This is a genomic window from Haloactinospora alba (assembly GCF_006717075.1).
GTDB lineage: Bacteria > Actinomycetota > Actinomycetes > Streptosporangiales > Streptosporangiaceae > Haloactinospora > Haloactinospora alba.
On the sequence record NZ_VFQC01000001.1, the window covers coordinates 2321172 to 2378842 of the forward strand.

Sequence of the window (57671 nt, forward strand, 5' to 3'; positions counted from 1 at the left end):
GAGGGCTTCGGCGACTCCGATATCGAGTTCTTCCTGATGATGAGGACTAACCCGCCCGAGGCCGGATACACGGTACTGCCTACGATCCAGGAGGTAACCGGCCGCCCGGCCCGCACCCTGACCGACTGGGTGCGGGAGAACGCGGCGCGGTTCGGCGGCTAGGACGCCCTGGCGGACACCGCCCTCGAGCGGCTCTCCAACATGGTGCACGAGGATGGGGGCGCGGATAGTGACCGGAGGGCCGCTCGCGGAGGAGGAGACCGATACGCAGCAGAACGCCGCGCCCACCGTCACGTTCGTCAACAGGGCCGCTGTGAAGGGGCCCGGGGAATTCGAGCGCGCTCTCGGGCAGGTCGCGGACTTCATGGCGGCGCAGTCCGGCATTCTTGACTACACGCTCTCCCAGGATGTCGGAAACCGAACCGCTATGTGAACGTCGCGCTGTGGGCGAGTGTCGAGGCGCTACGCACCGCTGTGAGGCACCCGGACTTCACAGCGCACGTATCCGAATTACGGCGGCTCGCCGACAGCGACTCCGAAGCCTACGTCGAGCGCGTGCGCCGGGATCCCGAGTAGCGATTTCCGGAGCGACGCGCGGTCTGCCCCGCAGGCGAGTACTACAGCCGACTTTGCTATGTGACCTGGACGGATACGCCCAGCTGAGCCCGCATGTGGAACCAGCGGGCACGTGCTTGATGGCGACGTCGCCATAGCGACCGCGCCAGGCCGTGCAACAGCGGCCTGCGCACTGGCCACACCTCGCTGAGCAGAGATTTGACCCCGGCAGCAGTCAGGGGAATCACTCCGATCTCACGCGGGGCCCTTCTCACCGAGGAGGCGCAGGGCGAGCTGAACGCTTCGGCCAGCAGCTCCACGGCGTTCCCGGCGGCCAGGCCTCCTCCAGCGGCTGGAAGTGGATGTCGTGCGCGTGTGCCTTCGCCGCCAAGAACCGCAACAGCCGCACGCCCTCGTCGACCGCCTGCTCCTCCTCGTCGGGGGCCAGCGGGTCGAAGAGCCGGACGATCAGGGTCGCGCGGTCATCGTCGTGGCGAATCCGCCAGAGCCCGCGTACGAACCCGTCGACCGACACGGCGGCCTCGAGGAAGGTGTGCTTGCGCTGCTCCTCGGTGACGATGCGGCGACGGTCGTGATAAGCCAGCAGCACATTGTCCAGTGGCGCCAGGAACCGGACGGGCGCCGGGACGTCGGGCCCCGGGCGCGGGGCGTCAGGAAGGTCGAACAACTCCCGTCCGCTGTCGTCGCGGAATACGCGCAGCTGCGACCGCAGACCGTCGACCACCTGCCGGAGACGGGTCAGCCCGCTCCACGCCTGGATGTCGCGGGTCGTGGCCGGCCCGAACGCGGCGAGGTAGCGCAGGACCAACCGCTCCGCCGAGGGTTCCTCCACCAGCGGCCGACCGATCCACTCGCTGGCGAGGAGGAACGGGGTCTTGCCTCGCCACTCCCAGGTGCCGTCGGGCGGCGGGTGCACGACCGGCATCAGGAACTGGACCGAGCGGGCCAGCGCCACAGGGTCGCGTCCGGGCCACCGCGCGGCGAGTGCCCGCCCCAGCTCCGGCCGCGTCATCGTCTCAGTGCCGATGAGGTTCTCAGCGGCCGCCATGAGGTCGGCCAAACCCAGTTCCGCAGTGGTCTTTCCGAAGGCGCTGCGCTGGAGCCGCTCCAGCATTGGACGCAGGAGCGGACGCAACCAGAGATAGTCGTCGGTCGTCACGATGTGCTGGGTGCCGCGCAGCAGCGAGCCACACACCGCCTCCCGCTCGTGCAGCAACCGTTCCAGATCGCCGCTGCCGAAATCGATAATGCGCGACCAGAGCCCGATATAAGGTGGTTCGGGATCCTGAGCGTTCAATCCGACCAGATGGTCGATCACCTCGAGCGCGGTGGTGTGGCGCCTTTCCAACAGCAGTTGCCGCTCCAGGGTCGCGCGGTTGAGGCTGCGTAGACTCAAGGTTTCCATAGGCGCCTTTCACCGATGCGCATCGGTCTCGTCCAGCCTTCCCGGCCTCAAGGAACCTACCGCGTGCTCGGTGCCGTGGTGCGCTGACGCCGACGGTAATTGGCTGCGTTGATCCGGTTGCCGCACTCGGCCATCCCGCACCAGCGGCGCGGTTTTCCACGGGAGGAGTCCACGAAGAGCCGGGTGCATTCCGGACGCGCGCACTCGCGCACCCGTTCAATGTCCGAGCCGCCGAGGAGTTCGATCGCGTCCCTGGCGACGGCCGACAGCACCGCCTCGAGCGGGCCGCTCCTGCGGACTCGGTACCGCTGGTCGAGATCGACCCTGGGGGGAGCAGCAGCCGCGGCCGTGCTGAGCAGTTCCACGTCCTGTCGGTCAGCCGTAGCCGACCAGCCACTGGCCAGCCGGTAGATCGTTTCGCGCAGCTCCTTGCCCTGCCGCAGACCGGAGTCAACCACCTCGGGTGGTTCGTCCACCAGCGCTGCCTCTACCGCCCACCGCCCCAGATCCGCGGGCTCCGCCAGCAACTCCTCGGGTTCACCACGCCGCCACTTCAGTGTCCCTGCCAGGTCCAACGATGACCGGCCGCTCACGAAGACGGATCCCATATCACCATCTTGACAGGTGACGATGCGAGCGAACAAACTGCAGTCACTGTCTAAACGGTTACGGCACTGAATGGGCTGCGAATGCCTCAGACCTCTCCAGAACACGACGCCGTCGGAGCGGCGGACACGGACGACGCCGGGTCCCGCCAGAACGAAGACACCGCCATGGAGGAGTTCCTCTACTTCGTCGACCGCGCGCTTGCGGGAATGGTCGAGATCGCCAGGCAGCTCGGTGATGACCTCGTCAACCGCCGACCCGCCCTCAAAGGGGCCAACTCGGCGTTCGGGCTGACCACCCACTGCCTTGGCGTGGTCGACTACTGGGTGGGAGCGCTGGCCGCTGGCCGCGTCGTGCACCGCGACCGGGAAGCGGAGTTCCACGCGACGGGCACGGTGGCGGAGCTCGTTTCCCGGGTCCAGGAAAGTCAGCGCCAGCTTCGCCTGGACCTGGAGCACGTCGCACCATCGGCGCCCGCCCGCGGGGATCCGCCCTCGGGGTTCCTCGGACCGCAACGAGCTCTCACCCAGGGAGGAGTGCTGCTACACGTGCTGGAGGAACTCAGCCAACACCACGGACAGTTGGAGGTCCTCCGCGATCTGCTCACCGCTCACTCCCAGGGCACGCCCCACTCGTTCGGCCCCGAGGCAACCCGATGAATGCGACCGGCCCGCACACCAACCGTCCCGGCAGCCTCGACGCGCTCGACTGGGACTGGCTTCGCGCCAGACCGGGGGCCAAATGGCACCGCGTCGAACCTGACGTGCTTCCCGCATGGGTAGCGGACATGGACTTTCCCGTCGCCCAGCCCGTTCGCGACGCGCTGCACCGGTTCATCGACGGTGCGGATATCGGCTACCCGGACTGGCCGCATGGCAGTCCGCTACGCGCCGCGTTCACCCGGCGTATGCACGAGCGTTACCACTGGAGTCCCGACCCTGGGCAGGTCCGCGAATTCACCGATCTCATCCAGGCGCTCCAGGTGGTGCTCCATCTGGTGACGGAACCTGGCGACGCCGTGGCGGTCCACACTCCGAACTACCCGCCTTTCCTCGGCACCGTCACGCGCATGGAGCGTCGCCTGGTCCCGATCCCGATGCTTGACACGCCCTCGGGATGGCGCTTCGACCCGGAGCACCTCGCCCGGGAGGCCGCCGCCACTCGGTGCCGGACGCTGCTGCTGGTCAACCCGCACAACCCGACCGGGCGCGTGTTCACGCGCACCGAGCTGCAGGAGATCGCGGATACCGCGAGACGCAACGACATGCTGGTTATTTCGGACGAGATCCACGCTGATCTCACCTACCCCCCGAACCAGCACATCCCGTTCGCTTCTCTGGACACCGACACCGCCTCCCGTACGGTGACCCTCACCTCCGCGACCAAGGCGTTCAACCTCGCCGGAACCCGCTGCGCTCTGGCCCATCTCGGGGCCGAGAGCGTGCGCGCCGCCTACGACGCACAGCCGCCCGACATCTTCGGTGCCGTCAACACGGTCGGCGTCGAAGCGGCACTGGCCGCGTGGGAGAGAGGGGGGCCGTGGCTCGACGCCGTGGTGTCCCACCTCGACGACAACCGCCGCCTCGTCGCGGACGTGTTCGCCGAACAGCTTCCCGAGCTCGGTTACCACCTGCCCGAGGCGGGCTACCTGGCCTGGCTGGACTTCCGCGCCCTCGGACTGGGGCGTGACCCGGCCGCCAAGCTCCGCGAGTACGGCCGCGTAGCACTCAGTCCCGGCCCGGAGTTCGGACCTGGCGGAGAAGGGTTCGCCCGCCTCAATTTCGCCACATCGCGCACGGTTCTCCAGAACATCCTCGAACGCCTGGTCGCCAGCATTCCGAGAATCCAGCACGAAACGGCGACAAACCCATGAACCTCGGTGCCTCCGGCGCGGGAAGAGAAGACGACGGTTGTGGTGACCCCAGCGAGTTCACTGTTCGAGTTCGCGTAGGACCAGGACGGATTTGGCATGGGACCACAGATGAGCGCGTGGAGCTCTTAGGCCGGTAGGGAACCGTCGTCACCGCGGTATTCCAAAACCCTGTGCCAGGGCTCGACCGAGATGGATCGGTCCGGTGTTCGCCCGCACGGACGCAGGTGGCCGGCACCGATCCTGCGCGTCAACGGCGAACGTCCAGCCGGGCACGCCGGAGAAGAACGCCGCGGTTCCGGGCAGACCGCGGGACTTGAGGTCCATCCAGCAAAACGCGTTCGGACGGTGGGCTGCGATCGTCACCCGCTGGCGCTCCTCGAGCGTGCGGAACGGTGATACGCGGCCGCTATCCGTCTCGGCACTCCGTTTCCCAGCGCTTCCCCGTGGCGCACCGTCCGGCTGCCGTCCGTTCCCCTCCGCTGCGGACGCGCGCAACGTCCGACCGGCGGGATGTGGGCAGGCTCTCGCACGCGAAGGGTGATCCCAACCCTCACGTAACTGTAAGCTTTGAGGGCGCCGAGCCCACGCGGCTCGCGCCCCTTTTTCTGCCCCGATACCCCCGTCCCACGGTGCATCGCCGCCGTGGGCCCGCGGCAACGGCGCCGCTGACAAGGGGACGGCTCGCATGCGTATGCGGCCGACCCGGGGGCGGCCGGGGACCCCGAATCATCGGCATCCGTTCGTCGCGCGCTGATGCGTGCCCGGAGCGGGGGTGCAGTGCCCTCGCCCGGCCACAGTGTGCGCACGCAGCTCCTACGAGATTGGTTTCATGACTGCCCAGCAGACCAAACCCCGCCGGCGCCTTCCGATTCCGCCGCTGTCCGTTTCGAGGTTGCGCACCGAGAGCCTCGCCGGCCTCGTCGTCGCCCTCGCCCTGATCCCCGAGGCCATCTCGTTCTCGATCATCGCCGGCGTCGACCCCCGCGTCGGACTGTTCGCCTCCTTCGTCATGGCGGTGTCCATCGCCTTCCTCGGTGGGCGCCCGGCCATGGTCTCGGCAGCGACCGGGGCCATGGCGCTGGTCGTCGCGCCGCTGGCGCGCGAGCACGGCGTCGACTACCTGCTGGCCGCCACCATCCTGGCCGGCGTCTTCCAGGTCGTCCTGGGGCTGCTGGGGGTGGCCAAGCTGATGCGGTTCGTCCCGCCCAGCGTCATGACCGGGTTCGTCAACGCCCTGGCCATCCTCATCTTCATGGCCCAGGTGCCGCACTTCGCAGGCGAGGGCTGGCCGGTCTACGCCCTCATCGCGGGCGGACTGGCGATCATCTTCCTGCTGCCGCGCCTGACCACAGCGGTGCCCGCGCCGCTGGTGGCCATCATCGTGCTGACCGGCGTCGCCGTCGCCTCCGGGGTCAAGGTGCCCACCGTCGGCGACATGGGTGACCTGCCCTCCAGCTTCCCGGTCCCGTTCCTTCCGGACGTGCCGCTGAGCATGGACACGCTGCGCACCGTCGCCCCCTACTCCCTGACGCTGGCGCTGGTGGGGCTGATGGAGTCGCTGATGACCGCCAAGCTGGTCGACGACGTCACCGAGACCCGTTCGTCCAAGGGCCGCGAGGCCCGCGGCCAGGGGCTGGCCAACATCATCACCGGCTTCTTCGGCGGAATGGCCTCCTGCGCGATGATCGGCCAGACGATGATCAACGTGCGCTCCGGCGCCCGCACCCGGCTCTCCACGCTCATGGCTGGGGTGTTCCTGCTGATCCTGGTGGTGGTGCTGGGCGACGTCGTCGCCGTCATCCCCATGGCCGCCCTCGTCGCGGTTATGGTGTTCGTGTCCATCACCACCATGGACTGGCACAGCATCTCCCCTGCCACGCTGCGGCGGATGCCCTGGACCGAGACAGCCATCATGGTGATCACCGTCGCGGTCGTGGTCGCCACGCACAACCTCGCCATCGGCGTGGTCGTGGGCGTGCTGGCCTCCACGGCCCTGTTCGCCCGCGGGGTCGCCGACCTCTCCAGGGTGACCAGCGTGCTCGACCCCGAGGGCGGGGTGCGGTTCTACTCCGTGCGCGGCGACCTCTTCTTCGCCTCCAGCAACGAGCTGACCGCCCAGTTCAACTACAGCGAGCAGGGCGTGGACCGGGTGGTCATCGACCTTTCGTACGCGCACATGTGGGACTCCTCGGCGGTGGCGGCGCTGGACCACGCCGTGGACAAGTTCGCCAAGCACGGCATCACCGCCGAGATCGCCGGTCTGAACGTCCCCAGTGAGGAACTGCACAACGACCTCTCCGGCACCCTCAACTCCGCGCACTGATTCGCCCCCGCCCGGTTGCGGCGCCCTCCGCGACCGCCGCAACCGGGTGCGCGCGTTCCTCAGCGCGAGAGAACCAGGGCGTCCGTCGCATCGTCACCGTCGCGGCGCTTGCGCACAGCGGCACGTAGCTCTGCCCGACGGCGGAGAGCTGCGTGTCCCGGGAGTACTGGGCGAGTGCCTGGGGACCCGTGGGGATGTCGGCGCCGCCACAGGCCGCGCAGGTGACGTGATGCCCGCGCCGTTGCGCCGTCCTTCGAGGTTCCCGGCTTCTCGCAGGAGGGGCATGTCATCCGGCGGGGCATCGTGGCTCTCCCCACCGCGGCAGCTACACAGAGCGCCGCCGACCGATCTCGCCTCTCACGTCAGGGCAAAACCCGGGATCCGGCCCACGGCCATCCGATACCCGAGGACCACCCGCATCACTCTAAACATTCCCCTACCTCAGGGCAGGGTTCCGGAGCGCCCCAGCCGTGCACCGGCTGGTGGTCCGGCATCACACGACCACGGCGCACCACCGCCGGATTGTTGTCCACCAGCCAGGGCCAGCGCGGCGACACTCCCATGTTCGCCCCCGTCGCGGCTCAGCTAGGTCCTACCCCTCGGCTGCGGTCCGGGCCTGTTTGCGGCGACAACGCCGCAAACGCCACGGTCCAGCGGGTGAGAGGCCTCCGGCGTTCGACCGGCGGGCCTACCGCGGCCGTGGCACCGTCGATCGGACGGTCAACCCGCCCAAGCAGAACCGGACGGTAGTCACCCGCTATGACAAGCGGGCCGCGACCTACGACGGAACCGTCCAACCCGCCGCGATCCGGATCTAGCTACGCGACCTCATCCGTCCAAAAACAGAACCCGGTTGTTCTGTCCTCTGAGGTAAGAGCAGCTTGCAGCGGCAGCCCCTGCGGCTGCGACGCGCGGGGCCGCCTCCGGGCCTTCGCGGGTACCCCACGCTGAACCCGCGGATGAGCACCGACCAAGGAGGACCAGGCGCCGCGCCCAGAGTTCCGCCGGGGGCAGATAGGGCAGGCACGCTTTCAACTCGTGGCGTCGGGCTCCTTGCCGGACTGCTTACCGGCGAAGACCTTGCGGCGCCCGACCGCGTCCAGGGCGTGCTGACCGATTGATAGATCCCCTCGGACCACGCGGCGGCGCGCATACCGGCGGCAAGCTCCTCGGCAAGCGACGTGTCCGACCGGTCAGCGCGACAGTCCGGCCACGGTGCCGGGGAAGGATCGGCCGGGACTACACATGAGGTGAGGGTCGTTCCCTGCCACTTTCATTTTATATCAGATTCGCACGCCTCATGAGGAACTGAAAATTGCTCCATACTTGCTGTCTTACGAATCGGACCGACGAAATACGGGGCAGCGGAATTGCGCTATGTGATGGATTTCGAGCAGATCGACGCGACGAATGTCGCAGACGTGGGTGGAAAGGGGGCGTTTCTGGGCGAGCTCTCACGGATCCCCGGTACCGGCGTTCCGGGCGGCTTCTGCATCACGACGGACGCCTTCCGACGGATCGTCGCCGAGGCGCCGTCGATCGGTACCCGGTTGGACCAGCTGTCCCGCGCGGAACCGGACGACCACGCGGCCGTCCGCACCCTGAGTGCCGATGTGCGCCGCAGCGTCGAGGACGTCGCGGTGCCCGACGCACTCGCGACGGCTATCAGCGAAGCACTCACCCGGTTCGGGGAGCACACCCCCTACGCGGTGCGATCCAGCGCGACCGCCGAGGACCTGCCGACCGCGTCCTTCGCCGGCCAGCAGGACTCGTACCTGAACATCACGGGTCCCGCGGAGATCCTTCGGCACGTCCGACGGTGCTGGGCCTCGCTGTTCACCGAATGGGCGGTGACCTACCGTCTCCGCAACGGCTTCGACCACCGGAAGACGGGTATGGCCGTGGTCGTACAGCGGATGGTGTTCCCGGACGCGGCCGGGACCCTGTTCACCGCGGACCCGGTGACCTCGAACCGCAAGACCGCCACCGTGGAAGCCGGGTGGGGGCTCGGCGAGGCACTCGTCTCCGGTCTGGTCTCCGGTGACGTCTACACGGTGCGCGACGACCAGGTCGCCTCCGCAGCGATCGCTGCCAAGACCCGGGTCGCTCAGGCGTCGCCGGAAGGCGGCACCCATGACGCACCGACCGATCCGCAGCGGCAGGCGCAGTCGGCTCTGACCGAAGCACAGGTCGTGCGCCTGGTGCGGCTGGACCGGCGCATCGAAACGCACTTCGGCCGGCCCCAGGACATCGAGTGGTGTCGGGTCGGCGACGACTTCCACATCGTCCAGAGCCGACCGATCACCACCCTGTTCCCCGTCCCCACGACCGATGACCAGGAGAACCACGTCTACGTCTCCGTCGGTCACCAGCAGATGATGACCGACGCGATGAAGCCGTTGGGGCTCTCCCTGTGGCAACTGACGACCCCGCGAGCGATGCACGAGGCGGGCGGACGGTTGTTCGTCGACGTCGCCCCCGCCCTGGCGACGCCCGCGGGCCGTGCGAACCTCATGGAGACTCTGGGGAGCTCCGACCCGCTGATCGGGGACGCGCTGCAAGCCGTCCTCGACCGCGGCGACTTCCTCCGCACACTTCCGGAAGAAGACTCCACCGCCGCCCCCGCCGATGACGCACCCGCCCCGATCGCGACCGATCCCGAAACCGTCAGCGAACTGATCCGACACAGTGAGGCCTCGGTCGCCGCCCTGCAGCGCGAGATCCGGAATCTGTCCGGGCCGGCGCTGCTCGACTTCATCCGGTCCGACATCGCGGAGTTGAAGCGCATCCTGTTCGACCCGCAGAGCCTCCGGGTGATCATGGCGGCGATGGAGGCGAGCCAGTGGCTCAATGAGCACATGGAGGCGTGGCTGGGCGAGAGGAACGCGGCCGATGCACTCACGCAATCCGTCCCCCGCAACGTCACCTCGGAGATGGGGCTGGCGCTTCTCGACGTGGCGGACGCCATCCGGCCGCACTCCGACGTCGTGGAGTTCCTGCACCGTGTCGCGGACGAAGGCCGGCAGGGCGACGGCTTTCTGGACGAGATGGCCGGGCTGGCCGGCGGGCCGGAAGCACGTGACGCCATCCGGGGTTACCTCGACACGTACGGGATGCGCTGTGTGGGCGAGATCGACATCACCAGAGCGCGCTGGAGCGAGCAGCCCGCCGCGCTCGTGCCCGTCATCCTCGGCAACATCAAGAACTTCGAGCCGGGCGAAGGCGAGCGACGCTTCGAGCGGGGACGCCGGGAGTCACACCGGAAGGAACAGGACCTGCTGGCGCGCTTGCGCGCCCTTCCCGACGGCGAGCGCAAGGCCGAGGAGACCAAGCGGATGATCGACCGCGTCCGCACCTTCGCCGGGTATCGGGAGTACCCCAAGTACGGCATGGTCAGCCGTTACTTCGTCTACAAGCAGGCGTTGCTGCGGGAAGCCGACCGCCTCGTCCGGTCCGGCGCCCTGCGCGAGGACGAAGACATCTTCTTCCTCCGGTTCCAGGAGTTGGAAGAAGCCGTGCGATCCGACGAGGTGGACGCCGAGCTCATTCGGGAAAGGCGGGAGGCGTTCCGGGCGCACGAGGCGCTCATCCCGCCCCGGGTCCTCACATCGGACGGCGAAGCCCTCACCGGCCAGTATCGGCGTGACAGCGCCCCGTCCGACGCGCTGGCCGGCCTCCCGGTCTCGGCAGGGGCCGTCGAGGGCCGTGCCCGTGTCGTCACGGATATGGCTCAGGCCGACCTTGAGGCGGGCGACATCCTGGTCACCGCCTACACCGACCCCAGCTGGACCCCTGTGTTCGTCACCGTCGCCGGACTGGTGACGGAGGTAGGCGGGCTCATGACGCACGGGGCGGTGGTCGCGCGGGAGTACGGTCTGCCGGCCGTCGTGGGTGTGGAGCAGGCCACCCGGAGGATCCGGGACGGGCAGCGGATCCGCGTGCACGGGACCGACGGGTACGTCCAGATCCTCGCCTGAACCGTCGGAGCGGTCCCGGGAGTGACCGCGAAGGCCTTCCAGTGCGGTGCGTACACGGCTACTCCACCGCGCTGGAAGGCCCTCTTCACGGATCAACGGTCCGGCACCGTGTGCCAGCAACCTGATGGCCAGGTACGACTCGTGCGCTGGGGTCCTCGGCCGACCTCCGCGCGACCCACGCGACCATCACCTGCTCCCCTATATGACCTGCCGACCCGCGGATCGCAGGGTAGGCGTGTGCTCCGTCGGTGCTCTGTGGTTGCCGACACGACCGGCACGCGACGGGGCAGGACGGCGCTCCCGTGCCCCATCGGGCCGATGGAATCGTGCGTGACGGCGTTTCCCGGACTTCCACGGAACCCATGGCTCGTGCCTTTAATCCGCTGACCCGAAACACCAGGTGGTGAACGGACCGCTAGAGACGTCCACACGAGCAGAGGCCCCACGATGGGGAGCCGCTTCTGCCGCGCTCGATGTTCCATGCCCGGTTGTGCGGTACCTGACCCGGCTGCGGCTACCCACCGCAGCCGCATCGCCACCCCGCGGGGATGACCGGGTGTTGGGCTCGTCCGGCCACGCGGTGTTCTGGTTCCGCGTGCTGCCCGTCCGACCGCCGATGCGGGCATCTCCCCGGTCACAGGCTTATCGCTACACGGATGAGGCCACCGGTCTCCTGTCCGGACAGGTTCCCGAGCGGTCCGAGGTCGTGTCCCGCTGCCGCAGGCAGCAGATGACCCGCCTCATTCTGGACACGCCCCTCATCGCCTGCGACCGGTTCGAGGACAGCAATGAGGCGTGGCGCTCCGGCACGGCCAGGCACGGTACCGGCACTGTGTTGTTCCTTGCCGCCCCGGAGGGCATGCCGCTGCGGGGCTGGCCACCCTGGCCGCCAGCATGACCGGCGTGGGCTATGTCGGTGCTGGTGCCGGCGCGCACCCCCACGTGCGCCCACACTCCCCCACCGCGCTCAGTCCCAGCCGTGTCGGGCTATCACCCAGGCTGCGCTCGCCTCCAACAACGCATGGAAAAGTTTCGCTGAGAGAACCTCACCATCCGCCCACAACTCCACAAAAGAGCATTTTCCGCCATGTCAAGTTAAACGATAAATCACAAGGAAGGACAGGAATCCGGCACCCCTCATTTCAGAACTCCAAAACCAGAACCGAATTCCGGTGCACCGATTTCCTTTCCCGCAGCCCGGGGTAATTGCAGCGTGGGTTCCTGAGCGCACGCGATCCGCCAGGAACCGGCCTTTTCCCCTTCGCATAACGGACTTTCATGGAGGTAATCAGGTGACCCCCCTGGAGACTCTCGACAGTGCCCGTGCCAACGCCGACGCATCCCGTTCCGGAAACCCGGCGGCCCGCGAAACGCCCGCCCCCGAATCGACCGTCGCTGTGCGGGGACAACTGCTCTGGTTCCACGACGATCCCTTCCTGGTCCCCAACAAGTACGCGATGCGCTACGAGCACGACGGCCTCCTCATCTGCTCGAACGGGAAGATCCAGCACTGCGGCCCCTACGAAAGCGTCCGCGAGCACCTGCCTCCGCAGGCCACTTTCGTCGACCATCGGGACAAGATCATCACGCCCGGGTTCGTCGACACGCACGTGCACTACTCGCAGACCGCCATGATCGGGGCCTACGGCGAGAAGCTGATCGAGTGGCTGCAGAAGTACGTGTACCCGGAGGAGATGAAGTTCTCCGACCGGGAATACGCCGATGAGATCGCGCAGCTCTTCTGCGAGCAGCTGCTGCGCAACGGCACCACCACCGCGCTGGTCTTCTGCACGAGCCACCCGGAATCGGTCGACGCGCTGTTCGAGGAGACCAACCGGCGCGGGATGCGGATGGCGGCCGGAAAGGTGCTCATGGACCGCAACGCCCCCGCGGAACTACTCGACTCCTCCGTCCAGGAAGCCTACGAGCAGTCCCGCCGACTGATCGAACGCTGGCACCACGCCCCGGGAACCCGCGGCGTCTACGCCGTCACCCCCCGGTTCGCAGTGGCCTGTACCGGGGAGATGCTCCAAGCCGCCGACGACCTCTGGAGGAGCGCCGATGGCCTGATCATGCACACGCACGTCTCCGAGAACCCCGACGAGGTCTACCAAGTGCGCGGGCTGTTCCCGGAGCGCTCAGGCTATCTGGACGTCTACCACCACTACGGCCTGCTCGGTCCCCGGGCGGTTCTGGCCCACGGTGTCCAGCTGACAGCCGGTGAGCTGGACACCTGCAGCACCACCCGGGCGGCGATCGCTCACTGCCCCACGTCGAACCTGTTCCTGGGCAGCGGACGCTTCCAGCTCCGCGACGCCAAGAACCCGCGACGTCAGATCACGGTAGGGCTGGGCACCGACGTGGGCGGCGGGACGAGCTTCTCGCCCCTGAGCACGATGAGCGAGGCATACAAGGTGGCGGCCCTCGGCGACTACCCTCTCGACGCGGCGCGCATGTTCTACCTGGCCACCAAGGGCGGCGCCGTCGCGCTGGGCATGGACCACCAGATCGGTTCACTGGAACCCGGGTACGAGGCCGACTTCACCGTTCTCGACCCGAAGGCCACCCCTCTGCTGGCCAGGCGCACCCGCAACAGCCCCAACATCACCGACGTGCTGTTCGCGCTGTCGATCCTGGGCGACGACCAGGCCGTCGCAGAGACCTATGTGGCGGGACGACGGTCCTATGCTCGGGAGGCCAAGCCGGACCCGCAGCCCAAACGCAACTGGACCCTCACCTGGAGCCGCTACGACTGGGAGAGCGACACCTGGCTGCCCGACCAGCCGACCCCGGCCGTCGGATGGCGTGCCCCGGCGATCGACTCCTACGCCGGCAACCTGCACTGCGTCTACAACTCGACCCGCGACGAACTCCACTGGACCGTTTTCGACGGGACGGAATGGAGCACCCCCGTCAGCCTGGGCCGCCAGGCCGGGACCAACCCGAGCCTCGCTGCCTACAACGGCAAACTGTACTGCTGCTACGTCTCCCAATCACATAAAACGTTCCTGATCAGCTACGACGACGAGACAGGCGGATGGAGCCCGCCCCAGCACATCGCCTCCGCCCCTGACAGCGGCCAGCCGCCGACCCTGGCCGCCTACCACGGGCTGCTGTACGTGTTCCTGCGCGACCGTGAGTACAAGCCCGGATACATCCACTGCGCCACCTACGACGCCGAACAGGACCTGTGGAGCGCATGGAGGCAGCTCTGGCGCGTCGACACCTACGACCCCGTAGCAGCGGCCCCCTTCGCCGGACGGCTGTACGTCATGTACTCCCCTCGCCTCGCCGAAGACAGCTACGAGACGCAGGAACTGCGATGGACCTCCTACGACTCCGAGACCGACAGGTGGGACGGGCACCGGGTCCTCGCCGGAACGTTCGATACGGCCCGCCCCGCGCTCACTCCCTACAACGGTCTGCTGTACGCCTCCGGTAACCAGTGGGCGGGCACGGAGTTGCACAACTGGACCGCCAGGCTGGGACCCGACGTTCCGACCTGGAGCACCCCTGAGTGGAATGCGCAGATCCATCCGGGCACGTCGTTCGGCCTGGGTCTGACCGCCTACCACGGGCATCTCTACGCGGTCTACTTCACCCGCTGACCCGCTTCCGGTGAACGAGGGGAGCAGCCGGACGCGGCGAACACTGCGCCGGCTGCACTGACGGAACCGCGGCGCTCGTCGGGGACGCCGGCGTCCGGCAACGCGACGAGCGCGCACCCCGCATTGCGCGGTGTGGACGCGGCTCGGTCAGCGGAAGACCACCAGGGGGCGCCATGCCCGTGGCGCCCCCTACCCGGACACTGCCTCGGACCATCACTCCCGACGTCCCAGCCGAAGAGGCCGTTCTTCTCCACCGGTCGGCAGCGAACCGCGATCGGAGAAAACGCCACCGTTGACTTCACGTGCGTGGCGTCACACAACTCCGTCGCACCCCACCACAGGCGTCTTGCTTTCTTCAGCCGCCCGGCGGCCTCCCGCAGTGGGGCGCGCACCAGGATGGCGTGGTTAATCTCGCCGTACTCATGAGGCTCGAAGGCCGCCAACTCCGACCAGCGCGACCGAAGGTGTGGTGCAGCCGCATCGCCGCCCTGTGGGGGTGCCCCCACCCCTGGAGTACGTCGGCCTCGTCGTATCCGGGCCGGACGGGCGAGAGGGAATCCCCTGTCACATCCGGCCCCTACAGTCCCTCCCATGACACAGCCAACTCCCCCCGGCATCCACAACAACGACAGGGACGGAGGTGCCGACACCGCACCCCGACTCGACCAGTTAAGAGCACTGCTGGAGACCGCAAAGCCCGGCGAGGCGCGCGAGGCCGTCCGGGAACTCGTGCAGCTGTCCGCACCGGGCGACGGCGGGGAGGCACTGAAACTGGCCGCCCGGTTCACCAACAAGGACAAGTACGCTTCCAAGCTGCTTCTTCGGCTGTGGTCGACGGCCCGCGACTCGGACGGGTTCGCTGAGCACCTGCTCGCCCCGGTGTTCCGTCACGAGGGTAGGACCGAGCTGCGGCTGTCTGAGATCACCTCGCTCACGGGCCTGCGGCATCTCACCATGCTCACCAAGCTCCACCTCGACTGGTGCAGGAGGATTACGGACGTCACTGAGGTCGACGAGCTCACCGGCCTCAGCGGTCTCGGCCGGCTCCCCGCTGAGCACATTGACCCTCCTCCACATGGAGACCCTGGACTCGCTCAGCTCCCTTCAGGAATGCCCCGAGTTGACGGAACTAACCCTTAGCAACTGTCCGCGTGTGGAGGAGATACCTGCCGGTTCCCTCGACTCGCTCTCCCTGTCCGGCGCGGGCTGGAGGGACATGTCACCCTTGGCCAGCCAGCGGAGTCTTCGCACTCTCAAACTCGAGGTGGACAATCTGGAGGACATCACCGCCCTCGCCCGGCTGCCCCACCTCGCCGAGCTCGACCTGAGCGAGTGCCGCTCGGTGAACGGCCTCCGGCCTCTGCTCGACATGCCGTCGCTGACACACCTCCAGGTGCCCGACGAGTCTTGGACCTTCACCGAGTCAGGAACCCTCACCCCCGCGCTGACCGAGCTCAAGGCACGCGGGGCGAACGTCACCGTTCTCGACGCCCGCGACATCAGCTGACCTTAGGAGTTCACCATGGCACTGACCCCCGAAATGCTGGACAGGCTCAGCCAGTTCCGCACGAAGGCCCTCGCAACGGGCATCCCCCCGGACGATCTCGAACGGTGGATCGGTACCGCCCGTCCGTGCGCGAAGTTGGATCCGACAGGGGACGGGCCGGTCGTGGGTCGGCTCGGCGGCCCTCTGATGCTGCCCACCGATGCTCCCGACCCGTGGTGCAAGCTCGCCGCCACCATCGACCTCGCCGCAATACCCGAGGGCACGACGAACCTCACCCTGCCATCCGACGGCCACCTGTTGCTGTTCGCTAGGCCCAATCCCGCGTTGATGGGCTACGAAACACTGGGTAGTGCGCTCCACATCCCTGCCGGTACGCCCGTCGAGGAACGCCAGGTGGATCTCGACCCGGAACCGGGCAACGAACTGTACGGGGTGGAGTTTCCGGAGAGGCGGCTGCACCTGAGAACCGGGATCTCCCTACCGGAACACTCCCAGGTCCACGACCCTGGCCCCCCTCCTGCCACCATGCGGTTCTCGGATCATCACTACACCAAGGAACAGCTTGCGGCCTGGGAAGAAGTGCTTGAGGTCTGGGATGAGATGGCAGACGACATTGTCCGTCCCGGGCTCCAGCTCGGCGGATACGCCCTGGACGAATACTGCGAGGAGGATCCCGCCGTGTTGGCCGGAAAGGAGGCGGCACGAGCGGAGCAGAAGGGCACGTTACCGAAAGCCGATGCGGACATACGCCCCGAGGACTGGGTGTGTCTCGCCCAGTGGTGGCATGGGCTTAAGGGCCTGGAGATGGCGCTGTACTCCTGGTCGATCGCTCGGCAGGACCTGGCCGCAGGACGCTTCGACCGGGTCTATGCCACCATGACCTGGAACCCGTAACATCCGCCGGTATTGATTGTCAGCGCTGGAACGCACCGCACCCATCGAGTGCACCACTTCCATCCACGCGTGGAGTTCGGTGGACTCGTCTGAGGTGTACGGGGCGCCGTGGTCAGGATGCAACACCGCCCCGACCAGGTACCCGCGCTGCCTCCAGCGCGTCGGGGACCAGTTCGGTGCGCATGCGTGCGGCGAGCGGCCAGCCCACTAGATCCTGTTTTTGGACGCTGTTCGTCGCGAGCGGCGTCTCCAGTACCGCCTGGCACGGCCGAGGAGCCAGGCAGAGCACAGGCTCTGTCGAGGAGACGGAAACGCCGCCAGGCGGTGCGCTGGGACAACGCGAAGCAGGACAAGAGTCCGAAAACAGGACCTAGCTGCGTAGAATCATCGGCTCACTCCCTGCCCGGAATCAGCAAGTCCCCTCACCCCCGAGATCCGCGAAGGCCATCCCTGGCCCAGCCGCAGGCTGATCACGGCCGTGAGCGCGAAGACCCCGGCCTGATACAGCATCGCGTGCCAGAACGCGTCGCCGGAGTCGGCAGCAGGTGCGAAGTAGGCGAGGGCGGCCAATGTGATACCGACAGACCCGCCGAGCTGCTGGGCGGTGGGCAGCAGTCCCGATAGCGACCCAGCGGTATCGGTGTTCGCGCGCGCCAGTACCAGCGAGAACACCGAGGCGGTGAACGCGCCGAACGCCGCGCCGCCCAGCGCCAGCAACGGCGCCGCCATCCACGGGACCGCGCTACCCACGAGCGGGGCGAGTCCTACCATGACCACGACCAGTGCCAACGCGGCGGCGGTCAGCAGGCGCGGACCGTGGCGGCGGGCCAGGCCGGCAGCACATCGGCTGCCGACGATGGCCGCGGCTGCGAACGGGGACGACAGCGCGGCGGCGGCCAGCGCGGAGTAGCCGGCGGCCTGCTCCAGGTGCAGGAACAGCAGGTAGGTGAACGACGGAACCCCGGTGTTGAAGACGAAGACCAGCAGGATGCCGGAGCGCGCGGTCCGGTCACGCAGAGCCGCAGGATGGATCAGCGGGTCCGAGCTGCGACGCTGCGTTGCGGCGAAGCCGCCCAACACAACCGCGGAGCCAGCGAGGCTGCCCAGGGTCCACGGCGGCCATCCCGCGTTTGGCCCGAGAGCGAGCGGGAGGATCAGCATCCCGAACCCGATTGTGGCGAGCACCGCGCCGAGCGCGTCGATCCGCTGCCCGTCGGCGGGACGTGAGCGCGGCAGTACCCGTGCCCCCGCCAGTGCCGCCAGCGCCACTGGAACGGTCACCAGGAAGATCGAGCGCCAGCCCATCCCGAGCGGGTCCGCGCCGATCAACAGCCCGCCCAGCAGCGGTCCGACCAGCGAGGCGACCCCCATTGTCGCCCCGTACAGCCCCAGTGCGTGGGCGCGCCGCGATGCAGGCAGCGCCGTTTGGATAATCGAGAGGACTTGGGGGGCGACGAGGCTGCTTCCCGCGCCTTGGACCAGCCGGGCCGCGATCAGCATGGCCGGCGTCGACGCGAACGAGCACACCGCGGAGGCGAGTGCGAACACGGCGGTGCCGATGGTGAACAGGCGCCGGTAACCGTAGCGGTCGCCCAAGCGTGCCGCGGTGATGAGCAGGCACGCGTAGGAGAGGGTGTAAGCGGCGAGCATAAGCTGCACCTCACCCGGACTGGCGTGCAGGTCGTGCTGGATCTCCGGTGCAGCCACCTGCGCAATGGTCACGCTGAGCAGCTGCACGAAGGTAGCGCTGAGCACCACGGGCAGCACGAGCTTGGATGCGGCCGGACGCGCCACGGACGTCATGGGTGGATTCCCAGCGGTCATGAGCGCCAGGCAGCGGAGGTGAGCGCAGCCGCCAGTTCGGCGGGGCGCGCGGCGAAAGGGGTGTGACTGCCCGGCAGCGTGTGCACCGTGAACGGGTTGCCGGGGAATGCTGTGTCGGCCTCGGCGATCATCAGGTCCTGGACCGCGGTGGGCAGCGACCGGTCCTCAGCGCAGCGCAGGAACGTGTGCGGGATGCGACCCCAGCCCTGGGCGGTTAGGGGGACCGGGCTCGATGCAATGGCCATGGGCAGGTCGGGGCTTAGGGCCATCCGCCATCGGTCGAACCGGTCGGCAGGTGTGTCGTGGTAATGGGTCTGGCGCAGTTCTTCGACGTAGTCCGGGTCGGTGGAGACAGGGTTGATCCGCAGGGCACCGACCTCGTCGGGACCGGCGACCGGTAGGCCGCCACCGAGAGCGGAGGCGTTCTCGGGCGCGGAGAGGTAGTCGTAGAAGCGCGGACGCCCCGCCGGGACGAACGCGGACAGGTAGGCGATGCGGTCAACGAGTTCGGGGGCACGTTCCGCGGCCAGAGACGCGGGGCCACCGCCTGCGCTGTGGGCGACGAGGACGACGGTGCGGGCGCGGGGGCGGACCGAGCGCAGGGTCTCTAGCACCGTGTCGGCGCACTCATCTATTGTCACCCCGGCCAGCTCCGACTTTTCCGTGCGCATCCCGAGCTGGGATGCGGTGAGGTAGCCGCTGGGCAGCGGGGCGGCGAGCCCGTGGCCGGGCAGGTCGACGGCGACGCTGGCTGCGCCGAGGGCGGCGAGCGAGCGCTGGGTGGGTCCCCAGTGCGCGGAGCTGTGCCAGGCGCCGTGGACGAGGACGAACAGTGTGTCTATCGGGGTGGAAACCATGGCCTCAATTCCACACATGGCGGCGTCGGATGTGTTGCGGTATGTCTTACAGGAGGGCGCGTGATATCCCTGAGATATCAAATCGGATGAAGGGAGGGAGCCGGTATGGAGGCGCGGCACCTGCGTTACGCGATTGTGCTCGCCGACCACCAGAACTTCCGCCGAGCCGCGGCGGCCATCGGGATAGCCCAGCCGCCGTTGTCCAAGCAGATCGCGGCCCTGGAACACGAGGTCGGCGCCCGGTTGTTCGACCGGACCGCGCACGGGGTCATCCCTACGTCCGCGGGTGAGGCGTTCCTGGCCAGAGCACGCAGGTCGCTGGCCGAGGCGTCCGCCGCCTCAGTGGACGCCGCGCGGGCTGCCCGCGGCGAGACGGGGCAACTGAGTCTGGGATTCGTCGCCTCCGCACTGCTGGACCCGCTGCCCGTTGTACTGGGCCGGTTCGGGGCGCAACGGCCGGGCGTACGTCTGATGTTGCACGAGATGGCGACGAGCAGGAGTACCGCCGCGCTAGTCGCGGGCGAGTTAGACGCCGCTATCGGGCTGGGACCGCCGCGCGGAACCGGAGCGGAGGCGCTGGTCTCCGTCACCATAGGGCGCGACCACCTGGTTGCTGTCGTGGCCCACTCCCACCCATACGCGGGGCAGCAAACGGTTGCGCTGGACCAGTTGCGCCACCAGCAGCTCATCGTCGCCCCCGGCGAGGACGAGCCCGCCATCGCCATCGGGCTGCGCGCGCTACTCGGCGACGAAGCGCACACATTGGAAGGCGCCACGGTCGCCCGGGACGTCCATACCATCACCGGCCTGGCCGCATGCGGGGTCGGTGTCGGCCTGGGCCCCTCCCGGATGCGGCTGAACGCACGGCCCGACGTCTGGTTCTGCGACGTGACGCCACGGACCCGGCTGCCGGACCTGAACCTGTCGTTTCGCGCCGGAGACCGCTCGCCGGCGCTGGAAGCCTTCCTGGACACTATCCGCGGCAACTGCCCGGATGTCGGCAATGCGCTCGACCAACGGCTGGGGCCGCGCTGAGGCTGGCACACCGACCGTGACACCGGAAGAGGGGATGAGAGCCGGGCGGTGGCGGGTGCGGCGGTATCTCCGCCGGAGGCTACGGGCTCTCAGGCCAGTGTCCGCGGAGGAGTCCGATCACGGCCTCGCGCGATCGCCAGGTCCGTAGCTGGGGGCAGGTCGGCTGCGGTCCTGTGCCGCAGGCACCCGTCAGCGTGCGATCCCCGTCCGCTCAGGAATCGTCGCCTCGGCTTTCCGCGGTGTCCTTGGCGGATTTGTCCGGAACGAAGGCGAGGCTGAGGAGGTGGCGGTTACGGCCGTCGCCCGGGGTAGAGCGGGTGCGGCGGGCGATGGCAGCTTCGATGTCGTCGACCAGTGCGGCGAACTCGTCGTCGGTCACCCATACCGCGCCCTGTCGGTAGAGGACGTTCTCGCGGGAGGGTTCGGCGTCGTCGCGCGAGAGGTAGCGCTCGAAGTCGGCCAGGAAGGCCCCGGCGAAGGCGGCGATGGCCCTCCGATGGTCGTCCTCGGTCATGGTGGTGCGGGCGTCGTCGTCGATAAGGCCCGCGTCCGGGCGAATACGGTAGCTGCGTTCGACCGTGCCGCGGACGGGCCGTTCGGCCGCCACTTCCAGAATCCCGGCTCGGGTGAGGGTGGTGACGTGCCGGTACATGGTGGCGTGCGGTATGTCGGGCAGGCGTTCGCGTAGTTGTGCGGTGGTCAGTTCGTCGGCGCCTCCCAGGGTCTGCAGGATGCGCAGCCGCACGGGATGCAGCAGGAGGTTCGCGGTTGCGTTCGCCATGACTTTATATTCTCATATTCGAGAATATTCTCGTAATTGATACCGATGAGAGGCGAAGTCGTGCCCGATACCGACATGACGGTCACCACGGACGACGGGACCCGCCTGGCCGGCACCCTGACCCTGCCGCCCAGCGCCGGCCCGCACCCCGCAGTCCTGCTCTTGCACGGCTCGGGACCCATGGATCGGGACGGTAACTCCCCCAAACTCGCGATGAACCTCGGCCGTCCAATGGCGGCGGCCCTAGCGGAGCAAGGCATCGCCACGCTGCGTTACGACCGGCGCGGGGCCGGCGCCACCCCGGGCCAATGGCAGACCGCTGGGGTCGCCGACAACCGCCGCGACGCTGCCAGCGCCCTGCGCGCCCTGGCCGAGCACCCCGCTGTCCGTGCCGACGCCGTCGGCGCCATCGGCCACAGCGAAGGCGCCCTGCACGCCATGTCCCTCGGCGCACACGACGATGCGCGGGCGGTGGTGTTACTGGCCGGATACGCCCGCTTGGGTGAAGACGCCTTCCGCCGGCAGTCCCGCGCGATCGTGCAGAGTCTGCCCGGCCCCATCCGCCTCCTGCGGCGGCCTCTGTGGGCGCTGTTCGACCGGACCCTCGCCCGCATCAAGAAGACCCGTACGGACGTGGCACGCATCGCGGGACTCCCGGTCAACGCCCGCTGGATGCGCGAAATGCTCGCCCACGACACCCGGGACGACCTCGCCGCCATCGAAGCCCCTGTCCTGGCCGTCACGGGCGCCAAGGACATTCAGGTCGATCCCGCTGATCTGGACGAAATCCAGCGGTTAGTACCGGGCGGGGCCGAGACCCATCGCACCCCCACCCTCACCCACGTGCTGCGCCATGACCACGGGCACCACAGCCTGCGCTCCTACCGCCGCCTCCTGCGCGAGCCCGTTTCCTCCGAACTTCTGACGCTCGTCGCTACCTGGATCTCCTCTCGATTGGACGCGTCCCCCGGGGAGACGACCGCCGCAGCGGAACCGACCCACTCCTGACCCCCTGTGCGTGTCGGCCCGGGGATGTAGGACTTCTCGCTGATTACCGGTACGCACGCTTCCGATGTTCACGCCGCCCCGAACAGTGCGGCAGCCCTGAATTAGTGGAGCTGGTGCGCGGATTCCGGGGTGAGCTGCAGCCGGACCGGTTCGGCGAGGGCGGCGCGTGCGCCGTCGACGTCGGCGAGCCTGGCGGCGAGGGTGGCTTCGGCCAGGTTCTCCGGTAGGAGGGCGGCGAACTTCAACCCGCGCACGGCATTGCGGTCCACCTCCGGCAGCACGGGGGCCGTCTCGCCCGCCTGGGCGGCGTTCCAGTCCGCCGGGGTGAGGTCCGCGCGCAGCCGCAGCGACAGGTCCGTGGGCCGCTGGGACTGGTCGGCCACCGACGGCAGGGTCGCGGCGAGGGTGGCGTTGGCGCGGTACCCGGCCCAAGTCCACCACCGCACCGTGTCGCCGTCCCGGGCCACCAGGGTCCCGGTATGGTGCACCATCGTGGGGGCATCGTCCCGGCGCCAGGCGACAAGGGCGCTGTGAGCCCGGCGGGTGAGCGACACCGGCGGTTCGACCCCGAGCAGCACCTCGCGCATGGCACGGGTCAGCTCATAGGACAGCCCGGCGGCGCCGCCGCTCCACCTGGCCACTCCCCCACCTTCGGCGGGTTCCACGAACACTCGCCGGCGTGTCCAATCGATGGAGGTCACCCGCCAGCTGCGCCCGCCGAGCAGCAGCAGCCGCGGACCGGCCCGCTCCTCGGTGAGCACCGCGGTGTCGGCACGGCCGACCTCCTGGCGACCAGCCAGCACGGTGAATTGCGGCGGCGCTGTGAACGAGGCGGTCAGTTCGCTGAAGTGGCGCCGCCCGAAACGGTGTTCGGCCTCGGGGCCGACAAACAGCATTCCGCCGTCCCGGTCGAGGAACCCGTTCTCGACCATGTGGTCCAGAGTGGGGGCCGCCGAGCGGTCGAACGGCGCCAACCCGTTCCACTCCCGTTTCCACAGCCGGTCGCCGACCGTGCGCTGTTGCAGGGTGAGGGCGAGTAGCTGCTGGGCCACCAGATGGCGCGGTTCGGGGGGCGCGGTCACCGGCTCCACCCAGTCGCGGCCCCACAGCAGGAGCAGTCCCGCCGCCTGGAGCAGCGCCGTCCGGGTGGTGGCGAGGAACAGGCAGTTGCGTACCGTGCCCGTGCGCCGGCCGGTGCGCCCGATGCGTTGCAGGAACGAGGTGACGGTGCGGGGCGCGTCGAGCTGGACCACCCGGTCCAGGTCTCCCACGTCGACGCCGAGTTCGAGGGTGGAGGTGGCGATGATGACGCAGTCGCGCGCCTCGGCGAAAGCCTGCTCTGAGCGGGTGCGTTCCTCGGCGGGCAGTGAGGCGTGGGAGAGGAACGTGGTCACTCCGCGGTTGCGCAGCGCCTCGCCCAGCTGTTCCACCTGCCGGCGGGACTCGCAGAACACCAGGCGTTTCTCCCCGCGGTGCAGGGTGGCGACCAGTTTCGCGGCGTTGTCTACCGAGGCGACGTAGTCCAGCTCCACCTCCCCTTCGGGTGGGGACCCGGCCGGTGCGGAGGGTGCGGGTTCGGGTGCGATCACCTGCCCGGCTCGTTGGTCGGCTCTGGCCCCCTGCAGCCAGGTGAGTAGCTGGTGCGGGTTGCCCACGGTGGCTGACAGGCCGACACGTTGGATGGGGTGGCCGGCCACGCGTTCCAGCCGTTCCAGGACGGCCAGCAGGTGCCATCCCCGGTCGTCGCCGGCGAAGGCGTGCACCTCGTCCACAACTACCGCGCGGACACTGCCCAGCAGGTGGGTGTGGTCGGTGGTGTCGCCGATGAGCATCGCTTCGAGCGACTCGGGGGTGGTGAGCAGGATGTCGGGCGGGTCGGTGCGGAGGTGTCGCCGCCGCGCCTGTGTGGTGTCGCCGTGCCAGAGTGCGGCGCGGCGCCCCAGCCAGTGAGCGTAGCTGTCGATCCGCGGGGCGAGGTTGTTGAGGAGTGCCTTGAGCGGGCACAGGTAGAGCACCGAGGTGCCGTTCCAGCGCTGGTGGGTCATGGCCGACAGCAGCGGGAAGCAGGCCGCTTCGGTTTTGCCGCCGGCGGTGGGTGCCAGCAGCAGCGCGTCGTCGCCGCCGGCCAGGGGGGCGAGTGCCGCCCGTTGCAGCGGTCGCAGGTCCCGCCAGCCCAGGGTGTTGACGATGTGGTGGGTTAGGACGGGGTCGAGCCGGTGCAGGGGATCGTCGGGCTCGGCCATCACAGGTCCAGGTCGACGTCGTCGGCCGAGGCGGCCAGGTTGCGTTCGGTGTCGGTGAGGTCGTCGTCGGCCACGGTGAGCGTGTAGTGCCGCCTGGGGTCGAATTCGGGGAACTGGTCGATCCGGTCGAGCACGTCGCCGACGAGTTTCTTCAAGAACAGCCGGGGGGCCACTCCGGTCCGGCCGCCCAGGGCGCCGCCGACCGCGCGGGCCAGCTCGGCGATGTAGTCGTCGTCGGCCAGCGCCGTGATCCTCTCAGGGGTGGGGGACCCGGCGGCGTAGAGGTCGCGGATGGTTGAGCCGAGTTCCACCAGGGCTTGGGGGGTGAACCCGGACAGCCGCAGCTGAGTCGCGCGGGGGCTGTCGAAGCGCGGGTCGGTGTTGAAGTCGGTGGCCAGCCGCTGGGCCAGCGGGGGGAGGCGTTGGGCACCCTGCTGACCGTCGTAGAACGCCGAGGTTCCGGTGATCACCAGGTACAGGCCGGGGAAACGACCCGAGTGCACCTCGTCGATGAGTTGGCGCAGCGCGTTGAGGGCCTTGTCTCGGGCGTCGGAACGCATCCGTTGCAGGGTTTCGACCTCGTCCAGGACCACGAGCAGGCCGGGGTGGCCGCTGTCCCGCAGTACGGTCAGCAGCCCCTGCAGGAACCCCAGGGCACCGAAGTGGTCGAGGTCGCCGCGGACGCCGGCGGCGCGCCGTGCGACGGAGGCCACGTGGGGTTGCCCGCCGAGCCAGGCCAGCACCGCCGCGGCGGTGGCCTCGTCCCCGTTGGTGAGTGCGGTGCGGTAGCCGCGCAGGGCGGTGGCGAATGACGGGGCGTGCCGGGACACCTCGGCCAGCCGGGCCGCCAGCAGCTTCTCCACCGCCGAGTCCAGCTGCTCCTCGTCCGCCCCGTCGGCGAGGGCGTCCTCCTCCAGCGCGTAGAACCAGGCGTCCACCACCGGCCGTAGTGCGCTGGGTGGGAAGCTGGCGGTGCCCATCCGCTCGGTGAGCCGCCGGTAGACGGTTTCCAGCTTGTGCAGCGGGGTTTCGGTTTCCGAGATCTGGATCTCGCAGGTGGCGAAGTTGCGCCGTTTGGCGCGTTCGGCGAGCCACCGGGTGAGGAAGGTCTTGCCGGAGCCGTACTCGCCGCGCACGGCTTTGAACCTCGCCCCGCCGGAGGCGGCCGTGTCCAGTTCTTCGTCCAGCGCCGCCGCGAAGTGGTCGAGGCCGGTGGCGAACAGGTCGAGCCCGCTCTCGGGGACGGCGCCACGCCGTAGCGCGTCCAGCACGCTCCGGCGGCGCGCTACGCTGATTTGGGGTGGGGTCGGGCTAGGCACGGGTCCCAGTGTCCCATCGCATACCCGGGCCACACACCTACCGGCCGCGGCGAAAAGGTTCCCGCTGGCGGAGGGAACTTCCGAATTCCCGGCCGCGCCCGCACAGCCGGGTCGCCCTTCTCATCACCGTAGGGTCCGCACGGCTTCGGCGAGCTGCTCCTTGTCCATAACCCAACGGTGCTCTCCGGCTTTGATAGCCATCTGGAGAGAACCGGTCCCATCCTCCGCGGTTTTTCCACTGCGAAGGTAAGCCCTTCGGAAATACGCGAAAAGGGCGGGGATCTGGGTATTCGGGATATCGGTCGTGTTCCCCAACGCGGCGATCGGCAGGAACCAGCGACGAAAGAGGAAGCGCAGACGGTCTTCGGAGGATACATCCGCCAGTTGTACTGCCGGCGAGGGCAGGCGACAGTGCGGGCCGTAGAGCAACCGTGTCTCCGCGCACTCTCGGAACGGGCTGCCGTAGGCGGCGATGTTGGCGATGGCTGTGGGAGTTGCGGTCATGACGATCCGCTTAGCGCCGAGACGCCTTCCCTCGGCCAAGGTGGTGACATGTACGGCCGCTCGCGGATCCAGTACCAGGCCGGGTAGGCCGAGGCCGTCTAGCCCAATCCCGTGACCTCGGGTTCGGGACAGCACAAGGCGTTCGGGAGCGTGGGCGGCGTTGGTTTTCAGATGTCTCACACGGCCGGTTCCGTACACCTCGGCGTGATCGAGCACGGGCCAGCCGGTGGGACGGGTGAGGATCAGGTGCCATTGCTTCTCATCACGGAAGCGACCGCTGCCGCAGGCTGCGCACATGTACGGAGCAGCGGCTCCGACCATATGCCCGCACACGGCACAGACGTGGACGTCCTCTGGGGAGATCACCAGATCTCCGGTCGATAACCGTTCACTGATCAGCTCGAGTGCGAGGATGCGCACTTCGGGATCGGCGTCGGTTGTAGTACTGACAGCGGCGTATTCCCATGCGGAACCGGAGTATTTGTCTCGGATCCCGTCACTTTCGAAAGCCTCTCGCGCGAGAGTTCCTCGCACGGTCCGGTACCGGAGATCGTTGGCGAGGGTGGCGCAGTTCCAGAGATGCCGTGCGACCGGGTTCTCCAGTAGATCGTTGAGGGCTTCGGCAGCCAGTAGCCCGACAGCCTTACCGGGAGCGCTGCGGAAGGTGAAAAGGCCGTTCTGGATCGGGCCGTTGACGAATGCGAGGTCCACTCGATCCCCTGAGCGTCAATTGATGAGGGTGGCACGGTAGTCGCCCTGCACGCTCCACGGGGTGAGGGAGATCCCGAAGCCGCTGCGGTTGTCGTTACGGAAATGCACCAGACGCCCCGACAGGTGGATGCGGTCTCCCGCGCGGAAGGCACCTGTGTGAGCACCCAGGTGAGAGAAGATGTGCGTGACGCGTGCGGTGAGCCATGCGGGATCGTCCACCGTCGACCCAAGGACGTTTTCGAGATTGATGCCATAGATCGCTGGTGTCAGCAGCCCTTGAGAATGGTCGGTGACCTCCGCCAGTCCTTGGATTTCCCCGATCTCCTTCATCGCGCCGATGCGTTGGAGGTCTGTGTCGCGGTCGGCGCGTAGCGGCTCACAGTTGATGTGCGCTCCGGTCCCCGTGGTGACGCCCTGAAGTTTGCGCCTTTCCTGTTTCATAAGAGAGTTGAACCCGCTACCCGCCATGTATGTGGCACGGCGCTGGTAGAGCCGCTGTGCCCGGGCGCCCCGGTAGGGAACGATCAGGGATTCGTCGGCGAAGAGCCGCCGGGCGGCGTCATAGCCTTCCTCTCCGTAGCAGACCAGGTCGATATCGGAATCCGTGGTGAAGCAACCGACCAGGAACGAACCGGTGATGCCGAAGAGGGGCAGGTTTCCACTGTCGGCGATCGCGTCAATGATGGAAAGTAGGTCCTGACCAACCGGAACTCGCATGACCTTCGTGGGGGCGCTGCGAATCGTTGCCAACGCTTCTCGACATGAGTAACGCGTGCGTAGGCGCGCCTGTGGCACTCCGGTGATGACGCAACCGAGCTCGTCGGAGTAGACGTAGAAGTCAGGGTGGTCGGCGAGTATTCCGAAGGATTCGGGGACGATGGTGTTCTTCCGGTACGTGTCGCCGAGAAGATACCGATCACCCAGGGGAGATGGGTGGTACTTGACGTATCCGAGATAGTGGGTCTTGGGGTGTACGTCTCCAATGACCTTGAAAATGATGCCGTTGTCGGCAAGCAGGTAGTCACGGTCTCGCACCACATCGGTGTCCGAGAGTGCTGTGGTGGTCATGTGCTCTCCCGTGGAGGCTGTTCCGCTGGGGTAGTGCTGAACGCGTCCAGAGTCGGGAAACTTCCGGTGTCGATGTGCCGGTGACGCTCGTAGGACTCCAGCCCCTGGACGAGCAGGGCTCTTCGGTAGGCCCACTTTCGCGCCTTTCGCTGGTTCCCGTGGTCTTTCGGCTTCATCAGGGCAAGGAAGAAGAAGCATTTCACCAGCAGGAAGTCGCCGACGAAGCTGCTGAGAGGGGAACCCAGAAGCTCGACGCTCACCGCGTCCAAAGCCGCCGTGTACGAACGGCGCTGTTCGCGCGTGAACGTGTAACCTGTACCGCCTCCTTTAAAAGCGGTGATGTCCAACATGGGATACACGTCGAACCCCACCGGCGCGGTGCCGTGATGCTGCCAGTCGATCACTCCGCTGGGAAACACGTTGGGCAGGCCGTAGTCGAGATGGCCGTGAGATACGGGAAGCTCGCCTAACCGTTCGCCGGCTGTGGCGAGAGCGTCGTGTACCCGCGCGTGGTCCAGGTCCGGGTTCTCGGTCAAAACGTTGTCGACGAACCCAGCCCGGTACATCCACTCCTGGCTCCCCGTGATTCCCGGACGTGCCGTTCGGAGCTGAGCGGCCAACAACCGAGTCGAAACCTCAGTCGCCGCGTTGAGTGTGCCGGTACGAACGGCACCGGTCTCCTCCACGTCGCGCAGGGCGCTGTCATGAAGGGAACTCTCCCCCAGGCTCTCCTCCACGAAGAAGTAGCGCCCCTCCCACTTTCCGGCCTCGACGACGTCGGGGACCGGGTACCCATGGGCGGCCAGGGTGGCCTGGGTTCGTGCTTCGGTTTCCACCTCGGGGCCGCCGAGCCGTAGGAACGACGTTCCGCTGTTGGAACGCCGAACCTCTCCGTCAGCGGCGGTTCGTAGCTTGACCAGCTCCCACCCGTCCACATGCACCGTCCGATCTCTGTTCTCGCGCTACCAAGGACAGTAAACCAGACTAAAATAAGACTGAAAAGAGAATCGTCTGTCTCAAGAGTCGTGACGCCCTTCCCGTCAGCCTTGGCTACCGACACGCCGACGCAACGTGTGCAGGAACTCGCGGCTTTCGTCCTCCGGCAAGGCGTACTCGGTGAGGCTTTGGTGGATGGAGCGGTAGGTGGCGAGCTCATCCGCGTCGGTGAGTATGAGCTCGCGGGTGTAGGTCTCGACCAGAACCCAGGGTTCTGTCTCCTCTTCGTACAGTAGGAAGCCGTGCAGCTGCGCGTGACCGAACGGCACCCCGAGAGGGAACACCCGAACCCCGACATTGGGCAGGGTACCCACCGACAGCACCCGGTCGAGCTGGGGAAGAAGAAGGCGAGAGTCCTCGGCGTGCCATAGCAGCGCGGCTTCGGTGAGCACGAACTCGAACCGGGTCGTTTCCCGGTACAACACCTCCTGACGTCGCAGCCGTTCGGCCACTGCCGCCGCGATGTCACGCTGCCCGGATATATCAGCCAGTGTCAGAACCTCTCGTGCGTAGTCGGCCGTCTGCAACAGGCCAGGCACGAGGTCCGGCTGGAACGAGCAAATCCGGCTTGCCCGCTCCTCGGCATAGCCAACCTCGCGCTGCCGACGCGCGAGCCCCTCATGGTGCGCGGCCCGCCAGTGCCGGGCGTCGACGAGTGCCGCTTCGACCAGCTCCACCACCTCAGCCCGCGTAGCGGCGTCCGCTTCACACGCCTGGAGCCACACCTCGGCATCGCTCCCGGACGGGCGTGTGCGTTCCCGCTCGATCTTGGAGACCTTCGACTGAGACCAGCCCAGCGCCGAGGCAAGCTGCTCACCCGACCGGCCACTGTCCAGACGGAGCGTGCGCAACACCCGGGCCAACCGGGCGCGCGCGGCTTGCTGCTGGACGGATGCGGAGTCAGGCACAACCCTTCCGTTTCTAGTCTTTTTCTAGTCTAATCGAGGAAGACGACATCTCCCACACAACGATCATGGACTACGGCCGCGCCGTAGGCCGAATAGGAGTGCTATGACCACCATGCCCGCCTCGGAGTTCGCCTCCCGGTTCCTGGACAGTTTCCAGGTGTCGGCGTTCCGGTTGGAAACCCTGGATTCCTATCTCGCGGAGAACGAGCGCGAGCCCTACCGCCGTTTCCTGGCTGGTGAACCGCAGGAACCGGACTGGCGGCGTTCCTGGCAGCAGACCGTCCAAACGATCCGCGAAACCGCAAGGTCCATCGGGCGCGTCCATGTCGTTCCCGAGGAACTGACCGACTATCTAAAGTTCGAGATTACCTGCGCCTACCCCGCAAGCGTCGACGCCGGCGAGGACGTGCGCATCCTCTCACGCTCTCGGGCCGACGCTCTCGGGCTACCCCACGGGGAGGATTATTGGTTGCTGGACGACGCGCGGTCAGCGGTGCTCCAGTACGGCCCCGAGCGGGAGTTCCTCGGCGTTGAGTTCGCCGATTCCGACCGTGTCGAGCAACACGTGACGTGGCGCCACGCCGCCCAGGCAGAGGCTGTCCCGCTACATGACTACCTCGAATCCGTCGGCCTCGCTCCCACCCACTGATCCGGATTGGACACGTACATGAGTGAGCACCCGTTCGTGGACACCGACTTCCACAAGTCCGATCGCAGCGGCAATCTCGGCTGCGTCGAGGCCGCCATCACCCGCCACACGCCGAGTTCCGTCGGGCTCCGCGACTCAGTGCACCCACGGGATACCGTTCTCCTGCTCAGCAACCGGGAATGGATCGCCTTCACCACGGGACTGGACCGGCTGAAGTAGGAACTGACCGGAAGTGCCGGTCGGCTAGGACCGTGGCACCTCCCGCGCTTGCGGGGCGAGCGTGGTGGTTATTCCTGGGGTGGTCTCCGATTCGACGCGGAGCGGGAACGGCACCACGGGAAGCTGGCCCAACTCGCGGCGAGGAGTGAGTGCCTTCCTCGCCGCAACCAAGCGCGATGGCCTCCGACCCTGTCGAAGCGCGAACTCCTCAGCGCTGCCCTCCCAACTCGAACTGGTCGCGTAGCAGCGGGAGGTTCAGCCGTAGGGTGCGTCCGTCGGACAGGGTCTCCAGCACCTGGATGCCGTCGTAGTTGAGCAGTTGGCGCAGCACGGCGGCGAACCCGTCGGCGCGGCTCTGCCGGTACCCGACGCGTTGTGCCAGGGCAGTAGCGGGCAGGGTGGTGGTTTCGGTCAGCACCCGGATCGCGTTCTCCACCTTCTCCATGGGGGGTTTGCGGGCCAACAGCTCCACCTGGGCCTGGAAGGTCTCGGTGGCCAGGAGCTGGTCGGCCAGCGACTCCTCCGGCGGCTGAGCGTCCTGGGTGTCCGCCGACTGTGGTGGTTCCTCCGGCAGGTCGAACAACGCGTCGTGCTCCCGGTCGGGCTCGACCCTCCTCGTGGGGGTCCGCGTTGACCGGGGTGCGGGCGTGGCCTCAGGAACGGCCGGGGCCGACACCTCGACCGACGCCTCTGGTTCCAGGAGCCACCAGCTGGGGCGCTGGTCGCCCAACTCGCGCCACCCGCTGGGAGGGTTCGCCCCGAACGGCAGGAACGCCAGCACGGGAATGGCGACCTCGGCGAGTGAGGCACCGCCGTGGTAGCCGGCCTTTTGAGTGGTGTAACGGGAGTCGGCGTCCCACAGGGCGACGACCTCGCCGCCGGACTCGGGAGCGACCACACGCGGCCCGGACAGGGCGACCTCGCTGTCGGCGGGTGCTCCCTGGCCTGGGGCGGGTTCCCGGTGGCGGGCGGAGGCGGCACCGGCGGTGTCGACCTTGGTGCCGTAGCGGTCCACGACGTGGCCGTGGTCGCTGGTGATAAGCACGGCCATGCCCTGGGTGGCGGCCTCGCGCAACAGTTCGCGGAGTTTGCCGATCTCGTCGGGGTGCCACGCACCGTCGCCGAGTTTCTGCTCTTTGGCGAGCCGGTCGTCGATGGTGTTCAGCACGACCGCGACGTGGGTGTGCTCCTCGGCGAGGGCGTCACTCAGCCCGGGGCCGAACGTATCGCCAGGGCTCTGACCACGCAGCTCGTCCTTGTGGAACACCGACGCCTGGAGCTGGCGCCGAAACCGGTGCTGGGAGAACAACCGCCTCTCGTCGTCCTGGGTGCCGCGGGTGAGCTCGCCGGCGAACAGGGAGGTGCGGGACACCGCGGTCAGGGTGGGCAGGGCGGCGGCCATACCGCGCCGCCGCGGTGGGGATTCGGTGTTCTCGGGCAGCGGGTCGTACTCGGCCCAGTGGTAGCGCAGCTCCTCGGCCAGCTCGGTGGCGATGGCCGCGCTCATCCCGTCCAGGAGCAGCAGCAGGACGCGTCGTTTGGTGGCCGCCACGGGCGCGGCGACCCGGCTCAGGAAGCTCTCCACGGTCAGCATCGACCCGGGCCCGGTTCCGGCGGTGGTCCAGGTGGCCAGGGTGGTGGCGAAGGACCGGTCGATGCCGCGCCGTGTCTCGCGCACCCGCGCGCCCAGCGTGTCGTAGGCGGCTTTCAGCTGCGGGTCGGGGTCGCCGCCGGCCTGGATGTGGTCCAGGGCCCGGTCGACCCAGCCGGTGTCGCCGATGTGGCGCTGCACCGCGGCGGCCACCGTGTCGGAACCGGCCGCTGGTGCGGTGGTCAACCATTGGGTGAGCCGCTGGCCCATCCGTGCCCGTTCGACACGCACTCGCACGTCCGGTTCGGTGGCCAACCAGTGCTTACCCAGCTCGGCCACGGCCTGGGCAACCGCGTTCGGGGAACCGTCGGCGAGGGCGTGGCCGGTGGCGGTGAACCGCGCGTCGAGCCCCTCGCGCAGGATGGGGCTGGTGGCGGCCGCGGTGCCGGCGCCGAACTGGCGCACCAACTGGCTCGCCCGTTGCAGCACCGGTTCGGTGGTGCGACGGGCTTCGCGCGCCGTCTCCCCGTCGCTGTGGCTAGTCTGCAGCAGAACGCGCACGTACTCTGCGCAGGAGCGCCCGAACACGGCCAACCGTTCGTCCAGGGCTTCGCCGGTGGCGGGTGGGGTGGGGCCGAGCCACTGTTCGGCGCGTCCGCATGCCCGGTAGGTGGCGACGTCCGGCGCGTCGTGGTCCCACAGTGCCGCGCACACCAGCCCGAACGGGACCGCGTCGGCGCCGTGGCCGTTCTCGGTGAGCGCAGCCAGGATCTCCCCGGTGGGGCCGGCTTGTTCGGTTTCGGCGAGGAACTGCGCCAGGCCGTGGCGTTCGGTTTCCCGCAGGCCCAGTAGCTGTTCGGGCCCGCCGGGGGTTAGTGACCACCGCAGCAGGGTGTGCGGGTCGAGGCTGTCGCTGTCCAAGCCGCGTGTGGTGGGGTGTTCTGCGTAACGGCCGAGGCGTAGCCGTCGCAGGGCCAGCGCCGTAAGGCCTGCCCGGCGGGATAGGGTCCCGCCGGGCAGGCGTGGCCACCCGCCGGGCGGGGTGGCTTCCAGTAGCGCCTCGGCGGCCCAGTTTTCCTGTTTGAGCCGCGAGTCCACGTCTGTCGCGCCGAACGCCTCCTGGATAAGGTCCCAGTTGCTGACGGTGTCGATGCGCTGTTTGTACACCCGGGCGAGGATGGCGGGGTCGAGTTCGGGCTGCTCGCGGTCGGTGAGCACGACCAGCACCCGGGGGTTGTCGGTGTCGCCGTCCAGGTGGTCCAGCACCAGTTCGTGCACGGCCAGTGGGGAGGGCGCTACGGCGACCCGGGCGTGGTGCTCCTCCTCCAGCGCCACCTCGGCGGGCCCGTCCCACTGTGGGGCGCAGCGCAGCAGCACCACGCGCCGCCGGTCCCCGCCCGTCTGGGAGTTACGTAGCGAGGAGTGGGTAGCCAGGTACTGGGTGAGGGCGGCGGTGGTCAGCCGCACCGCGCTCGTGGTGGTTGGGGTATTCACTACTCCACGACCTGCCAGGTGATCTTGATGGTGGTGTCGGGTTCCCGCTTGGCGAGCTCGGTCAGTTCCTCGCTGAGTTTCTGGGCGGCCTGGTTCGCTGTGGTGCGGGACTCGCCGGAGCGGCGTACGGTCCTCGTGCCGGGTTCGGGGTCGTTGGTGTCCGTCGCGGTGACGCGTGGGGTGGTGGAGTCGGTGTCCAGGTCCACCGTGTCGGGGGTTGGCACGGGTGGGGGCGGGTCGGGTTGGACGGTTTTCCCGTCCTGGGTGCGTTTGATCAGTTGGGTCACGGCACCGCGGGTCTCGTCGAGTTTCGCCGCGAGGTCGACGGTGCGCTGGTCGGCCCGCGCCGCGCCCCGCAGCGACTCCAGCAGCTCCCGGCCCTCAGCGCCTTGGCCCTGGGCCAGCTCCAGGGTGTCCCAGGAGGCTACGGCCAGCGCATGGGCCACCTGCTGCGCCTGTTTGATGGAGGTCCCGTACCGGTCGGCGTTGACCTGGCCGAGGTCGAACCGGGCCAGGGCCTCGATGGTTTTCCTCGCCCCGGTGCTGCCGGCGGCGCCCTGCCCGCCCTCCTCCAGGGTGGCCAACAGTTCCCGGCAGCGCCGGGCCAGCACCAGGCGGCCCGCCTCGTCAGTGTCGTCCAAGGCGAGGAACTCGGCGTGCTGTTCCAGTCGCCGCACCAGCTCGGCCGCGGGTTCCCGATACTGGCGGGCGGCTTCGGTGATCTGTCGGGCGAAGTGGGTGACCATCCGGCCGCGCCGCAGCGTGGGCGCCTTGGTGCCGAGTATGGCCTCGAACCGGTGGCGGGCCCGCTCCCAGTCGTCCTCACTGGGCAGGGGTTGGCTGCGCAGCGCGTCGCCGGGTTTGATCTGTGCCAGTTCGGGGGCGGGGTCCAGCGGCGCCCCGCCGCGCACCCACACCCGGTCGTCCATCTCGGCGAAGGAGGCCACGACCAGGGTGGCCAGGGTGGGTTCCAGCCCGCGCGGCCGGGGCAGGTCGGTCCAGTCGGTGAGGCGGGCCAGGGGCAGGTCGCCGGTGATGCCCTCGGTTCGGGCCTGGGTGCGGAAGTGGTCGGCCCACCGGTCGGACAGTTCGAAGTAGGCCTCCTTCTGCTGGCCGATTCCCAACGGTTCGGCGATCCGCCGCATGAGCGCGCGCTCCTTGGCGGGGATCTCCACGCGCCGGTCGCGTTCCTCGGCGGCCTGGCGCACGTTGGTGAACACGGTGCGGGCGTCGGCGGGTTTGACCGCGGTCCCGGTGCCGTCGGGGTCGAGGTCGGGGTGGTCGGGGAACTGGTGGGCCAGCAGGGTGCCGGTGATGTGGCGGATCCCCTCGCGCATGGACTGGCCGATGGAGATTTTCAACTCGTCGACGCCGGGCAGCGACACGACGTGTTCGTCGAAGCCCAGCTCGACGTCGGCGTCCTTCTTGTCCGCCAGCCCGTAGGCCTGTTTGAACGCGGCCTTGACCTGTTTGGTCAGCGACTCGCGCTGGGTCTGTAGCATCCCGTTGGCGCGGTCCCGGTCGTCGGGGTTGAGGTGGGCGGCGTACTGGGTAGTGAACCGGTGGTCGTCGGCCAGCGCCTTGTCGATGATGACGAGCCTGCGGAACTCGGCCATGCGCTGCGCGGAGAGATGGGTGGGGATCCAGGCGGCGGTGCGGGCGGGTTCCCCCTGGCGTTCCCGCAGTGTGCGCATGCGGTTGAGGTCGTCGACGGGACCGAACTCGCCCTCGTCGAAGGGCAGGTCGACGATGACGCGCCACTGGTCGGGCATCTGGGGCTGCATATCGTGGTCGGGCAGCTCGTCGTTGTCGGCGATGTTGCCGAAGAGCACCTCGGCGGTGCGGGTGGAACCGCGCCACACCATGGTCAGCTCATCGGCGCCCAGCCGCCCATCGAGGCGGCGAACGTCCAGCTCTTCGGCGAGGAGGCGTTTGGCCAGCGCGATCCGGTTGCCGGCGTTGTCGTTGACAGCGGCGTTCTGCACCACCGAGTCCACGTCGATGCCGGACAGTTCCAGCCGCACTCCCGGGTTCGCCTCGGTGCCGGTCTCCTTGATCTCGGGGAACCGGGTGGCCCACTCGGCGACTTTGCTTTTGATGATGCCGACTTCGGCACCGGGGATCGGCGCGGTGACCGAACCGTGGTTGAGCGCCCCGAGCCGGCGGATCGTCAGGTCGTTGAGGGCGGGCACGCTGGGTGCCAGGGCGGACAGCAGCAGGGTGCACATCAGCCGGTTGTCGCCGAGGAAGACTTGGCAGCGCTGGGCGAGCCCGGTGTCGGTGATGCTGTCGGGCCGGTGCTGGTACTGTTCGACGTCCTCCTCGGTGAGGCTGTGGGCGCCCAGCAGGTAGGGCCGCAGTTTGGTGTTGTACAGCTTGTCGGCAGCGTCAAAGACCACTTTGAGGTGGTCCGTGAACGGTCTGTCGCCGCCCTGGGCGATCACCGGGTACAGGTCGCCGACGGGTATCAGGTCGCCCAGGCGCAGGTCGTCGCGGCGGTCGGCGAGGAGTTGGCCCATCAGTTTCAGCCCAGTGCGGGAGCGCTGCAGTGCCGAGGAGATGTGTACCAGGGTGTCCATGAAGGCGGGCGAGAAGGGGTAGGTCCGCCGGAAGGACTCCTCGTCGGCGCCGGTGGTGCCCTGGTCCGAACCCAGCAGGGTGTCCCACACCTGCGGGCCGAGTTTCTTGGTCTGTTCGAAGGCCGCGCCGATCTGGGCGGCGGCCTCGGTGTCCTTGGGTTGCAGCAGACGGGCTTGGGCGACCTGGGGGAGGTTGCGATCCTCCAGGGTGATCTTGTCGAACCGGCCCGAGGCGAGGTTGAGGGAGTCCTGGATGGAGGTCTCGACCGCGCCGGACATCTCCTCACCGACGAGTTCCCGCAGGTCGCGCTGGCGGGCGATGAAGGAGATGACAGGGATGGCGCGGCGGGCGTCGCCGCTTTCCACGAAGTTGGTGATCTTGCTGGCCTCGCGGGCCACGAACTGCTGGTCGTGGATGAGGGTGGCCAACCACAGCACCAGCTCGTCCAGAAACAGGACCAGCCCGTCGTAGCCCAGCGACCTGGCGTGTTCGGCGATCACCGACAGCCCGGCGTCCAGGGAGACGAACCCGTCGGCGTTCTCGGCGGCGTTGCGGGTGAACCCGCGCAGCAGGTGGGTGGTGGCGTCCTGGACGAGCTGGGCCCGCAGCTCGACCGGGGTTGTGGGGTGGACCTCGTCCAGCTTCTCGTCCTCGTGCGCTTCGGGCGCGTTGAGGGCGGTGTCCAGCAGCGCGGGGGTCCAGGCGAACGACTCGCCCCACTCGTCGGCCGCATCCGCGCCGCCGAGGCCGGCGATGAGGGCGTCGTCGCCGAGCCGTTCGCGCATGGCGTGGATGTCCTCGAACAGATTGTCGGTGCGGTACACCCGCGGGAGCGGCGCCTCGGGGTGCAGCGTGGTGATGTGGTTGACGTAGCCGCCCAGCACCCGCTGCTCCATGGATTTGGCGCCGATCATGTGGTACGGCACCATCAGGAAGTTGCGGTTCTCGGTGTCCAGCCATTCGTGTTTGGTGAGCACCGGGTCGAAGTCGCCGCGGGCCCGCGCTGTCTGGTTGCGGGACAGCAGCGCGTACAGCACCGCCATGAAGTGCGACTTACCGGAACCGAACGAACCGTGCAGGTAGGCCGCTTTGGAGGTGTGTCCGTCCACGGCGGACTTGATCAGGCCGAGCGCCTCATCGAAGTTCTCCAGGAGCCGCTCGGTGACCACATAGTCGGCCAGCGCGTTCTCGACGCCTCCGGAGGTGACCGCATCGGCCAGGCTGAGCACGAAGTCCGAGGTGGAGATGGACTCCTTGATGTCGATGACGTCCCGGAGAAGGGGGCGCTGTGCCATGGGGGACTCTCGCTCTCCTTGGGGTCGGCCCGGGTTGTTTCCGCGTGGTTCGGGCTGTCGCGCCACGCACCAACGGGGTTTGGAGGCGGACAAGCGACAGGAACAATGGTAGGACGACGCGAGGGCGCGGCGGATCCCCTCCGTCCAAGACGCCCAAGGAATGGGAGCGGTGTGGCTGACGGCACAACGGCGATAAGGCACACCGTCACTCTTGCGGAGGAGCGGGCTGTATGACGGCTGGCGAGCACCCGGAACACGGCACAACTGAGCAACCTTCGGCAGGCGTGCGGGACGTGCTCTTCGCCGCCGACCTGAAACGCCTGGTCCGCGCTTCGCGGGACAACGAAGACGACATCGTTTCCGAACTCAGAGAACACTACATTCCGGAGTAGCCGAAACCACCCATTCCCTGGGATGAGGAACTTCCGCGTGCTACCGTGAGTCAACATAGGCCTCCACTGTTCGTTGAACAGGAGAAACGTGAGACTCACGCTGCTCGACAAAGATCGAGACTCGAAGTCAAAGGCGTGCCCTTCAGTCTACATTGCCGACACGGGCGAACTCGTCATCCAGGGAGCCGAGGTGACCGGCGACGACACCTCTGCCTTGCAGGATCCCCTTCCCAGCGAGACAGCCGTCCGAATCAGCCCGGAAATCATTCTTCGCGCGGTCGAGAAGTACAAAAGAAACGGAGTGTCGTGACCGGTATTCCCAACGGTCGCCCCATCGGCTGGGACGAGGTTGAACAACTGTTCGTTGACTTCCGATTCACGGCATTTCGGCTGGAGACGCTCCAGACATACGGTTCCGAATATGAATCGGAACATTTTCAGAACTTCATTTCCGAGGAGCAACAAGGTATCCCGGCTAGCGTTGGCGTAACAGACTGGGATGCTGAGGTCGAAGCCGGAATCGCTGCGGGACGACGCTACGAGCGGGTCCATGTGGTCACCGAACCGCTGACCGACTATGTGCGCTTCGAATGCGCATGGGGATACCGCCGTAGCATTGCTTCTGGTGAGGATGTCCGCATCCTACCCGTCACCGAAGGTGACTGGCCCGACGGGCTGCCGCACCTGGACTTCTGGCTGTTCGACTCGCGCCAACTGCTGTGGATGAACTTCGCCGAGGACAGTTCACTAGTAAGCACCGAACTCGTCGATGACCCGGAATGGATCGTGGCAGCGAACACGTGGCGAGACCACGCGATGCAGCGATCGATCCCCTTCGTCGAATACGAGACCAGGTTCGACACCTACATGCACCCCCGCTGACACGCGGACATGACCAGCGACGAAGAGCGCGTGGATACGTCCCCCTACCGGGGAAACCCCCACAACTACACTCAAGGTGATCCGGACACCGTCGTGCAGGCTGGCGCTATCCACGGCGATGTAAACGTGACGGCGTCCTCGGCCGGGGATGTGACCATTCCTCGGCAGCTTCCCATGGCCGTCTCGGGGTTCGTTAACCGCACCGTCGAGCTTTCCCAGCTGGATACGCTGGTGCCAGCCAAAGACGACACGACCGGGCGCACCAGCGGCGCTGTGGTCATCTCCGCTATCGGCGGATCACCAGGCGTGGGCAAGACCACGCTGGCACTGCACTGGGCGCACCGGATGCGCTACCGATACGTCGACGGGGACCTGTACGTCAACATGCGCGGCCACGGACCCGGCCCGCGGTTGGACGCTTCCACCGCACTCGACTCGCTACTGCGGACCCTGGAGGTTCCCTCCGAGCGGATTCCCGATGACCTCGACGGCAGGTCCGCTCTCTACCGGTCCCGCCTCGACGGCAAGCACATGCTCATCCTCATCGACGACGCCGTGTCACCCGAGCAGGTGCGTCCACTGTTACCCGCTTCGCCAACCTGCCTGGTGCTGGTCACCAGCCGCAGCACCTTAAGCGGACTCGTGGCACGCGAGGGCGCGCAACGCATGTCCCTGGACACCCTCACCACCGAGGAATCACTCAGCCTGCTGCGCACCCACCTGGGCCAACAACGCCTCAACGCCGAACCCGACATGGCCCGCGCCCTCGTCGCACACTGCGCCCACCTCCCGCTGGCGCTACGCATCCTCACCGAACGCCTCCTCGACCGTCCCGATGCCCCGCTTGCCGACATCGCGGCCGAGCTGGACGCCGAGAACGAACGGCTCGACACGCTGGGCATCACGGACGACGAACTGAGTGACGTCCGAGCCGTGTTCGACTCCTCCTACACCGCCCTGCCTTCCGATGCCGCGCGAATGTTCCGCGTTCTCGGCGTGCACCCGGGAATCGAGCTGGACGCAGCATCCTGCGCCGCCGCAGCGGGCATGCCCGTGAAACGAACCCGCGCTCTGCTGGACCAGCTCGCCGGAACACACCTACTGCAACGTCTCGGTCGCGAACGCTACCGGCTACACGACCTGCTGCGGATGTATGCGGCCGAACGCTTCCACGCCGAGGAGCCCGTTGAGAGCCAGACCGAGGTCATCGACAAGCTCGCCCGCTGGTACCTGGCCAGCGCCCGCAACGCAGTGCTGGCGGTGATGCCGAACTTCCGCCCCGTTCCTGACCCCGAGGGCCAACCATCGGGGGAACTACTGACCTTCGACACCGCACACGCCGCGCTCGCGTGGTTCGAACAGGAACGCCCCACGCTGATCAGCACCCTGCGCGCGGCGGTCGACCACGAGCTGTACGAGCTGGCGTGGAAACTGCCTGTGACCCTCGGCGTCTTCTTCGAGCTACATCAGCACCGGCACGAGGATCTCGATATCCACGCGATCGGGCTCGGCGCGGCGCGCTCGCTCGATGACAGGAAGGGCCAAGCTCGTACCCTAATCGGACTCGCAGACGCCCAATGGATGCTTGACGAAATCGAACAAGCTTTGGAGACCTACGTTTCAGCGCTGGAGGCGGCTAGGGAGGTCGGTGACGGCTGGACCGAGGGGTTCGCTCTGTACCAACTCGGCAATCTCCGCTGGCAGCGGAATCGGGACAGCGAGGCTCCCACCCTCATCCGGCACGCCATTGACGCCTTCCGCCGGGCCGAGGACAAGCGCGGAGAGGGTATGGCCCTGCTGAGCCTGGCCGCCTACGAACAAAGCCTCGGTCATCACGACACGGCGCTGGAGCATTGCGGCACAGCGTTGACCATCTTCACCGACATCGCCGACACCTGGTCAGCGGCCTGGGCACGGTGCTACCGCGCCGACGCCCTCACCTCCGCGAACCAGCACCGCGCGGCCATCGCCGAGTATCAGACAGCACTACCCGTCTTCATCGACCTGGCCGACATCGACACCGAAGCCATCACCCGCATCGGCCTCGGGCGAACCCATCGCGTTTTGGGCGAGACCGACCAGGCCCGCAACCACCTCGGCACCGCCCTCGACCTGCTGCGCTCAGTCGACGACTCCCGAGCTGAGGAGATAGAAGCAGAACTGGCCCAACTGGCATGAGGAACGCACCTCGGGGGCACGACTCAACGCCCCCATTCGGGACCCCAGGCCCTGGAGTTCTCGCGCTTGGTCCAAGAACGTACGAATTCCGGGAATCGAACGGCTTGAGCATGGCCTCCGGGCATACACACCCGCCTACGCACCCCGCACAGACCCCGGCGCACGCATCGAGTTTGGTACTGGCTCCACGCTTGACCGCCGAACGTGGAAACAGCGCCAACCTCGAGGGCCATCATCAGGCCCGGATGGATATGAACCGCGAGAACTCCAGGGCCTGAGCCGGGAACTACGGCACCAGACATCAGAAGCGGCGAGCGCGGCGCCCGCCGCGGCCGACTACCGGTCGAACGCACCCCTTTTGATGCCGGTGACGAAGGCATGCCATTCCACGCGGGAACAGGCCAACCACGAAACGTGCGGGTGCTGGGAGTCGCGTAGCAGGAAATCAGTCTGACCAGCGGAACCCGCGGTGGCGGCGGCCTCGACACAATTAGCGCCTTCTCCGCTGTAGCTGGACTTGCGCCACACTGCATCTTCTTTGTGAGGGAGGAGGGTCATGGGTTGATCCTTGTTCAGCTTCGGGTCTCGTCCCGCAGACGGGCGATGAAGCCGGCCGACTCTTCGGGACTGAGGGCTTGGGAGAGTAGTTGCTTGAAGGCAACTCCATAGCGGTAAACCGAGCGTTCGTCCTCAACGTAGAGGCTACTGGTCATTGTCTCGATGTAGACCACGTCTGATCCATGATGCTGGGTGAACTCCATCAGCGCGAAAGTACCTGCGGTGGCCGGATGTGCACCTCGTTCGGTAGGCAGTACTTGGATGGTGACGTTGTGTAGTGAACCGAGGTTCAGCAAGTGTTCGTACTGTTCGCATAGCACGGCGGGGCCGCCGACGTTGCGGCGGAGAGCGGACTCATCGAGCACTGTCCAAAAGCGCATGGGTTCTTCGTTGGTCAGCCGTTGCTGTCTGGTCTGGCGCACTTCCACACGGCGATCGACTTCACTGGGTGGTGCGAACTCCATCAGAGCCGCGCGGATAGCTTCGCGGGCATAATCGGCAGTTTGGAGAAGCCCGTTGATAAGCAGAGCGTCATAGCAGCGCAGGGAGGCAGCTGCGGCCTCCAGACTGATGTAGTTGGCGTACTCGGTGAGGATGGAGTCCGCATAGCCATCCCACCATCCCTTCTTTCGAGTTTCCCTGCCGATATCTAGCAGGTCGCTTTGGTGCTCCTCATCTACGTTGAGCACATCGAGCAACGCTTTGAGGTCCTTGGTCGAGATACCGAGCCGGGCGTTTTCGATACGGCTGACCTTGGATGTTGACCAGCCCAGCTCATCTGCGACCTCATCCCCGGTCTTGAGCGTGCGTTCCCGCAATCGGCGCAGCTCCATAGCCAGCCTGCGCCTTCGCGCTGAGGGTTCGGCGTTCGCCATCGTCACTCGCTTTCTCACGGCTGAGGGTGACTAGCTCATATGTACGGGAAAATAGTTGCTGCAATATTGCAGTAACTATTGCAATCAACAATTACTGGGTCCAGAGTAGCAAGGGAGGCAACGACCGCACACCGTGACCGCCTCAATGCACTGGATCTTTGGGAGGTTCCCCTTATGGCCACCATCAGCATCGGCACCGACCGTCTGGGCTACACCGGCCGCCTGGCACCGGTCATGCCGATCACCGACCTCATCGAACGCTTCCTGACAGCCGAGCCCCGCGCTGAGGAGGCCGAGCACCTGGCCTGGGCCATGCTGTCCTGCGCCGAACGCGCCGAAGGCCACTTCGCGCTGCTGCGCGACGAGGACGCCATCCACACCCTGATCATGCACCCCGACCCGGCCACCGCCCGCGCCTACCACACCCGCCTGACCACCAAGTACGGTCTACTCCTGGCCGAACACACCACCGAGTGGGACACCGACCCAGGAGAACCCGACGGCGAGGACCCCGCCACCAATGCCGTCCTCCCCCGCCACCGGCACGCTGCCCTCACAATCGGCTAGGAACGCCCACCCCCGCCAAGTACGCCAGTGGCCGCTACCTCTTCGCGGTACGCCGGCCGCGAGCGGCCCTGGCGGGGCGCCATGCCCGCAGCTCGTCGTCGGTCAGACCGTGCTCACCCTGGATCTGTTGCCGGTAATTGGCGAAGAACCCGGCGGGGGTGCCGCTGTAGGTGATGTCGAACTCGTTGTGCCACTGCTCCAGCCACGGCTGGAGCTCCAACAGTCCGGCGAGGAACGGGGTGATCTCCTCGGTGGACAGGGCCTGGTTAGTGAAGTAGGTCGCCAGCGCCTGGGCCTGCTCCCGGTGGTCCCAACCCGCCCAGCCGTACAGCTCCGGGGTGGCAGTGGTGGTGGAGCCGTACGAGATGAACCGCTCCTTGGGCACGTCCAGCTTTCCGCGCGCCTTCCAGTAGGAGGAGCGCAGGAAGTCCGCCGAGGTGTACTTGGGCGGGACCGGGATGGAGTCCCGGATCTTTCGTTTCTCGGGCTCGTCTTCGGCGGCGTCCTCCTGGCGCTGCAAGTCCCACACGTGTTCCCAGTCGGCGCGTTTCTTCATGCCAGTGGACTTGTAGCGCAGGGCGGGCAGGAACGGGACGTGCTCCTCGGTGATCAGCGCGGCGACCACGTCCGCCAACTCGGTACGGGGAGCGTAAATCCCGGCGACCGCAACGAAGTCCCCATCCCGGGAGAGCATGTCGGTGAGCCGGGACAGGCTGACCAGGGACGGCAGGTCGTTCTCGTCGTACCAGTACGCGCGGTTCTCCATCCGGTCCAGCAACCAGGACCGCAGCGCCTTCTCCTGCATAGCCTCCCAGCTCTCGGTGTTCCAGCGGCGCTTGTACTCCGGCCGCTCCACCATTCCGATGGCACGGGAGGACTCGATGGCCTCGATCCGCTTCTGGACCACCTGCCGGTACGACTCCGACCAGTGGGACGGGATCTCGGTGATGGGGGTGGACCCGTGCCGAGTGAACCACTCCCCCGAGGCTTCCCCCGCCTCGACCTGACGGGCAAGCACGATCTCGAACGCCCGCTCCCCCAGGGCGAGTTTCGGAATGTCCTCGGGGTTCGAGACGCGCAGGTCCTCATCGTGCAGGTTGTAGATGGCGTAGACCTGCCAGTCCAACTCCTCCTGGAGAGCGATCATCCAGGCCCGCATGGCCTCCCAGTTGGCCCGCGCCTCGTGGAGGGCGGGAGCGGTGGGAGTGCCGGACTCGGCGACGGCAGAGGGAGTGGCCGAGGCGAGCTGCTGAGCGTGGGAATCCAGTTCGGTGGCGAGGGTAGTGGGGTAGGTGGAGGGGAGGGGGAACTTTTCTATTTTTGTTCCGGTGAATTCATAGCGATCGGACCAAGGATGTTCGCTTACCCGTGCCCCATCCCCACCAACAGGATCTCCACCCTTTGGGTAGCTCACCATCTTGAGCCAGAAACAGGCCGTAGAACTGTTGAGCAGCCCAAGCAGCTGCAGATGCTCCTCCTCGCTCGCCCCCTCCCGCAACTTGATAACCGGAGCGGACTGCTTGAACACCTTCCCACCCCGGTCCAGAACAAACTGGTTATGCGTAGCCACAAACGCAAACGTGATGGACCAACTACTTGCTCCTTGATCCTTGGGAAGCTGATGCCATTCATACCAAGGGCGACCACGAGCAAAGTATGTCTTATCACCAAACGTAGAACGGTTTCCGAGATTCGTACGATAAGGCCAGAGAATCATAGAATTTTGAATCTTCATAGGAACAGAACAAAGAAACCCATCGTCGCCATAAGGAAAGAAAGATGAGTTTTCAGTCCATGCTCCCCAATCACGCACTTCATCGCCCGCAAAAACAGGAAGAACAAAGTTTTTTGAATAGCGAGGCCACGCCCCCGTCGGACGAATCATTATTTCGTCAGCATGCGTCATACCAACAAAACCGATTCTGACTGATTTGGAATTCAATCTACTTGCAGCAGAGGATTCTACTATTTCATTCAATTCAAGGCCGCCATCGATTAACATCCAAGGCTGAGTACTAAAGTAGCGCTCGCGTTCCAAGTCATCCACGGAGATCCACTTGCTTACGGACCCTGGATCGTCGATCTGGTTCTCGATGGCGTTCCAGACCAGCCCGTCCTCTGGATTCTCCGGCGCCTCGGGTTCGCCCTGGACACTTCGCACGGTCCGGATCGTCGGTGACCGCTTCTTCCCTCCCCGCGGAATGCCGACCAGAATCACCGTTGGTGTCCCATGACCGGGGATGTAGGCGCCCGAGGTATCGATCACCTCGGTCAGCTCCACCTTGTGGGCGAAGTACTCCTCGATGAGTTTAGTGCCGAACTCGCGCTTCATGAAGGAGTTCGCGGTGATCTGGCCGACCCGGCCGTGCCCGTTCCCCTCGGCGTCGCCCCACTTGGCCAGCTCGAAAAAGCGTTGCGCAAAGGGGACTGCTAGAACATAGAGCCCTGAACAGGAACTATACAGTTCCCGGTACAGCTTACGAAGACTCTTGTCCGCGACCTGAATATACGGCGGGTTTCCCACCACCACGTGGTAGCGGCCCGGTTCCAGGATGCCCTTGTGCTCGTGCACGTCCTCAGTGGCATACGAGAACTCGGCTAGCTCGTCCTTCTGGTCGGTGACGAGTTCCAACTCGCCCTGTTCATTCGCCTCCTGGATTCCGAATTCCAGCTGCCGGGCCTTGATCAGGGAGTCTCCCACCGCCAGGTGGATCGGCCACTCGTAGTTGCCCGCCTCGGCGAAGGTCCGGACGTTGGCCGCCGCCATCGCCGCCACCAGCAACCGGAACCGGGCGATCCCCACCGCGAACGGGTTGACGTCCACCCCGTGCACCGAGTTCAGCGCCGCCCGCACCCGCTCGTGCACCTCACGTGTGGGCTGGCGCTGAGCCCACAGCTTCAGCAGTTTCTGGAACGCGCTCAGCACGAAGTGCCCCGACCCACAGGTCGGGTCGATCATCCGCAGCTGTTCGTAGCCGAACTCCCGCACCGCCGGGTCCATCGTCCGCTTGAGGATGAACTCCTCGACGAACTCCGGGGTCTGCAGCAGCGCGTACGTGCTTCGCGCGTTCTCCGACAGGTCCTGGTACAGGTCGCCCAGGAACCGGGTGTCCCAGCCCTGTGTACCGTCTTCGCTCAGCGGGTCGGTGAAGTCGTGCGTGAGTGTGCCGTCCTCGTCCCGCTCGCGCCAGAACTCCACCAGGGCGCGGGCGCCGTCGTGGGACAGCGGGATCTGGAACAGCGGGTTGCGTTGCCGGTGGAACAGCAGGTCGCCAACGTCTCCCGCGCCGAGATCCGTGAACGCCCGCAGCAGCCAGCCGCGGTAGGTGGGATCGGGGTCGCTGTCCACGTAGGCCGCGTAGCGGTCCCGCGCCAGGTCGTGGCGCTCGATGTCGGGGCCGGTGAGGTAGGGCTCACTGATCAGGTGGTTATCCTCGGCGAACCGGACGAACACCGTGCCCAGCACCCACGCCACCGCGACCTGGGTGACCCGCTCGTCCAGCCAGCTGTTCGGCGTGGCGGCGGTGCGGCCCAGCTTGTGGGCGCGCTTGTACTCGTTGTCCAGCCGCTCCGCCACCTCGGGAACTGCTTTCACCTGCGCGGCCAGGTCGGTCTCCGCCGCCCGCACTTGGCGCTTCAGGTCGTCCAGCAATGCCGCGCGGTCGATCATGCGGTCCTCTTCTCCCCGCCGTTGGTGTGCTGCTCAGATTCGTGTCGTTCAGCGCTGCGCACCGGACCGGTGGGTGTTGTCCACCCACGCCTCCACGAGCTGGATCCACTCGCCCAGGCCCTCCTGGTACGGCACGGCGACCGTGCCCAGGCGCGGTTCACGCTTGGGGTCGCTCTGCGGGCACAGCAGCCACAGGCCGCGCCCGCCCCGCCGGGCTGTCTCGGCCAGCCGGCCCAGCACCCCCATGGCGTCGTAGCGGGCGAACACGGCGGCCTCGGTCAGCAGCACCGGCCCCGTGCCCGTCGCCGCGTCCAACCGGGCGTGCAACTGCGGCTCCACCCGCCCCCAGGCGGTGCGGGTGTACTCGGCGAGCTTCACCGCCCCCTTCGTTCCGGGTTCGGCAGCGTCCGCCCGCAGAATGGTATCCCAGGTGGGTTTGGTTCCCGGTTGCACCAGCTCGCGCATGGTCGCCAGGAACAGCGCGGTGACCGACACCTGTTCGGCGTCGAACCTGCTTTCGGGCCCGGCCAGTTCGATCACCGCCTGGTCGCTCACCCCCATCCGCACGGTCAGCGCCCGGAACCCGTCCCGCCGCGCCGAGGTGGCCAGCCGCTCCTCCGCCCGGACCGCCGCCGCGATCCGCGGGTCGTCGGCGTGGCGGGTGTGCGCACCGTCGTGGGTACTGTGCCGCCGGCCCTGTCTGGACTGGGAGGTGGAGTCGGACTCCTCGTGCGCGGGCAGGTAGCGCAGCGTGCCGGTGTCCTGGCGGGTGGCCAGGGTGAGGTCGAACCCGGCCTGGCGCAGCGCCGAGGTGAGCGGGCCCCCGGTGGGCAGGACCGAGTCACCCCGGTCGTCGGTCAGTTCCGGGAAGCGGGCCCGCACCCGGTCGTGCACCTCCTCGGCGGTCAGGCCGGGCCGGTACTCGCGGGGAATATGGGGGGTGTGCCTGACCAGGCCCGCCTGGGTGAGCCGCAACGCCCGCACCAGCGGCAGGTCCCGCGGGTAGATTTCCAGACGCGGGGTGGCGGCCGCGTTGCGGGAGGCCGCCGCGGCCACCTCGACCATGCGGCGCTCGTCCCACTCCACCGCCCCCGGTGGCGGGGCGACCGCTCCCAGTTCGCCCAGCACGGTGGTGGCGGTGGGCAGGGTGTCGAGCTGGGCGAGCCGGTCGGCCGCCCGGCCCAGGCGTTGGGCGTAGTCGAGCAGCCCCGGGGCCGAGGGGGTGTCGGGGGCGTCGTCCTCGCCGACCTCCAGGGCCAGCAGTCCCGCCCCCATCGCCTCGTCCACGGCCTCCCGGTTGGCGGAATGGCGGAAGGCGCTGTCGGCCGGAGTGAGCTGCTCCACCTCCACCACGGCCCGCACCGCGGCCAGGGCGAGTGCCCGGCGCTGGTGGCGCTTGTGCAGCCGGGTGCCGCGCCGCACCGCGAGCGCGTCGGCGAGCTCGGCGGCGGAGGCCACCCGGCCCAACCCGGTCAGCAGCTCCAGGATCTCCGCGCGCAGCTCCCGCACCGCCGAGTGTTTGTACCACCGGGTGCGCTGGGGTTTCAACAACTGCGGGATACGTCCGGGGCTGAGTTCCAGCGCGTCGGCCACGTCCTTTTGTTTCGGCCACACGCCGATCCCGGGCAGTTCGCCCCGCTCGTCGGGCAGGCGCAGCAGCAGCCGCACCATCTCCACCTCGTTGCGGTTCGACCCGTTCTTGCGCAGCTCCGGGGCGAGGATCGTGGCCAGGGTGTCCAGGCTGACCGAACGCAGGGCGTCGCGCGGCAGGACCTCGGCGTCCTCACTGGTGGCGAGCTCGCCCGCGACGGCTGACTCCCCGGCGCTGTACTTCCCGGTACCGACCTCCTCGAGTTCCTGCTTGGCCGCGTTGCGGCCCGTGGCGGTCAGCGGGGAGGCGGGGGTCTGGTTCAGTCGTTTGCCCCACTCGCGCTGGCGGCGCTGGATCTCGTTGCGGGTTTTGGCGCCCAGGCCCCGGGCGTTGACCAGTTGGCGCTTGCTGTGCTCCAGCAGCTCACCGACCGTGGTGATGCCCAACCCGTACAGGAACGACTGGGCGGCCGGGGTCAGCCCCGCCGCCGAGAGGTGGGTGGCCCGGTCAGCCTCGGCCGCCACCTGGTTGCGCTGCTGTTCAGCGGAGATCGGCTCGGCCTCGGCGAGCCCTAAGGCGGCCTGCTCTCCCCCCTCGGCGGACTCCGGCGCCGGGTGGCGGGCAACGCGCCTCCCGGAGGTCACTGTCCGCTCCGTGTCCAGGAAGATTTTGCGCCAGGCGTCCCGCATCGGTTTGAGGTCGTTGAACCGCTGTGTGGCGTCCCGGTGCAGCGCCTTATGGAAGAAAGCGACCAGCTTTTCGCGCACCGCGGGGTCGAACGCCTCCGTGGCGAGTATGGGGGAGGGTCGCGTTTCCGGGTCGGTCTGGGGTGGAGCCACCGTACCGTCACCCCAGGTGGGAAGTTCTCCCGAGGCCATCTCGTGCAGCGTGACCGCCAGGGCGTAACGCTCGGCGTGGGCGTCGTACACCGACCGGGTCAGGGTCCCCACGAACGGGTCGAGGTAGCCCTCGGTGCCCGCTTCGGTGTCCTGGGCGGGATAACCCGCCAGGGAGAAGTCGATCAGGACCAGTTCGCGGGTGCGGTTGGGGCGCACCCGGATGGCGACGTTGTCCGGTTTGAGGTCGCGGTGCCACACCCCCTCCCCTTCCAGGGAGTCGATCGCGCCGAACAGGTTGTCGCCATAGGCCTCCAACTGGTCCACCTGGAGGCGCCCGCTCTCACGGAGCTGGCGGGCCACCGTCTCCTGGCGCAGCCTGGGGTTGGTGCTGGACGACTCCTCCGGGGCGGCGTCCCGCTCGTCACCGACGTACTCCAGCGCCAGTACGGTACGCCCGCCGATGGTGAGCGGCTCCGGTTCGACTAGCTGGATGATGCCCTGGGCGGCGCGCAGTCCCCGCAGCACCTCGGCTTCGCGGGACACCAGCTCGGCGCGGCTGTCGGACAGGGCCACTTTGAACACGGCCAGGGCGCGGGTACCGCGCGTGTTCGCGTCGGCGTGCAGGTCACGTACCAGAAAGGCGCGGCTGGTGGAGCCGGTTCCCAGACGGCGGCGCACCTCCCAGCGCCCGTCCAGCACGTCCCCCGCCACGGCATCCAGCGGGTCCTTCTCCGGTTCGCTGTCCTGCGCGGTGACGGTGTCGGCGGGGGCGGTGAGGGTTTCCTCGACGAACTCCAGCATCTCCAGGAACTCGTCCACCGTGGCCAACCGCCGCTCCGGCTGGTAGGCGGTGGCGGCCTGCACCAGGTCGTCGATGTCCTCCGACAGGCCGTCCACCAGGGCGCTGGGCCGCAACCCCTCCCCCGCGTCTAGGCGGGACAGCAGCTCGGCCTGGCTGGATGCCGGGGCGGTGCCGGTGACCAGGAAGTAGGTGAGCACCCCCAGCCCGTACACGTCCAGAGCGACCGGGTCGGGGCGCGACGCGGTCAGCTCGGGGGCGAGGTAGGGGTCGGCGTCGTCGGCGAGGTGGACCGGCGACAGCGTGGTGGAGGCCAACCGCTGCCCGCCGCGGGCCGTACCGTCGCTGCGGTGCAGGGCGATCTGCCAGTCCGACACCCGCAGGCGCGGTGCGAGCCAGGCGGCGTCCTCCCCGGCCGTGTCGCCCTGGTTCGCCCGCGCGCGTGGGAGAACGTGCACCGAGCGGGCGGCCAGCGCGCGGTGGTGGATGTGGCTGGAGTGGGCCGAACGCACCGTCTCGGCCAGCTGGCGCACCAGGGCCACCCGGCCGAGGATGTCCAACTTGTCGCCGTAGTGGGCCAGGTAGTGGTCCAGGCGCAGGGTGTCGGGGTCGTGGTCGAAGATCAGCGCGGGTCCGGCCGAATGGCCCGACGGGTGATACTGCTTGAGTTCCACCACCCCCGGATGGTGGAACCGGCCCAACACGTCGGCCTCGCGGCGGGCGGCGGCCTCCACCGACTGGCGTATCGAGGAGTCCGCGCCGCGTTCGCTCAGGTAGATCCGGACCCGGACCGTCTCGGTGAGTTCGGTGTGCCGGGCCTGGTAGTCGGCCCACGTGGGGCCGGTGTCCAGAGGGGTGCGGTCCAGCAGGTAGGGGCCGACCTTGTACTGGGAGTCGCTGCGGCGGATACCGATCTGGCTCAGTGCCTTCGTGACCGCGCGGGCCTCGACCTCGGTGATCCGTCGTTTCTCGTTGGCCGGGGGCTGGCGGAGCATGTCCACGAGCTCGTCGACCGTGTAGACGCCGTTCTGGTCCTGGGGAGGAAGACGCATCCGCAGGGAGGAGTCAGTGAAGCACACCGCCGAGGAGACATAGACCCCCGCGTTGTTCTTCCCCAGCAGCCCGGCCAGTTCCCGGGCCTTCTTCGTGACCAGGTGGAGAGGGTTGCTGTGCGCGACCCGGCGGCCGCCCGGGGTGGTCTGCACCCAGGTGCCGTTCTCCGAGGTGACCTGGCCGTGCCACTCCTTCAGTTCCACCATGTGGACCCCGCCGGGGGCCACCACCAGCAGGTCGACCTCGCGCACGTGCCCACTGTTGGCGGTGAAGGTGAAGTTCGACCACGCCCGCCACGGGCCGGTGTCCGGCAGCTTCCCCCGGATGGCCTCCAGGCCACGGCGCTCGTGCTCGAACTCGGACTCGGTGACGGCCGTCCACCGCTCCTCGCGCATATGCCGCTCCCTGTCACGCGTTGTTGGCCGAAGCGCCGACCCTCCCGGCCCCGGAAATCCTAACGGAGGGGGCGACACACCCGGCGCCTCCGAACCCGCGCCCCAACGCTGCGGTGCGGAGCACCACAGGCCTTACTAACAGGTAATAATCTCCTGACTGCCGATTCCAGTGCGTCTTACGCTGCGATTTCGTGGAAACATAGGAGGGTGGCGCCCTGTAGTTCCAGCCCGGATTCCGCGGTTAGATTGGAGCTAATTACCATATTTTCCCAATTGAGCAGAATATCGAGGAATTGGTAGATGCGCTCCGGCAGTACGGGAACAGGCGACGAGGCGCAGGGCGACAGCCAGGAAACGCACCATCCGAACACCGTCTCGCGCGTCACCGGTGACGTACACGGAGCAGCGGTACAGGCGGGCACCATCCACGGAGGTGTGCATTTCCACGTTCCGTCGGGCTTCGACGGTGCCTCGTGCCAGCTTCCACTCCCCCCGCACGGCTTCACCGACCGCAAGGATGAGTTTGACAAGCTCACGCGGCTGCGGACGGAGGTCGGCACGAACCAGCAGGTGCAGCTGGCCGTGTTGTTCGGTGCCGGTGGGGTGGGCAAGACCGCGCTGGCCACCGCGTTCCTGCGTGACGCGGCGGCGGATTTCCCCGACGGGCAGCTCTATATCGACCTGGCGGGCTTCTCCCCGGATGACACCGTCGACCCTGGTGAGGCCCTCGACGTCTTCCTGCGGGCGTTGGGGGTGGCACCGGGGGAGATCCCCCGCGAGCTGGCGGCCCGCGCTGCGCTGTTCCGCCAGCGCACCACCGGAGGCCGCATCGCCCTGCTGCTGGACAACGCCCTCTCGGCGGCGCAGGTGCGCGCGCTGCTGCCCGGCGACGGCGCGCACCTGGTGGTGGTGACCTCGCGGTCGCGGCTCACCGGTCTCCTCACCCACCGCGCGGAGTTCCTCGACATCGGCCCGATGGACACGGACGCGGCGGTGCGCTTGCTCAACAGCCTCGTGGCGCGCCACCGCGACGCGATCGGCGCGCGGGTCTCGCACGACCTCGTCCGACTGGGCGGACACCTTCCACTGGCGCTCTGCGCGATCGCGGGACGCCTGGTATTGCGCCCCGAACGGTCCGCCGAGCGCATGGTGGACGAGCTGGGAGACGAGCGGCACCGGCTCGCGGTGCTTAGCCGGCACGAGGACCATTCGGTACGAGTGGCCTTCGATGCCTCCTACCTCGGCCTGCCCGAGCAGGCGGCGCGTCTGTACCGCCTACTGGGGCTGCACCCGGGTCCGGAGTTCGACACATCGGCCGCGGCGGTGCTTGCCGGTGCCACCGAGTTCGACGCCGAGGAACAGCTGGAGTACCTGGTGGCGGCGAGCCTGCTGGAGGAGCGCGGCAACGGCCGCTTCGCGTTCCACGACCTGGTGCGTATCCACGCACGCGACCGGGCCCACGAGGGCGAGGACGCCGCAGAACGCGATGCGGCCCTGGACCGCCTCTTCGCGTACTATCTGCGCACCGCCGTGGCCGCCGACCTCACGGTGAACCCGGGGCGCTGGCACCTCAGCCCCATGTTCGAGGAGGCCCGCAGACAAGCTCCGGTGTTCGACGGCCGCCAGCCAGCCATCGGCTGGCTAGCCACCGAGCTGCCCACCCTGCGCGCACTGGTGCACGCGGCCAGCGACAGCGGGCGCGACGAGACCGCCTGGCAGCTGTGCGAGGCACTGTGGATGCTGTTCAACCTGCACAAGCACTACGACGCGTGGATCACCACGCACCGCGCCGGTCTCGCATCAGCCGAGGAGCTGGACGATCCCGCGGCCCAGGCACGGATGCTGGTGGCGCTTGCCGCCGCCCACCTCAACCTCGGCGAGACCGAGACCGCCACCGAGCTCTATCGTCGTGCCTACCCGTTGTGGGAGCGAACCGGCCACCGTCAGGCCCAGGCCGCGGCACTGGAGAACCTGGGAGTCGCCGACCTTGTGCTCGGGGACCCGCGCTCCGCCATCGACCGGTTTACCCAGGCCCTGTCCGCGTTCGAGGACGCGGGCGAGGAGCGCGGCGTCGCTATGGTCAGACGCCGGCTGGGTGAGGCCCACCGTGACGCGGGTGAGGTCGACGCCGCGATCAGCTACCTCACCCGCGCCAGCGAGTATTTCGACGGTACCGGTGACGACTATGTGACCTGTCGGATCCTGGTGGGGCTGGCGGACTGCCAGATCAGGGCGGGTGACCTGGACACGGCTGAGCGCACCCTCGATCGGGCCTTCTCGGTCAGCCAGCGGGCCGAGGCTCCGATGGAGACCGCCCGGGTGCACCAGATGTCGGGGGAGCTGGCCGGGCTGCGTGGCAGCGCCCGAACAGCGCGGCGGCACCTTCGACAGGCACTGACCAGCTATACCGAACTGGGCGCCCCCGAAGCCGAAACCGTACGACAGCACCTTGCGAGCCTGGAGGAGACCGGCGGTGGCCGTGAGGACAGCGCCGATGCAGGGCCGCTCTGATGGTGTCGACGATCTCGGGAGCCAACGTGGTGGACGGGTCCGCCAACTCGGTCGGCCGGAACCCGACCGCCACCCAGGTGTGCAGGAAGGACAGGGTGAACGCCATCTGGCCCGCGGTGGCCAACCAGGGAAGGGTCAGCTGACCGTGTCCGCGGATTGCGGCCGACGCGCTGTCGCCGTTAGACGCCGCCGCGACCACGCAGCCGGGCCACGCGTCGAGCACGTGCTCGGCACGCACGCCGGGCGACCGTTCGTCCTCCGCGTCGAGCACGATGACGTCGGCCGAACCGAACCGGCCATCCCTGCCAGACCCCCTCGCCCACACGAGCTCGTCGACAACATGGTTCGCGCCCCGGGTGGGGTCGCCGGTGCCCGGTACGGCACCGGCGTCCACTGTCGTGAGCACGCCGCGAAGCGCGACTGGTGGGGTCATCGCGACTCACCCTCCGATCGCGGAACCATCCGAGGAAGGGGAGCGAGTGCCGTCTGGGGCGGAGCGTCCGGCTCGGGCAATCGCAGCAGCCGGTACATGGCCCTGCGGATGCGGGACGCCGACTCCCCGGGAACGGACGACACGAGTGGGGCGTACCAATCCCCGCGCTCCGGGACGTGTTCCGCGATGGCTGTGCGCACCTGGGGCTCCAGCGCCGATCCGCGGTCGAGGAACGGCGAGGAACGTCCCAGGAGCTCGATGGCCGATCCGGGGTGCACCTCGTCGTGCGGGAACGTCGCGAGCAGGGTCGGACGGCCGAGGGCGGCCCCGTAGAGGGTGACGGAGCCGTGGTCGCCGATCACGAGGTCCGCGGCGACCAGCGCCGCTTTCCATCCCTGCTCGGGAGGGAGCAGGTCGGCTCCTTGCCGCTGCGCCTGGGCCAGCCACGCCTGGATCTGCCGGCGGCCGTGCCACGCCCACGTCAGCGGGTGCGGAACCGTAACCACCCGGTAGCGATCCGGTGGCAGCGTGTCCGTCAGGGCGGACGGCAGGGTCAGGTCGCTTCCGAGAAGGGACCTGGGTCCCCATGTTGACGACACCACCACCAGTGAACGGTTGTCCTCCACCTCCAGTGCGCGCCGGTACTCGGCGCGGTGCGGCAGGCTGGCCCGCAACCGGTCGAACACGGGGTCGCCGACGATCCGGGTCACCTGCTCCAGTTCGGGTGCGAGGTTCGCAAGGGCGTCGCGGTGGCGTTCGTTGGGGACACCGAGCGCGGCCGGGATGACCCGGCCGTTGGTGATCAGACCGCCCGCCACGAGACCGGTCGCGTACCGGGGTGCGCGTGGCCCGTGCCCGCCGGCACGCGCGGCCAGTTTCCCCGGGCCGGCCCCGTGCTCCAGCGTGAGTACGGGGGCGTGGAGCTGCGCCATCTGGTGGCCCGGGTTGGCGGCGACGGCGAGATCGAAGGTGGTCGACACGGCTGCCTGCCATGGGACTACCACGCCACCCAGACCGCGGATGAACTCCTCACCGGACTGGGCGAACGGTGATCCGGGAGCCGCCGTGTACAGCACCTGGATCCGGGGGTCGTGCTCGAGGAGGGGCACCACCTCCGCCAGTCGCGTGCCGGCGGTCAGGTGGTGGACGACGACGAGAACGGTGCGCTCGGGTGTGTGGGTCGCCCTGTTGTGTGCGTTGGGGCCGGGCAGGAGCGGCGTCCATGAGCTCTCGTACACGGTGGCTACCTCCCTGGTGATCTCGTGCGGAGACTCACCGGGAGGCTGCTCCGGCGTGCTTGACGGACGGCTTGCACAACGGTGGCACCGGCTGCCCGCCCGCCTGCATCCGCCTTGCAGAACGCTGGACGGGTGACTGTCACCCGAGAAGAGGTCCCAGATAGGGATAAAATTTTCCTATTTTGTAGGAAATAGCAACCAGTATGAAGAGGGGAAAAACGGTCACGCGAGGGGCTCCTAGCCGTACTCGTCGGCACCAGGCAGCGGTTGAACCCGCGCCGTGGCGGCGCGGCTCAGTGCCAGCTGCGATACACGTGTGGCTGTAGGGTCGGATGGGCCTCCGACCCGGCCCGAGATTCTAGCTAACCGCGCTGATAACGCAAAAAACACCTATGTCTTATTCAGCGCGGATATTCGCAGTTCGTCTCCATGAGGAGAAAGTTCCGTAGAGAGTCGTCAATGACGACGTCCGCGAGTACGCCGAGAATGGCAGCGTCCGGGTGGCTTGTCCGATCCAGTACGGACTGCCCTTCCAGGAACAGGGACCGCGCCCGGTCCGGCGCGCCCTCCTGACTCGCGATACGGGCCAACCCGGCCAGGGCCCACGCCTCCTCCTCGGCCTCCCCGTCGTGTCGGGCGGTATCCAGGGCGCGGTTGAAACACTCCACGGCGCGCCCGGTGTCCCCGAGGTGACGGTAGGCGGTTCCAAAGCCGACCAGGATCTCGGCCCGGTTGACGTATTCGGCGATCGCGGCCGCGCACTCCCAGCTTTCGCGGAGGTAGGGCAGCGCGGACGCGGGCTCGTCGAGATCGAGGTAGGTACGCCCGACATTGCACAGCGCCTGTGCGGTCTCGGAGCGAGCGCGTAGCTCCCGCAGCGACTCCAGTGCTGTCAACTGCAGCTCGAGAGCCTCCTCGTACTCGAAGGTCGCGGCCTTGAGCTCCGCCCTGTTGCCGATCAGGCAGGCGAGTGCGCGCTCGTCACCGAGCTCGCGCAGCAGAGCCTCGGCCTCGTCGGCGACGGCGACCGCCTCCTGGTTCTCTCCCAGGTCCTGGCACACGGCGAACAGGTTGGTCGCGGCGATGGCCTGGTCCCTGATGTTGCCCTGCTCGCGATGCATCGCGCGGGAGGCGTCGAGGTGAGCTCGGGCGGTCCGGAGCTCACCCAGGTGGCTCATGCAGACACCGAGACCCTCCAAGGTGGTGGCCACGGTTAGCCGGTGGTCCTCATCGCGTGCCAGGTCGAGCGCCTCCTGGAGGGCCTCCCGTGCGGAGTCGGACCTCCCCTGCCTCAGCTGGACGAGCCCGATCAGGTAGAGCGTGCGCGCCCTTCCCACGTGGTCTCCCGTCTCCCCCCAGTGGCGCAGGGCCTCTCCGGCGCTGTCGAGCGCGGCGGCGGGGTCACCGCCGCGCAGCTGGGCCTTGCCGAGGTCGAGGAGCGCCTGGCCGCGGCGTTCGTGGCCACCCGTGGCGGCCGCGACATCCGCGGCCCGCCGGTGGAGCTCCACAGCTGTGCCACTGGGCGTATACGTGTCCAGCAGCTCGGCCAACGCGTGCGCGATCCCGGTCTCGTGCCGTTCGAACCCGCCGTTCCGAGCCGCGTGGCCCATGACCGCCAGTAGGGCTGGAAGCTCCGCGTGGAACCAGCGCACGGCGGCGTCCTGGGATACGATGTCCGGCAGCTCGACCGGGTAGCTGTGCTGGTGGGCGAGCCGGTGCCGATGCGGTAGGTACGCCCGGTCCGCGGCCATACTCGCGGCCAGGTAGTAGTCCATGGAGCGATGGATCGCTCCGAACCGTTCGAGGTGGGACAGCTCCTCCTCGGCGCGCCCGCGCGCG

Annotated in this window: 42 protein-coding genes (2 of these 42 cut by a window edge); 23 read left to right on the forward strand and 19 right to left on the reverse strand. The window is 67.8% G+C overall.

The window, feature by feature from the left end; all coding sequences use genetic code 11:
- The 3 genes in view from FHX37_RS10495 to FHX37_RS22820 are tightly spaced (at most 52 nt apart) and all read left to right on the forward strand, a layout consistent with a single transcriptional unit that may run on beyond the window.
- Positions 1-162, forward strand: the end of a protein-coding gene (locus tag FHX37_RS10495; protein WP_141923729.1) for an SDR family oxidoreductase. Its footprint begins 663 nt before the window's first position; the window shows 162 of its 825 coding nt (coding positions 664-825); its start codon lies beyond the left edge, outside the window; the stop codon is at positions 160-162.
- Positions 163-214: 52 nt separating this feature from the next.
- Positions 215-433 (forward strand): hypothetical protein, encoded by a 219-nt coding sequence (locus FHX37_RS10500; protein WP_141923730.1) that lies wholly within the window; start codon positions 215-217, stop codon positions 431-433.
- Positions 430-576, forward strand: a complete 147-nt coding sequence (locus FHX37_RS22820) for a hypothetical protein (RefSeq protein WP_170181551.1) — start codon at positions 430-432, stop codon at positions 574-576. The genes FHX37_RS10500 and FHX37_RS22820 overlap by 4 nt, the downstream gene beginning before the upstream one ends.
- Positions 577-826: 250 nt before the next feature.
- Here FHX37_RS22820 and FHX37_RS10505 read toward each other — a convergent pair whose 3' ends face one another.
- A complete protein-coding gene (locus FHX37_RS10505) occupies positions 827-1981 on the reverse strand; it encodes a winged helix DNA-binding domain-containing protein (protein WP_141923731.1) in 1155 nt (384 codons plus the stop codon).
- Between the two features lie 56 nt (positions 1982-2037).
- Complete coding sequence (locus tag FHX37_RS10510) at positions 2038-2589, reverse strand: CGNR zinc finger domain-containing protein (protein ID WP_141923732.1); 552 nt, start codon at positions 2587-2589, stop codon at positions 2038-2040.
- Between the two features lie 81 nt (positions 2590-2670).
- On the opposite strand from FHX37_RS10510, the gene FHX37_RS10515 reads away from it, so the two are divergent.
- From FHX37_RS10515 to FHX37_RS10565, 9 genes are all read left to right on the forward strand, one after another.
- Entirely contained in the window at positions 2671-3246 is a 576-nt protein-coding gene (locus FHX37_RS10515; protein ID WP_211351799.1) for a mycothiol transferase, read from the forward strand.
- Positions 3243-4460: a MalY/PatB family protein gene (locus FHX37_RS10520; protein ID WP_141923733.1), complete on the forward strand. Its 1218-nt coding sequence runs from the start codon at positions 3243-3245 to the stop codon at positions 4458-4460. The genes FHX37_RS10515 and FHX37_RS10520 overlap by 4 nt, the downstream gene beginning before the upstream one ends.
- An 829-nt stretch (positions 4461-5289) precedes the next feature.
- On the forward strand, positions 5290-6783 hold the full coding sequence (locus FHX37_RS10530) for a SulP family inorganic anion transporter (RefSeq protein ID WP_141923734.1): 1494 nt from the start codon (positions 5290-5292) through the stop codon (positions 6781-6783).
- A gap of 1382 nt (positions 6784-8165) precedes the next feature.
- On the forward strand, positions 8166-10760 hold the full coding sequence (gene rph, locus FHX37_RS10540; RefSeq protein WP_141923736.1) for a rifamycin-inactivating phosphotransferase: 2595 nt from the start codon (positions 8166-8168) through the stop codon (positions 10758-10760).
- A gap of 490 nt (positions 10761-11250) precedes the next feature.
- Positions 11251-11658, forward strand: coding sequence for a hypothetical protein (locus FHX37_RS10545; RefSeq protein ID WP_141923737.1), 408 nt, complete (start codon positions 11251-11253; stop codon positions 11656-11658).
- A 394-nt stretch (positions 11659-12052) separates the two neighbouring features.
- Positions 12053-14368: a guanine deaminase gene (gene guaD, locus FHX37_RS10550; RefSeq protein WP_246062234.1), complete on the forward strand. Its 2316-nt coding sequence runs from the start codon at positions 12053-12055 to the stop codon at positions 14366-14368.
- A 591-nt stretch (positions 14369-14959) separates the two neighbouring features.
- The gene (locus FHX37_RS10555; RefSeq protein ID WP_141923738.1) at positions 14960-15508 is read left to right on the forward strand and encodes a hypothetical protein; all 549 of its coding nucleotides are present in this window, start codon (positions 14960-14962) and stop codon (positions 15506-15508) included.
- A 13-nt stretch (positions 15509-15521) separates the two neighbouring features.
- Positions 15522-15875, forward strand: a complete 354-nt coding sequence (locus FHX37_RS10560) for a leucine-rich repeat domain-containing protein (RefSeq protein WP_141923739.1) — start codon at positions 15522-15524, stop codon at positions 15873-15875.
- 15 nt (positions 15876-15890) lie between these two features.
- Complete coding sequence (locus FHX37_RS10565) at positions 15891-16769, forward strand: YwqG family protein (protein WP_211351800.1); 879 nt, start codon at positions 15891-15893, stop codon at positions 16767-16769.
- A gap of 384 nt (positions 16770-17153) precedes the next feature.
- Here the strand turns inward: FHX37_RS10565 and FHX37_RS10570 are convergent, their stop codons facing one another.
- On the reverse strand, positions 17154-18572 hold the full coding sequence (locus tag FHX37_RS10570; RefSeq protein ID WP_211351801.1) for an MFS transporter: 1419 nt from the start codon (positions 18570-18572) through the stop codon (positions 17154-17156).
- 17 nt (positions 18573-18589) lie between these two features.
- Positions 18590-19450, reverse strand: a complete 861-nt coding sequence (locus FHX37_RS10575) for an alpha/beta hydrolase (RefSeq protein ID WP_211351802.1) — start codon at positions 19448-19450, stop codon at positions 18590-18592.
- A gap of 105 nt (positions 19451-19555) precedes the next feature.
- Between FHX37_RS10575 and FHX37_RS10580 the strand changes: the two genes are divergently transcribed.
- Positions 19556-20485 (forward strand): LysR family transcriptional regulator, encoded by a 930-nt coding sequence (locus FHX37_RS10580; protein WP_141923740.1) that lies wholly within the window; start codon positions 19556-19558, stop codon positions 20483-20485.
- 211 nt (positions 20486-20696) lie between these two features.
- On the opposite strand, the gene FHX37_RS10585 is transcribed toward FHX37_RS10580, so the two are convergent.
- A complete protein-coding gene (locus FHX37_RS10585; protein ID WP_141923741.1) occupies positions 20697-21266 on the reverse strand; it encodes a helix-turn-helix domain-containing protein in 570 nt (189 codons plus the stop codon).
- A gap of 60 nt (positions 21267-21326) precedes the next feature.
- Between FHX37_RS10585 and FHX37_RS10590 the strand changes: the two genes are divergently transcribed.
- Positions 21327-22274 carry an alpha/beta hydrolase family protein gene (locus FHX37_RS10590; protein ID WP_141923742.1) on the forward strand — a complete coding sequence of 316 codons (948 nt, stop codon included), beginning with the start codon at positions 21327-21329 and terminating at the stop codon, positions 22272-22274.
- Between the two features lie 101 nt (positions 22275-22375).
- Here the strand turns inward: FHX37_RS10590 and FHX37_RS10595 are convergent, their stop codons facing one another.
- The 6 genes from FHX37_RS10595 to FHX37_RS10620 form a co-directional block, all read right to left on the reverse strand.
- Positions 22376-24517 carry a DEAD/DEAH box helicase gene (locus tag FHX37_RS10595; protein WP_141923743.1) on the reverse strand — a complete coding sequence of 714 codons (2142 nt, stop codon included), beginning with the start codon at positions 24515-24517 and terminating at the stop codon, positions 22376-22378.
- Entirely contained in the window at positions 24517-25836 is a 1320-nt protein-coding gene (brxD, locus tag FHX37_RS10600; protein WP_211351803.1) for a BREX system ATP-binding protein BrxD, read from the reverse strand. Before brxD ends, FHX37_RS10595 begins: the two co-directional genes overlap by 1 nt.
- Positions 25837-25959: 123 nt before the next feature.
- Positions 25960-27051: a hypothetical protein gene (locus FHX37_RS10605; protein ID WP_141923744.1), complete on the reverse strand. Its 1092-nt coding sequence runs from the start codon at positions 27049-27051 to the stop codon at positions 25960-25962.
- 15 nt (positions 27052-27066) lie between these two features.
- Positions 27067-28119 (reverse strand): hypothetical protein, encoded by a 1053-nt coding sequence (locus tag FHX37_RS10610; protein ID WP_246062235.1) that lies wholly within the window; start codon positions 28117-28119, stop codon positions 27067-27069.
- Positions 28116-29060: a phosphotransferase gene (locus FHX37_RS10615; protein ID WP_246062236.1), complete on the reverse strand. Its 945-nt coding sequence runs from the start codon at positions 29058-29060 to the stop codon at positions 28116-28118. The genes FHX37_RS10610 and FHX37_RS10615 overlap by 4 nt, the downstream gene beginning before the upstream one ends.
- 99 nt (positions 29061-29159) lie before the next feature.
- The gene (locus FHX37_RS10620; RefSeq protein ID WP_141923745.1) at positions 29160-30023 is read right to left on the reverse strand and encodes a helix-turn-helix domain-containing protein; all 864 of its coding nucleotides are present in this window, start codon (positions 30021-30023) and stop codon (positions 29160-29162) included.
- Positions 30024-30126: 103 nt separating this feature from the next.
- Here FHX37_RS10620 and FHX37_RS10625 point away from each other — a divergent pair, with 103 nt between their 5' ends.
- Complete coding sequence (locus FHX37_RS10625) at positions 30127-30672, forward strand: DUF6879 family protein (protein ID WP_141923746.1); 546 nt, start codon at positions 30127-30129, stop codon at positions 30670-30672.
- A gap of 18 nt (positions 30673-30690) precedes the next feature.
- Positions 30691-30891, forward strand: a complete 201-nt coding sequence (locus FHX37_RS10630) for a DUF397 domain-containing protein (protein ID WP_141923747.1) — start codon at positions 30691-30693, stop codon at positions 30889-30891.
- A 208-nt stretch (positions 30892-31099) separates the two neighbouring features.
- Here the strand turns inward: FHX37_RS10630 and pglZ are convergent, their stop codons facing one another.
- Both pglZ and pglY read right to left on the reverse strand, forming a co-directional pair.
- Positions 31100-33976 (reverse strand): BREX-2 system phosphatase PglZ, encoded by a 2877-nt coding sequence (pglZ, locus tag FHX37_RS10635; RefSeq protein WP_141923748.1) that lies wholly within the window; start codon positions 33974-33976, stop codon positions 31100-31102.
- Entirely contained in the window at positions 33976-37851 is a 3876-nt protein-coding gene (gene pglY / locus FHX37_RS10640; protein WP_141923749.1) for a BREX-2 system ATPase PglY, read from the reverse strand. Before pglY ends, pglZ begins: the two co-directional genes overlap by 1 nt.
- Before the next feature lie 230 nt (positions 37852-38081).
- Here pglY and FHX37_RS22830 point away from each other — a divergent pair, with 230 nt between their 5' ends.
- From FHX37_RS22830 to FHX37_RS10655, 4 genes are all read left to right on the forward strand, one after another.
- Positions 38082-38243: a hypothetical protein gene (locus FHX37_RS22830; RefSeq protein WP_170181553.1), complete on the forward strand. Its 162-nt coding sequence runs from the start codon at positions 38082-38084 to the stop codon at positions 38241-38243.
- 88 nt (positions 38244-38331) lie between these two features.
- The gene (locus FHX37_RS10645) at positions 38332-38553 is read left to right on the forward strand and encodes a hypothetical protein (RefSeq protein WP_141923750.1); all 222 of its coding nucleotides are present in this window, start codon (positions 38332-38334) and stop codon (positions 38551-38553) included.
- Positions 38550-39125, forward strand: a complete 576-nt coding sequence (locus FHX37_RS10650) for a DUF6879 family protein (protein WP_141923751.1) — start codon at positions 38550-38552, stop codon at positions 39123-39125. Before FHX37_RS10645 ends, FHX37_RS10650 begins: the two co-directional genes overlap by 4 nt.
- Positions 39126-39134: 9 nt before the next feature.
- Positions 39135-41303: an ATP-binding protein gene (locus FHX37_RS10655; protein ID WP_141923752.1), complete on the forward strand. Its 2169-nt coding sequence runs from the start codon at positions 39135-39137 to the stop codon at positions 41301-41303.
- A gap of 336 nt (positions 41304-41639) precedes the next feature.
- Here FHX37_RS10655 and FHX37_RS10660 read toward each other — a convergent pair whose 3' ends face one another.
- The gene (locus FHX37_RS10660; protein WP_141923753.1) at positions 41640-41861 is read right to left on the reverse strand and encodes a DUF397 domain-containing protein; all 222 of its coding nucleotides are present in this window, start codon (positions 41859-41861) and stop codon (positions 41640-41642) included.
- 14 nt (positions 41862-41875) lie between these two features.
- A complete protein-coding gene (locus FHX37_RS10665) occupies positions 41876-42694 on the reverse strand; it encodes a helix-turn-helix domain-containing protein (protein ID WP_246062237.1) in 819 nt (272 codons plus the stop codon).
- A gap of 216 nt (positions 42695-42910) precedes the next feature.
- Between FHX37_RS10665 and FHX37_RS10670 the strand changes: the two genes are divergently transcribed.
- Positions 42911-43303 (forward strand): hypothetical protein, encoded by a 393-nt coding sequence (locus FHX37_RS10670; protein ID WP_141923755.1) that lies wholly within the window; start codon positions 42911-42913, stop codon positions 43301-43303.
- A gap of 34 nt (positions 43304-43337) precedes the next feature.
- Here FHX37_RS10670 and pglX read toward each other — a convergent pair whose 3' ends face one another.
- Entirely contained in the window at positions 43338-46973 is a 3636-nt protein-coding gene (gene pglX / locus FHX37_RS10675; RefSeq protein ID WP_141923756.1) for a BREX-2 system adenine-specific DNA-methyltransferase PglX, read from the reverse strand.
- A gap of 48 nt (positions 46974-47021) precedes the next feature.
- Positions 47022-51650, reverse strand: a complete 4629-nt coding sequence (gene pglW / locus FHX37_RS10680) for a BREX system serine/threonine kinase PglW (RefSeq protein WP_141923757.1) — start codon at positions 51648-51650, stop codon at positions 47022-47024.
- A gap of 300 nt (positions 51651-51950) precedes the next feature.
- Here pglW and FHX37_RS10685 point away from each other — a divergent pair, with 300 nt between their 5' ends.
- Together FHX37_RS10685 and FHX37_RS22835 are read left to right on the forward strand one after the other, a co-directional pair.
- On the forward strand, positions 51951-54161 hold the full coding sequence (locus FHX37_RS10685; RefSeq protein ID WP_141923758.1) for a tetratricopeptide repeat protein: 2211 nt from the start codon (positions 51951-51953) through the stop codon (positions 54159-54161).
- Positions 54161-54304 (forward strand): hypothetical protein, encoded by a 144-nt coding sequence (locus tag FHX37_RS22835; RefSeq protein ID WP_170181554.1) that lies wholly within the window; start codon positions 54161-54163, stop codon positions 54302-54304. Before FHX37_RS10685 ends, FHX37_RS22835 begins: the two co-directional genes overlap by 1 nt.
- 286 nt (positions 54305-54590) lie before the next feature.
- On the opposite strand, the gene FHX37_RS10690 is transcribed toward FHX37_RS22835, so the two are convergent.
- Both FHX37_RS10690 and FHX37_RS10695 read right to left on the reverse strand, forming a co-directional pair.
- Entirely contained in the window at positions 54591-55832 is a 1242-nt protein-coding gene (locus tag FHX37_RS10690; RefSeq protein ID WP_141923759.1) for a UDP-N-acetyl glucosamine 2-epimerase, read from the reverse strand.
- A 401-nt stretch (positions 55833-56233) separates the two neighbouring features.
- Positions 56234-57671 carry the 3' end of an AfsR/SARP family transcriptional regulator gene (locus tag FHX37_RS10695; RefSeq protein WP_170181555.1) on the reverse strand. Its footprint extends 1784 nt past the window's final position, so the window shows 1438 of its 3222 coding nt (coding positions 1785-3222); its start codon lies beyond the right edge, outside the window — the gene reads right to left on this strand; it ends in the stop codon at positions 56234-56236.

Excerpts from the sequence above, each read along its gene's own strand:
- FHX37_RS10570 (WP_211351801.1), bottom strand. The coding sequence starts at position 18,572 with ATGACGTCCGTGGCGCGTCCGGCCGCATCCAAGCTCGTGCTGCCCGTG.
- FHX37_RS10530 (WP_141923734.1), top strand. The coding sequence starts at position 5,290 with ATGACTGCCCAGCAGACCAAACCCCGCCGGCGCCTTCCGATTCCGCCG.
- FHX37_RS10665 (WP_246062237.1), bottom strand. The coding sequence starts at position 42,694 with ATGGAGCTGCGCCGATTGCGGGAACGCACGCTCAAGACCGGGGATGAG.
- pglY (WP_141923749.1), bottom strand. The coding sequence starts at position 37,851 with ATGGCACAGCGCCCCCTTCTCCGGGACGTCATCGACATCAAGGAGTCC.
- FHX37_RS10595 (WP_141923743.1), bottom strand. The coding sequence starts at position 24,517 with ATGGCCGAGCCCGACGATCCCCTGCACCGGCTCGACCCCGTCCTAACC.
- pglW (WP_141923757.1), bottom strand. The coding sequence starts at position 51,650 with ATGCGCGAGGAGCGGTGGACGGCCGTCACCGAGTCCGAGTTCGAGCAC.
- FHX37_RS22835 (WP_170181554.1), top strand. The coding sequence starts at position 54,161 with ATGGTGTCGACGATCTCGGGAGCCAACGTGGTGGACGGGTCCGCCAAC.
- FHX37_RS10585 (WP_141923741.1), bottom strand. The coding sequence starts at position 21,266 with ATGGCGAACGCAACCGCGAACCTCCTGCTGCATCCCGTGCGGCTGCGC.
- FHX37_RS10655 (WP_141923752.1), top strand. The coding sequence starts at position 39,135 with ATGACCAGCGACGAAGAGCGCGTGGATACGTCCCCCTACCGGGGAAAC.
- FHX37_RS10555 (WP_141923738.1), top strand. The coding sequence starts at position 14,960 with ATGACACAGCCAACTCCCCCCGGCATCCACAACAACGACAGGGACGGA.
- FHX37_RS10575 (WP_211351802.1), bottom strand. The coding sequence starts at position 19,450 with ATGGTTTCCACCCCGATAGACACACTGTTCGTCCTCGTCCACGGCGCC.
- rph (WP_141923736.1), top strand. The coding sequence starts at position 8,166 with ATGGATTTCGAGCAGATCGACGCGACGAATGTCGCAGACGTGGGTGGA.
- FHX37_RS10505 (WP_141923731.1), bottom strand. The coding sequence starts at position 1,981 with ATGGAAACCTTGAGTCTACGCAGCCTCAACCGCGCGACCCTGGAGCGG.
- FHX37_RS10510 (WP_141923732.1), bottom strand. The coding sequence starts at position 2,589 with ATGGGATCCGTCTTCGTGAGCGGCCGGTCATCGTTGGACCTGGCAGGG.
- FHX37_RS10660 (WP_141923753.1), bottom strand. The coding sequence starts at position 41,861 with ATGACCCTCCTCCCTCACAAAGAAGATGCAGTGTGGCGCAAGTCCAGC.
- FHX37_RS10670 (WP_141923755.1), top strand. The coding sequence starts at position 42,911 with ATGGCCACCATCAGCATCGGCACCGACCGTCTGGGCTACACCGGCCGC.
- FHX37_RS22830 (WP_170181553.1), top strand. The coding sequence starts at position 38,082 with ATGACGGCTGGCGAGCACCCGGAACACGGCACAACTGAGCAACCTTCG.
- pglX (WP_141923756.1), bottom strand. The coding sequence starts at position 46,973 with ATGATCGACCGCGCGGCATTGCTGGACGACCTGAAGCGCCAAGTGCGG.
- FHX37_RS10565 (WP_211351800.1), top strand. The coding sequence starts at position 15,891 with ATGGCACTGACCCCCGAAATGCTGGACAGGCTCAGCCAGTTCCGCACG.
- FHX37_RS10625 (WP_141923746.1), top strand. The coding sequence starts at position 30,127 with ATGACCACCATGCCCGCCTCGGAGTTCGCCTCCCGGTTCCTGGACAGT.
- FHX37_RS10630 (WP_141923747.1), top strand. The coding sequence starts at position 30,691 with ATGAGTGAGCACCCGTTCGTGGACACCGACTTCCACAAGTCCGATCGC.
- FHX37_RS10500 (WP_141923730.1), top strand. The coding sequence starts at position 215 with ATGGGGGCGCGGATAGTGACCGGAGGGCCGCTCGCGGAGGAGGAGACC.
- FHX37_RS10685 (WP_141923758.1), top strand. The coding sequence starts at position 51,951 with ATGCGCTCCGGCAGTACGGGAACAGGCGACGAGGCGCAGGGCGACAGC.
- FHX37_RS10610 (WP_246062235.1), bottom strand. The coding sequence starts at position 28,119 with ATGACCACCACAGCACTCTCGGACACCGATGTGGTGCGAGACCGTGAC.
- FHX37_RS10520 (WP_141923733.1), top strand. The coding sequence starts at position 3,243 with ATGAATGCGACCGGCCCGCACACCAACCGTCCCGGCAGCCTCGACGCG.
- FHX37_RS10580 (WP_141923740.1), top strand. The coding sequence starts at position 19,556 with ATGGAGGCGCGGCACCTGCGTTACGCGATTGTGCTCGCCGACCACCAG.
- FHX37_RS10515 (WP_211351799.1), top strand. The coding sequence starts at position 2,671 with ATGCCTCAGACCTCTCCAGAACACGACGCCGTCGGAGCGGCGGACACG.